This is a genomic window from Salinivibrio sp. HTSP (assembly GCF_003390965.1).
In the GTDB taxonomy this organism is placed as follows: domain Bacteria; phylum Pseudomonadota; class Gammaproteobacteria; order Enterobacterales; family Vibrionaceae; genus Salinivibrio; species Salinivibrio kushneri.
Genome location: NZ_PXUD01000114.1, coordinates 1 through 57,671, shown reverse-complemented (window position 1 = coordinate 57,671; position 57,671 = coordinate 1). Strand labels below are relative to the sequence as shown.

At 50.7% G+C, this 57,671-nt stretch carries 51 protein-coding genes; 27 read left to right on the top strand and 24 right to left on the bottom strand.

Features of this window, described 5'->3' with window-relative positions:
- Positions 1-186: 186 nt before the first annotated feature.
- Complete coding sequence (locus C7A19_RS15275; RefSeq protein ID WP_116645341.1) at positions 187-1,731, bottom strand: DUF3369 domain-containing protein; 1,545 nt, start codon at positions 1,729-1,731, stop codon at positions 187-189.
- A gap of 371 nt (positions 1,732-2,102) precedes the next feature.
- Between C7A19_RS15275 and C7A19_RS15270 the strand changes: the two genes are divergently transcribed.
- From C7A19_RS15270 to C7A19_RS15260, 3 genes are all read left to right on the top strand, one after another.
- Positions 2,103-3,986: a methyl-accepting chemotaxis protein gene (locus C7A19_RS15270; protein WP_116645340.1), complete on the top strand. Its 1,884-nt coding sequence runs from the start codon at positions 2,103-2,105 to the stop codon at positions 3,984-3,986.
- 88 nt (positions 3,987-4,074) lie between these two features.
- On the top strand, positions 4,075-4,368 hold the full coding sequence (locus tag C7A19_RS15265) for a DUF3955 domain-containing protein (RefSeq protein ID WP_116645339.1): 294 nt from the start codon (positions 4,075-4,077) through the stop codon (positions 4,366-4,368).
- Positions 4,369-4,422: 54 nt separating this feature from the next.
- Complete coding sequence (locus tag C7A19_RS15260) at positions 4,423-4,698, top strand: YrhK family protein (RefSeq protein WP_069362687.1); 276 nt, start codon at positions 4,423-4,425, stop codon at positions 4,696-4,698.
- A gap of 128 nt (positions 4,699-4,826) precedes the next feature.
- Here the strand turns inward: C7A19_RS15260 and C7A19_RS15255 are convergent, their stop codons facing one another.
- Together C7A19_RS15255 and C7A19_RS15250 are read right to left on the bottom strand one after the other, a co-directional pair.
- Entirely contained in the window at positions 4,827-5,147 is a 321-nt protein-coding gene (locus C7A19_RS15255; protein ID WP_077521533.1) for an AzlD domain-containing protein, read from the bottom strand.
- Entirely contained in the window at positions 5,144-5,866 is a 723-nt protein-coding gene (locus tag C7A19_RS15250; RefSeq protein ID WP_116645338.1) for an AzlC family ABC transporter permease, read from the bottom strand. The genes C7A19_RS15255 and C7A19_RS15250 overlap by 4 nt, the downstream gene beginning before the upstream one ends.
- Before the next feature lie 182 nt (positions 5,867-6,048).
- Here C7A19_RS15250 and C7A19_RS15245 point away from each other — a divergent pair, with 182 nt between their 5' ends.
- Complete coding sequence (locus C7A19_RS15245) at positions 6,049-6,426, top strand: hypothetical protein (protein WP_116645337.1); 378 nt, start codon at positions 6,049-6,051, stop codon at positions 6,424-6,426.
- Here C7A19_RS15245 and C7A19_RS15240 read toward each other — a convergent pair.
- Complete coding sequence (locus tag C7A19_RS15240; RefSeq protein ID WP_116645336.1) at positions 6,423-7,433, bottom strand: Preprotein translocase subunit SecY; 1,011 nt, start codon at positions 7,431-7,433, stop codon at positions 6,423-6,425. The two genes, C7A19_RS15245 and C7A19_RS15240, sit on opposite strands and share 4 nt — an antisense overlap.
- A gap of 271 nt (positions 7,434-7,704) precedes the next feature.
- On the opposite strand from C7A19_RS15240, the gene C7A19_RS15235 reads away from it, so the two are divergent.
- The 4 genes from C7A19_RS15235 to C7A19_RS15220 all read left to right on the top strand — a co-directional run bounded on the left by C7A19_RS15235 (position 7,705) and on the right by C7A19_RS15220 (position 11,975).
- Complete coding sequence (locus C7A19_RS15235; RefSeq protein WP_077459254.1) at positions 7,705-8,046, top strand: TraR/DksA C4-type zinc finger protein; 342 nt, start codon at positions 7,705-7,707, stop codon at positions 8,044-8,046.
- 70 nt (positions 8,047-8,116) lie between these two features.
- Positions 8,117-9,322: an MFS transporter gene (locus tag C7A19_RS15230; protein ID WP_077487108.1), complete on the top strand. Its 1,206-nt coding sequence runs from the start codon at positions 8,117-8,119 to the stop codon at positions 9,320-9,322.
- A gap of 278 nt (positions 9,323-9,600) precedes the next feature.
- Positions 9,601-11,115, top strand: a complete 1,515-nt coding sequence (locus C7A19_RS15225; protein WP_069362694.1) for a SulP family inorganic anion transporter — start codon at positions 9,601-9,603, stop codon at positions 11,113-11,115.
- 11 nt (positions 11,116-11,126) lie between these two features.
- Positions 11,127-11,975 (top strand): universal stress protein, encoded by an 849-nt coding sequence (locus C7A19_RS15220; protein WP_069362695.1) that lies wholly within the window; start codon positions 11,127-11,129, stop codon positions 11,973-11,975.
- Positions 11,976-12,076: 101 nt separating this feature from the next.
- Here the strand turns inward: C7A19_RS15220 and C7A19_RS15215 are convergent, their stop codons facing one another.
- From C7A19_RS15215 to C7A19_RS15205, 3 genes are all read right to left on the bottom strand, one after another.
- Complete coding sequence (locus C7A19_RS15215; RefSeq protein ID WP_069362696.1) at positions 12,077-12,625, bottom strand: hypothetical protein; 549 nt, start codon at positions 12,623-12,625, stop codon at positions 12,077-12,079.
- Between the two features lie 133 nt (positions 12,626-12,758).
- Complete coding sequence (locus C7A19_RS15210) at positions 12,759-13,259, bottom strand: response regulator (RefSeq protein WP_069362697.1); 501 nt, start codon at positions 13,257-13,259, stop codon at positions 12,759-12,761.
- On the bottom strand, positions 13,256-15,211 hold the full coding sequence (locus C7A19_RS15205; RefSeq protein WP_077658739.1) for an ATP-binding protein: 1,956 nt from the start codon (positions 15,209-15,211) through the stop codon (positions 13,256-13,258). The genes C7A19_RS15210 and C7A19_RS15205 overlap by 4 nt, the downstream gene beginning before the upstream one ends.
- Before the next feature lie 183 nt (positions 15,212-15,394).
- Between C7A19_RS15205 and C7A19_RS15200 the strand changes: the two genes are divergently transcribed.
- Together C7A19_RS15200 and C7A19_RS15195 are read left to right on the top strand one after the other, a co-directional pair.
- Positions 15,395-16,690, top strand: a complete 1,296-nt coding sequence (locus C7A19_RS15200; RefSeq protein WP_116645335.1) for a DUF945 family protein — start codon at positions 15,395-15,397, stop codon at positions 16,688-16,690.
- 65 nt (positions 16,691-16,755) lie between these two features.
- The gene (locus C7A19_RS15195) at positions 16,756-17,496 is read left to right on the top strand and encodes a PilZ domain-containing protein (protein ID WP_116645334.1); all 741 of its coding nucleotides are present in this window, start codon (positions 16,756-16,758) and stop codon (positions 17,494-17,496) included.
- Positions 17,497-17,584: 88 nt separating this feature from the next.
- On the opposite strand, the gene C7A19_RS15190 is transcribed toward C7A19_RS15195, so the two are convergent.
- A complete protein-coding gene (locus tag C7A19_RS15190) occupies positions 17,585-19,207 on the bottom strand; it encodes a VRR-NUC domain-containing protein (RefSeq protein WP_116645333.1) in 1,623 nt (540 codons plus the stop codon).
- A 47-nt stretch (positions 19,208-19,254) separates the two neighbouring features.
- On the opposite strand from C7A19_RS15190, the gene C7A19_RS15185 reads away from it, so the two are divergent.
- From C7A19_RS15185 to C7A19_RS15565, 3 genes are all read left to right on the top strand, one after another.
- Positions 19,255-20,736 carry a phosphatase PAP2 family protein gene (locus C7A19_RS15185; RefSeq protein ID WP_116645332.1) on the top strand — a complete coding sequence of 494 codons (1,482 nt, stop codon included), beginning with the start codon at positions 19,255-19,257 and terminating at the stop codon, positions 20,734-20,736.
- Positions 20,737-20,841: 105 nt separating this feature from the next.
- Positions 20,842-23,940 carry an FAD-binding and (Fe-S)-binding domain-containing protein gene (locus C7A19_RS15180; RefSeq protein ID WP_116645331.1) on the top strand — a complete coding sequence of 1,033 codons (3,099 nt, stop codon included), beginning with the start codon at positions 20,842-20,844 and terminating at the stop codon, positions 23,938-23,940.
- Positions 23,941-24,003: 63 nt separating this feature from the next.
- Positions 24,004-24,159, top strand: a complete 156-nt coding sequence (locus C7A19_RS15565; protein ID WP_155522579.1) for a hypothetical protein — start codon at positions 24,004-24,006, stop codon at positions 24,157-24,159.
- Between the two features lie 143 nt (positions 24,160-24,302).
- On the opposite strand, the gene C7A19_RS15175 is transcribed toward C7A19_RS15565, so the two are convergent.
- Together C7A19_RS15175 and C7A19_RS15170 are read right to left on the bottom strand one after the other, a co-directional pair.
- Positions 24,303-26,456, bottom strand: a complete 2,154-nt coding sequence (locus C7A19_RS15175) for a YgiQ family radical SAM protein (RefSeq protein ID WP_077521515.1) — start codon at positions 26,454-26,456, stop codon at positions 24,303-24,305.
- A gap of 143 nt (positions 26,457-26,599) precedes the next feature.
- A complete protein-coding gene (locus C7A19_RS15170; RefSeq protein ID WP_116645330.1) occupies positions 26,600-27,496 on the bottom strand; it encodes a LysR family transcriptional regulator in 897 nt (298 codons plus the stop codon).
- Positions 27,497-27,597: 101 nt separating this feature from the next.
- Here C7A19_RS15170 and C7A19_RS15165 point away from each other — a divergent pair, with 101 nt between their 5' ends.
- The gene (locus tag C7A19_RS15165) at positions 27,598-28,815 is read left to right on the top strand and encodes an MFS transporter (protein WP_116645329.1); all 1,218 of its coding nucleotides are present in this window, start codon (positions 27,598-27,600) and stop codon (positions 28,813-28,815) included.
- 117 nt (positions 28,816-28,932) lie between these two features.
- On the opposite strand, the gene C7A19_RS15160 is transcribed toward C7A19_RS15165, so the two are convergent.
- Positions 28,933-30,240: a GGDEF domain-containing protein gene (locus C7A19_RS15160; protein WP_077658732.1), complete on the bottom strand. Its 1,308-nt coding sequence runs from the start codon at positions 30,238-30,240 to the stop codon at positions 28,933-28,935.
- 146 nt (positions 30,241-30,386) lie between these two features.
- On the opposite strand from C7A19_RS15160, the gene C7A19_RS15155 reads away from it, so the two are divergent.
- The 3 genes from C7A19_RS15155 to C7A19_RS15145 all read left to right on the top strand — a co-directional run bounded on the left by C7A19_RS15155 (position 30,387) and on the right by C7A19_RS15145 (position 33,122).
- The gene (locus C7A19_RS15155) at positions 30,387-31,058 is read left to right on the top strand and encodes a hypothetical protein (protein WP_077458939.1); all 672 of its coding nucleotides are present in this window, start codon (positions 30,387-30,389) and stop codon (positions 31,056-31,058) included.
- Between the two features lie 61 nt (positions 31,059-31,119).
- The gene (locus C7A19_RS15150) at positions 31,120-31,314 is read left to right on the top strand and encodes a DUF4250 domain-containing protein (protein ID WP_069362708.1); all 195 of its coding nucleotides are present in this window, start codon (positions 31,120-31,122) and stop codon (positions 31,312-31,314) included.
- 191 nt (positions 31,315-31,505) lie between these two features.
- Entirely contained in the window at positions 31,506-33,122 is a 1,617-nt protein-coding gene (locus C7A19_RS15145; protein WP_116645328.1) for a diguanylate cyclase, read from the top strand.
- Between the two features lie 63 nt (positions 33,123-33,185).
- On the opposite strand, the gene C7A19_RS15140 is transcribed toward C7A19_RS15145, so the two are convergent.
- Positions 33,186-33,686 carry an META domain-containing protein gene (locus C7A19_RS15140; RefSeq protein WP_069362709.1) on the bottom strand — a complete coding sequence of 167 codons (501 nt, stop codon included), beginning with the start codon at positions 33,684-33,686 and terminating at the stop codon, positions 33,186-33,188.
- A 569-nt stretch (positions 33,687-34,255) separates the two neighbouring features.
- Here C7A19_RS15140 and folE point away from each other — a divergent pair.
- Positions 34,256-34,912 carry a GTP cyclohydrolase I FolE gene (folE, locus tag C7A19_RS15135; protein ID WP_069362710.1) on the top strand — a complete coding sequence of 219 codons (657 nt, stop codon included), beginning with the start codon at positions 34,256-34,258 and terminating at the stop codon, positions 34,910-34,912.
- A gap of 82 nt (positions 34,913-34,994) precedes the next feature.
- Here folE and C7A19_RS15130 read toward each other — a convergent pair whose 3' ends face one another.
- From C7A19_RS15130 to C7A19_RS15115, 4 genes are all read right to left on the bottom strand, one after another.
- Positions 34,995-36,548, bottom strand: a complete 1,554-nt coding sequence (locus C7A19_RS15130; protein WP_116645327.1) for a PAS domain-containing methyl-accepting chemotaxis protein — start codon at positions 36,546-36,548, stop codon at positions 34,995-34,997.
- A 164-nt stretch (positions 36,549-36,712) separates the two neighbouring features.
- Positions 36,713-37,906 (bottom strand): amino acid aminotransferase, encoded by a 1,194-nt coding sequence (locus C7A19_RS15125; RefSeq protein ID WP_077521505.1) that lies wholly within the window; start codon positions 37,904-37,906, stop codon positions 36,713-36,715.
- A 192-nt stretch (positions 37,907-38,098) separates the two neighbouring features.
- Entirely contained in the window at positions 38,099-39,499 is a 1,401-nt protein-coding gene (gene asnS, locus C7A19_RS15120; protein ID WP_069362713.1) for an asparagine--tRNA ligase, read from the bottom strand.
- Between the two features lie 103 nt (positions 39,500-39,602).
- A complete protein-coding gene (locus C7A19_RS15115) occupies positions 39,603-41,222 on the bottom strand; it encodes a methyl-accepting chemotaxis protein (RefSeq protein ID WP_116645326.1) in 1,620 nt (539 codons plus the stop codon).
- 266 nt (positions 41,223-41,488) lie between these two features.
- Here C7A19_RS15115 and queD point away from each other — a divergent pair, with 266 nt between their 5' ends.
- Positions 41,489-41,851, top strand: a complete 363-nt coding sequence (gene queD / locus C7A19_RS15110; RefSeq protein WP_077486158.1) for a 6-carboxytetrahydropterin synthase QueD — start codon at positions 41,489-41,491, stop codon at positions 41,849-41,851.
- Between the two features lie 164 nt (positions 41,852-42,015).
- Here the strand turns inward: queD and queE are convergent, their stop codons facing one another.
- Entirely contained in the window at positions 42,016-42,681 is a 666-nt protein-coding gene (gene queE / locus C7A19_RS15105) for a 7-carboxy-7-deazaguanine synthase QueE (RefSeq protein ID WP_077486157.1), read from the bottom strand.
- Positions 42,682-42,945: 264 nt separating this feature from the next.
- Between queE and C7A19_RS15100 the strand changes: the two genes are divergently transcribed.
- Positions 42,946-44,160 carry an ROK family transcriptional regulator gene (locus C7A19_RS15100; protein WP_116645325.1) on the top strand — a complete coding sequence of 405 codons (1,215 nt, stop codon included), beginning with the start codon at positions 42,946-42,948 and terminating at the stop codon, positions 44,158-44,160.
- A gap of 138 nt (positions 44,161-44,298) precedes the next feature.
- On the opposite strand, the gene sstT is transcribed toward C7A19_RS15100, so the two are convergent.
- From sstT to C7A19_RS15080, 4 genes are all read right to left on the bottom strand, one after another.
- Positions 44,299-45,516, bottom strand: coding sequence for a serine/threonine transporter SstT (sstT, locus tag C7A19_RS15095; RefSeq protein ID WP_069362718.1), 1,218 nt, complete (start codon positions 45,514-45,516; stop codon positions 44,299-44,301).
- Positions 45,517-45,822: 306 nt separating this feature from the next.
- Positions 45,823-46,497 carry a ChrR family anti-sigma-E factor gene (locus C7A19_RS15090; RefSeq protein ID WP_116645324.1) on the bottom strand — a complete coding sequence of 225 codons (675 nt, stop codon included), beginning with the start codon at positions 46,495-46,497 and terminating at the stop codon, positions 45,823-45,825.
- Entirely contained in the window at positions 46,494-47,126 is a 633-nt protein-coding gene (locus C7A19_RS15085) for a sigma-70 family RNA polymerase sigma factor (protein WP_069362720.1), read from the bottom strand. The genes C7A19_RS15090 and C7A19_RS15085 overlap by 4 nt, the downstream gene beginning before the upstream one ends.
- A 63-nt stretch (positions 47,127-47,189) precedes the next feature.
- Positions 47,190-47,759, bottom strand: coding sequence for an LON peptidase substrate-binding domain-containing protein (locus C7A19_RS15080; protein ID WP_116645323.1), 570 nt, complete (start codon positions 47,757-47,759; stop codon positions 47,190-47,192).
- A 155-nt stretch (positions 47,760-47,914) separates the two neighbouring features.
- On the opposite strand from C7A19_RS15080, the gene C7A19_RS15075 reads away from it, so the two are divergent.
- Both C7A19_RS15075 and C7A19_RS15070 read left to right on the top strand, forming a co-directional pair.
- A complete protein-coding gene (locus C7A19_RS15075) occupies positions 47,915-48,712 on the top strand; it encodes a MetQ/NlpA family ABC transporter substrate-binding protein (RefSeq protein WP_116645322.1) in 798 nt (265 codons plus the stop codon).
- Between the two features lie 174 nt (positions 48,713-48,886).
- The gene (locus tag C7A19_RS15070) at positions 48,887-50,092 is read left to right on the top strand and encodes a multidrug effflux MFS transporter (RefSeq protein ID WP_116645321.1); all 1,206 of its coding nucleotides are present in this window, start codon (positions 48,887-48,889) and stop codon (positions 50,090-50,092) included.
- Positions 50,093-50,315: 223 nt separating this feature from the next.
- Here the strand turns inward: C7A19_RS15070 and bioA are convergent, their stop codons facing one another.
- Positions 50,316-51,590 (bottom strand): adenosylmethionine--8-amino-7-oxononanoate transaminase, encoded by a 1,275-nt coding sequence (gene bioA, locus C7A19_RS15065; RefSeq protein ID WP_201264106.1) that lies wholly within the window; start codon positions 51,588-51,590, stop codon positions 50,316-50,318.
- 108 nt (positions 51,591-51,698) lie between these two features.
- Between bioA and bioB the strand changes: the two genes are divergently transcribed.
- From bioB to bioD, 4 genes are read left to right on the top strand one after another with little or no spacing between them, the layout of a single operon-like run.
- Positions 51,699-52,751, top strand: a complete 1,053-nt coding sequence (bioB, locus tag C7A19_RS15060; RefSeq protein ID WP_069362726.1) for a biotin synthase BioB — start codon at positions 51,699-51,701, stop codon at positions 52,749-52,751.
- A gap of 5 nt (positions 52,752-52,756) precedes the next feature.
- Positions 52,757-53,971, top strand: coding sequence for an 8-amino-7-oxononanoate synthase (locus tag C7A19_RS15055; protein WP_116645319.1), 1,215 nt, complete (start codon positions 52,757-52,759; stop codon positions 53,969-53,971).
- Positions 53,953-54,768, top strand: a complete 816-nt coding sequence (gene bioC, locus C7A19_RS15050; protein ID WP_116645318.1) for a malonyl-ACP O-methyltransferase BioC — start codon at positions 53,953-53,955, stop codon at positions 54,766-54,768. Before C7A19_RS15055 ends, bioC begins: the two co-directional genes overlap by 19 nt.
- On the top strand, positions 54,761-55,435 hold the full coding sequence (gene bioD, locus C7A19_RS15045; protein WP_116645317.1) for a dethiobiotin synthase: 675 nt from the start codon (positions 54,761-54,763) through the stop codon (positions 55,433-55,435). Before bioC ends, bioD begins: the two co-directional genes overlap by 8 nt.
- Before the next feature lie 82 nt (positions 55,436-55,517).
- On the opposite strand, the gene C7A19_RS15700 is transcribed toward bioD, so the two are convergent.
- Complete coding sequence (locus C7A19_RS15700; RefSeq protein ID WP_176719660.1) at positions 55,518-55,691, bottom strand: hypothetical protein; 174 nt, start codon at positions 55,689-55,691, stop codon at positions 55,518-55,520.
- A gap of 497 nt (positions 55,692-56,188) precedes the next feature.
- On the opposite strand from C7A19_RS15700, the gene htpX reads away from it, so the two are divergent.
- A complete protein-coding gene (htpX, locus tag C7A19_RS15040; RefSeq protein ID WP_116645316.1) occupies positions 56,189-57,067 on the top strand; it encodes a protease HtpX in 879 nt (292 codons plus the stop codon).
- Positions 57,068-57,095: 28 nt separating this feature from the next.
- On the opposite strand, the gene C7A19_RS15655 is transcribed toward htpX, so the two are convergent.
- The coding region (locus tag C7A19_RS15655) for a DMT family transporter (RefSeq protein WP_162300289.1) at positions 57,096-57,671 on the bottom strand (576 nt) is incomplete at its 5' end.

Below are 57,671 nucleotides of genomic sequence, written 5' to 3'. Positions count from 1 at the left end.
AGTGTAGAAGAAAAAACGGCTCTCACCGTAAGGAGTGGTGACTAGGGCGCGTGATTTATAGCATGGATGAAATGTCACCATGGTTGTACACCGTGATGGCGCAGGCAGATGAATAACTGACGTCGCGCCGCGAAACGCCTCTGAAATAAAAAGTGTGATCATGAAAAGGCCCGTTAAGGGCCATGGCTAATCTGGGTATTCAGCACGAATAGCGATAAAGTCGTCCCAATGCTCAAGGAGTAAATCGACCAGTTTGGGCTCAAAATGCTTGCCGCGCTGGGCGATCAGCTCTTGGCGAATGTCATCATCCGTCCATGCTTCCTTGTACGACCGCTTTGAGCCAAGGGCATCGAATACATCGGCCAGTGCTGAAATTCGGCCACTAATTGGGATGGATTCGCCCTCGAGGTGATTGGGGTAACCCGTTCCGTCCCATTTCTCGTGGTGGGTGGCAGCAATCTCTTTGGCTTCGACGATCAAGCGCCGTTTGGAGTGGCTGAGAATTTCGACGCCGTATTCGACATGCTTTTTCATCGTTTCCCACTCATCCGCATCGAGTTTTCCCGGCTTGTGTAAAATCGCGTCTGGGATAGCGACTTTACCGACATCATGAAGTGGGGAGCCGTGTTTCAGCAGCATGGTTTTGTGCTCGTCCAGACCATAGAGTTGCCCTAACTTTTCACAGAACAAAGACACCCGTTGCACATGGGCACCGGTTTCTTTACTGCGCGCTTCGACTGCATTGGCTAGGTTGTAGACCAATTCTTTCGAGGTCTCACGCAAATCGACCATAAGGCTTAAGTTTTCGAATGTCAGGCCTATATTCTGCATATAGATCTTAAGCAGATGTTGGTCCAGCTCAGAGAGCGTTGTGGCATGATTGACGTACAATAAAAACTCGACATCTTCTTCGTCGCGATGAAAAAGGACAAAGCCATTCTCAAACTGAATGCTTTGTTGTTCATCGAGTGCTTGCTGGCATCGCTCTGAGACGATTTTAGGTAACTTCTCAAACGCACACTCACTGTAACAGTCCACGTATTCTCCCGTCGCCGCCAACGTCAGCGCACGTGACTCTTCAGCACCGGGGCGCGGTTGTACCACGCAATAAAACGCGGAGTCATGAATGTGAAGGAGAGAGGTTAATTGCTCCAACACCGCGGTGGCATAGTGTTGCAAATTGGTGGTGTTCTGTACGTTTGCAGAGGCCTCAATCACCCGTTTGAGCCCCTGTTTTTGCTCCTCAATCATGCACAAGTCACGATAAGAGCGGAGCATCGAATAAAGCAGGGTTTTGAGCTTCTGGGTTGTCAGCTCCGTTTTTTCTTTGTAATCATCAATGTCGTATTCGCGGATCACCCGATCTTCTGGTGCTTGGCCGGCTTGTCCGGTGCGCAATACCAAGCGGATCACGTGGTCATTTTTCTCGTCGCGTATGTAGCGAACTAAGTCTAAGCCCGCATGTTCGGTTTCCATGACTACATCAACCAATGCGAGCGCAATATCAGCTTCTTTTTCGAGAATCTCTCTAGCTTCCTGCCCAGACAGAGCCGATAGAATTTCTAGAGGACGTCCTTGAAACGTGAACCCCGTTAGCGCAAGCCGTGTGACTTCATGCATCAGATCATCGTCATCAATCAGCAGTATACGCCATGGCGCTGCACCAGATGCTGAATTGATCTCATCAGACTTGGGAGACGCGCCGTCACGTTGATCTGCAAACAAGTCCATTCACTTCGCCCCTATTCGCGTTTATCTCAGTTAGTTAAAGCGTAGTTTAGGACTTTCAAAGTTGCGAGGAGGGAGTGATTGATAGTTAAGTGACTTTCCTTGGGTTTGTTACCGATCTCTGATCTGGCGCAGTATCTGAGCTAACTGGGCTGCTAGCCTTGGCATTGACAAGCCGTTGCCAAGAGGCTTAACGCCAGAGGCGTTGCATAACCTTGGTTATTTTATCGCCTGTTGACAACAGCTTGAGTAATTCTCTTACACAATTGTTGTGATATACCTATCAGTTGTATGGCGCTTATTTTGCGGGTGGCAAATAAGGCTGTTTTACTAAAATCATTATTAAAACACTATGACAGACAAACAAGGCAGTTATGTTTAAAAAACTCTCCCTCAAACACAAGCTCGCGCTGTCGGCGAGTGTGGCCATCATTATCGGTGGTTTGCTCGTTGAAGCGTTATCGTTTCGTGCATCACTTGCCCGGTTGGACACCGAAGTGGCACAGCGGCTGGAAAGTACCACGGCATCATACAATCAATATGTGTCTGACTGGGTTGCTTCAAAAGAGCGTGCGATGACCTCACTGACCAGCGAGGCCGATGAGAACAATATGGTCACCCACCTTAAGCAAGTGCGCGATGCGGGTGGCTTTGACAACGTCTTCCTCGCCTACCCAGATGGCAGTCAAGATAACGCGAATGGTGTTGTGCTACCGCCGGGCAATGACGATCCGCGCAAATGGGGTTGGTATATCAACGCCAAAGCGGACCCGTCGAGTGTGTTTATGGATAACCCGACGGTTGCAGCGGCAACCGGCGCCAATGTGGTGTCGTTAGGTAAAGCGCTCCAGTTCAACGGCGATACTTTGGTACTCGGGGCGGATGTTGAAATTGGTGACATTATCGAAGGTCTCGAGAAGGTGATCTTGCCGGGTAATGGCTATATGTTTATCGCCAACAGCGAAGGCAATATTTTTACCCACGCGAACACCGACTTACTCAAGGAGCCAATTAACCAGCTAGGCTTGTCTTTTAGTACGGTGAAGTCCGCCATGAATTCCGGTGAAAGTGTGATGGCCGACGTGGGTGGGGAAGAAAGTGTGGTATATGCCAAGCCCATTAAAGATACCGGATTAATCACTGTCACCGTGATTAACTATGACTCCTTAGTCGCGCCACTGTTTGATGCAGTCTGGGGGCAAATTGCGGTGACAATTGCAGTGGTTATTGCCTGTACGCTGCTGTTCAATCTGCTGGTGAATATTCTATTTAGACCGTTGACCAATGTCTCTAATGCCCTCGAGCAAATTGCCCATGGTAGCGGTGATCTGACTCAACGCATTGACGTTGAAAGTGAAGATGAAGTGGGGCAACTGGCGAAAAACTTCAACACCTTTGTGGGGAGTATGCATCAGTTGATTAGTCATATTCGCGAGCAAGCCGACCAACTCACGTCGCAGTCGGACAGCAGTACGGAACGGGCACGCCGCAACGTGGATGACATTAATCAGCAGCAGCAAGAAGTGACCATGGTGGCCACCGCCGTCACCGAGTTGGCCTCTGCGACACAAGAGATCGCCTCGCATGCTGAACACACCGCGAATACGGCGCAAGAATCGACCGCGAGCACTGATAATGGGCGTGCGGTGGTTGAAAATACCAAAACATCGATCACTCGGTTGTCGGATGAGTTGAAACAAGCCAGCACTATTGTTGCCGAACTAGATAAGCACTCGCAGGAGATTTCGACGGTACTGTCGACCATTCAAGGGATTGCGGAGCAAACCAACTTGCTTGCACTCAACGCGGCCATTGAGGCAGCGCGAGCGGGTGAGCAAGGGCGAGGCTTTGCCGTCGTCGCTGACGAGGTGCGTATTCTGTCGCAGCGTACCCATGCTTCGACCGAAGAAATTAAATCCACGATTGAGACGTTGCAAACTACGACGGCAAGCGCGGTATCGACCATGGAAAGCAGCTCAGTGTTGGCGGGCGATTCTGTGTCTGATGTGGATAAAGCCACGGCAGCTCTGAGTGAGATTGATGCAGCGGTCAATCAGATCAGTGATATGGCGACGCAAATCGCGACCGCGGCAGAAGAGCAAACCCATGTGACAAGTGAAATCACACAAAACATCACCTCTATCAAAGATGTGTCTGAGCACTTGGTAAGCAGTGCTAACGATACCTCGCAAGAGGCGGATAATCTGCGTAGTCAGGCAACACAGCTGAGCGACAAGGTATCGACGTATAAGCTTTGATGCACCGTCGACCAAGACGCTAAATGAATCAGCCGCTACCCACGCATCATGCAAGGTAGCGGTTTTTTTGAAAAAAAATGTGAGAGGAATGGAACTTTTGCTGTGGTGCTCAGTCCTAAAGGATACTGAAGCAACAGAAAAAGGTTTTATGTTAACCCTACTGCGACACTTTCGTACCTCGTTTATCCTCTTCCTCATCGGCACGGGTTGCCTGCTCGCCTTCAACCTTTCCACGCCACACGTTGCTGCCAACGGCAGTCCAAACGAACCGTTCGCATTCATCCCGCTAGCCTGGTTGTTTTTAGGATTGAGTGCAGTCATGTTTGTTGTCAACATGGTGATAACCATGCTAGGCATTAAACGGCAACACCTTGATTGTTAATGCCACAAACCATTTAACGCCTGATTGTTAATACCAAGGTCCAGAGGAGGCAAGATGATACAGCGCAATGGCCCAGAACTGGATATTGATATTGGTAATAAGCACTTGGTGATCCAGCGTCGCTATGAAGCGTTGGGGGCATTTAACGATTTGCTAATTGCGATTTGGTTTTTGATCGGGAGCTTCTTTTTTCTCAATGATGCGTTAATAGAAAGCGGAACATGGTTGTTTATTGTGGGTAGCGCGCAATTGTTACTGAAGCCGAGTATCAAATTGATGGGCCTAGTCCATGTCTCGCGCGTGCAACAACGGGCGCAGAACACAGCATAACCAACGGTTACTCAATCAATTATAAATTCATTAGCCTCTGAGCCAAGAGGCGAATAAACCCAAGAGGCAGGGTGATGACCCTGCCTCTTGCTATAGTGGCATCGCACTGGTTGGTTTATTATCGCTATTTATCCCAGAACCCAGAGCTGAAGGGCAACAAAAAAGCCAATCGATAGCCCGACCACTAACAAGGTGGATAACCGGGTACAGGCTAAACCGATCGCGACTAAAGCACCCAGTAAATAAGGATTGGTGGTCGAAATAGCCAGCTTATCCTCGGGAAAGAAGACAATCGGTACCCATAACGCGGTTAGAACCGCCGGTGCAGAGTAGGTAAGGAGTCGTTGCAACCGCGGACCAATGCGCACAGGGATGCTACGTGCCAGCAGCAGATAACGCACTGAGAAGGTGATCAGCGCCATGGCGACGATGATTAACCAGTAACTCATGTTGCTGCCCTCCGTGTCGGTAACGATTCAGTCATTAGCCCTGCGACCATACCTACGCCAGTTGCAATGATTAATGCGTTAGGGGTGTGGTAATAGGTGAACAGCAGCATACTGATACCGCTTGCCAAGGCACAAAGTAGCACGGGACGGGTTTTTATACTGGGTACGGTCAGGGCGATAAAGGTGGCCGCAATGGCAAAGTCGAGCCCGATGGCTTCCAAAGCTTTCAGCTGAGAGCCCGCTAGAATCCCCGCCAAGGTGGCAAGGTTCCAACCGATATAAAACGCGGCGCCCGTATAGAGGGCGTAGTGTTTAGAAAATCTACCATGTTTGCTGGTGTGTGCGGTTGAAAGCGCATACATTTCATCGGTCAGTAAAAAGCCGAGGCCGAGACGCCATTTAAGCGGCAAGGGAGTGATGTACTGACGAAAGTGGGCACCATAGAGAAGGTGCCGTGCGCTAATCACCAGTGTGGAACCGAGCACCGCTGGCAAGCCCGCCGCATTGCCCACCATCATGGTGCCAGACAATTGCACCGCCCCTGCAAAAACCAGTAATGACATGGCTTGTGTTTGCAGCGCACTGAATCCCATTTGCAGCCCTAATGAACCGCAGAGTATCCCCCAAGGCAGGACGGCGAGGCACAGCGGACTAACATCGCCCAATGCGCGCCATAGTGATGCCTCAGGCGCATGCACCTCTTGTGCAGCCTTATGCATAGATCACCTTTTTGTTGTATTTGCTTAGTTATAAATTGTTTTTATCGGTAAGGTGCTAAAAGGTCAGGTAACGTACTGATTAACAAACTTACAAGATGTTTGTATCACATCACCGCCATGCCGCAAAGAGATGGGATTATCAACAGCCAGAGTGGCTCACTAAGACACAGAAAGGAAACACGATGAAAGCACCGCATCGCCTGAAGGGATCAACATCGCCAAGCGTGCATTTTCTCTATGTTTGGTTAGTGTCAACGGCAATAGCCAGTGCCGCTCTGGTTGGCGCATGGCAGGTGGGATGGGTCACATTGACGACGTTTGGGGATGGTGCATTTTACGTCGGGGGGCTCGTTTGGTCGGTGGCGGGGCTTGTGACGTACAGTCGTCATAAAAGCCGCTATTGGTACCGTGATTCAGTGACACAGCGGGCGCTCACGGCTCAACAGCGCGCGATGGTGCTCGATTCATCGTCACAACCCGATGACAAGCTCGGACTGTGGCTGTTTTTAAGTGGGCTTCCCGCCATGATACTCAGCGGTCTATTGACGCTGTTGGCTTAACCCACCCAGTGATAATGGTGGTTCGGCTTTTTGGCGACCAATCCCTGTTGTTGTAAGTGGGTAAATAGGGTATCGACGGCCTCTTGGCTTAGTGCATACTCCGCCATCACGGCTTTCTTGCTACAACGTAACGTTTTGGCGGCTAACGCGGCTTTGATATCGGCATAAGGCGAATCTACATCCTCGTTAGGAACTTCTGAAGGCGTTATGGATTCCGTGTTTATCTCATTAACACGAGAAGACTCCTTAGTGTTCACAGGCGTAGGGGGTGTGGCATGTGGGTGACGATACCAATGGCGGAAACGCTGCTCTTCACCAATCACGCCGACAAAGAAAGCGGCGAATACATCGAGCAACACAGAGAGAAAAATCACCAGCCAAGATTGGGCCTGATCGGCACTGACGCCCAAGGTGTTCGCAAGATTGCTAATCAACCCCAAGATGGATCCCTGTGCCACCGCGGGTAAGCTATCGCGCTCTAACGCGAGCTGCTGTTGCTCTTTGCGTAATTGGTTGTTTTCTTTTTGTAATCGCGCCACACCCGTCGCAATTCTATCCAATTCGATATAACGCTCGGCGGCTTGATTGTTCAACGTGATTTGTTGCTCGATGGCGTTGATTTGCCGGTTATAAGCGTCAATCTGCGCTTGGGCTTGGCGCTGCTCACTTTGCGCGGCATTGGTGGCACTATTGATGCCGCCAATACTGCCGCCAATCGAGATTAAGGCCAAAATGAGATAAAAAGCCAAGGCTGACAGGGCGCCCACATAGTTGCCGTGCGCCCGGCGCTCACCAAACTCGTACCATGCATAAAACTTACCCGCTTCAAAAATCACTGCCAGTGCCCCGAACAACCACTGCATCAGCGGGTTATCGTCAAGGGATAAAAAAAGCAGCAGGGAAAAAATGGAAGAAGCCACAATGGCGGCGCCGGTAAAGCTGTACACACTTAACATGGCGAATCGCCCTTTGGGGAAGCGTAACGCCATCTTGGTTGGCGCTGACATGACTGGATTCATATTGTTGTTATTGTCTGTGATATTGAGAGGGCGCAAAGCCTAGCGCATCTCAGCCGATTTGTGTGTTAGGCAGGTGTGAAAATTCCAATGAATGCCTGCTTCCTCACCAACCTGCGCTAAAAAGCATCGTCAACTCAGTTAGGATTTGCCTATTAGTCACTATCAGAGAGTATCGAGCCGCATGATTTCCTCTCTATAGAGGAAAATGTCATAGTAAGCCTCTGGTTAAGGCAAATACTGATAGCTAAGGAATTCAAGTATGGATCTTAATAACTTTCATGCTCAGTTATCCGCGCTAGAAGCCGAGCTGTTGGCTGAACTAGAGGTAGGAGAACAAAATGGGGCGGATAGTACGGTTACACTAGACCAACAAAGTGTCGGCCGCTTGTCGCGAATGGATGCGATGCAGGGCCAACAAATGGCGCTTGAACAAAAGAGGCGTCGAAAAGAACGCTTATTACAGGTTAGAGCAGCCATTAAGCGCATTGAAGATGAGGATTATGGGTTTTGTCTGGATTGTGACGAACCGATCAACCCGAAGCGCCTTGAAATTGATCCCTGCGCACAACGTTGTGTGGCCTGTGAGGAGAAACAGGCATGAGTATTAGCGCCTTCGAGAAGAACGACTCGTTGAGCCACCACCAGGTTATATCAGTTATTAATGGGAATATATGTTCGCGCGATCTTATGCGATTTTGATAAAAAACCAATGGCCGTTAATTGCTTTTGGCTTTCTGTCGATCTTTTTTGGCAACATTGGCCAATCGTTTTTCATCAGCTGGTATGGCAGCAGTCTTAAAGAGGCGCTGCTATTAAGTGATGCCACCTACGGCGGGATCTACGCCATTGCCACTATGACCAGTAGTGTGTTGGTGATTAGCTTTGGTGGTGTGGTGGATCGTATACGGGTCGACAAACTCCTGATCTTTTTCGCCATGTTACTGATGATCGCGTGTGCGCTGATGTACTCCGTTGACAGTGTGATAGGGCTGTTGGTGGGGTTCTTTCTATTGCGGTTTTGCGGACAAGGCTTTTTGCCTCACATCGCGCAGGCCACTGTGATTAAGCGTGCCCAGCAAGACAAAGGCAAAGCCATTAGCTTAGTCGGCAGTGGGGTCGCCATTGGTGAGGTGGTTTTACCCTCAATTGTCATTGGCTTAATCGCGTTTTTAGGCTGGCGAGAAAGCTGGTTATTCATTGGAGCCACCCTGTTAGTGGTGTTTTTACCACTGGTGCTATTTCTGGTCCGAAAAGCCGATCTTAAACGGACGCGCATCGAAGCAGACCATCAAAACCAAGCCAGTGATGCCAGCCGACGACAAGTGATTCGCGACTGGCGCTTTTGGATGATCATACCCATTGCCTTGGTGACGCCGTTTTTGGTGACCGGCGTATTTATCCAACAGGACTTTATTCTGGCAGCCAAACAGTGGACGCCAGGTGTATTAGCGGGCAGTTTCGTCTTTTACGGGGCCGTGCATTGGTTGAGTTCTGTTATCTCCGGCAGCCTGATTGATAAATACCGGTCGCGAAATGTGCTTATCTTAATCCCCATTCCACTCGTTCTCGGCCTAATGGTGATTGCCAATGTTAATCACACCCTTGCCGCACCGCTTTTCATGTGCCTTTTCGGTTTAGCGATTGGCGCAACCAATCCGGTGATTAATACCTTATGGGCAGAAATGTACGGGGTCTCGCATATTGGTGCCATTCGTTCTCTGGTGACGGGCATGATGATCCTGTCCACCGCCTTGGCACCTTGGGTGTTCGGCATGGTTATCGATATCGGTTGGACGCTTAACCAACTGATTTATGCCCTGATTGGGTTGATTCTCTCCTTTACCGTATTGCTAGTGCCTGTGTATCCACGCCTATAAACGGCAGCGCTGAACGTGGTGTGCGAAAGCGACCTTTGCCTGATGGCCAAAGCAAGCGAAAAAGAGGGCTGAAGAAAAGAATGAAATAAATCTGCGTCAAAAATATCACAATCATAGATTAACTATATGATTTATAAAAAATAAGTCTTTATTGGGCTAAAAAAGGGGAGTTGACGCTTGGTCAATAAGTGACTAGGATCACGCGTTTTGATTTTCAGGTGAAATCAGGCCTGAAATGCGCGCGACACCTTTTTTAACCCAATTTTGTAGAGACGTTCATGATAGATAGAATTCAGCGTGATTGGTTCTCCAATGTACGCGGCGATATGCTTGCGGGTATCGTTGTGGCATTGGCTTTGATCCCAGAAGCGATTGCCTTCTCGATTATTGCCGGTGTGGATCCGAAAGTCGGCCTTTACGCCTCCTTTAGTATCGCCGTGATTATTGCCTTTGTGGGCGGACGCCCGGGCATGATTTCCGCCGCAACCGGTGCGATGGCACTGTTGATGGTGACCTTGGTAAAAGAGCATGGGCTTGAGTACCTATTGGCGGCGACTGTGCTAACCGGGATACTTCAAATTGCGGCCGGTTATTTAAAACTCGGAAACCTGATGCGTTTTGTTTCTCGCTCAGTGGTAACCGGGTTTGTCAACGCGCTCGCGATCCTGATCTTTATGGCGCAGTTGCCAGAGCTTATTGGTCCGGAAATCATCCGCGAGACCGAAATCATGTGGCATGTGTATCCGATGACGGCTGCAGGCTTAGCGATTATTTATCTTTTCCCTTACGTTCCGCGTATTGGCAAAGTCCTTCCTTCTCCGTTGATGTGCATTCTCATTCTGACCGGTATTGCCATGGCGTATAACCTGGACTTGCGTACTGTGGGTGACATGGGTGATTTGCCTGATACCTTGCCGGTTTTCCTATGGCCGGATGTGCCGCTAAACGTTGAAACCTTGGCGATTATCTTCCCATACTCAGCGGCATTGGCTGTGGTGGGCTTGTTGGAGTCAATGATGACTGCCACCATCGTTGACGACCTGACCGACACAGACAGTGAGAAAAACCGTGAGTGTAAAGGTCAAGGTGTTGCCAATATCGCCACTGGTTTCTTGGGCGGTATGGCCGGTTGTGCGATGATTGGTCAGTCGGTCATTAATATTAAATCCGGTGGACGTGGTCGTCTTTCTACCTTGTTCGCCGGTGTGCTACTGCTGATTATGGTGGTGTTCTTAAGCGATTGGATCAGCCAAATCCCGATGGCCGCACTGGTGGCGGTAATGATCATGGTGTCTATCGGTACCTTCTCTTGGGAGTCGATCGTTAACCTGAAGTCACACCCGCTATCAACCAATATCGTCATGGTCTCGACCGTGGTGGTCGTGGTGCTCACCCACAACCTTGCGATCGGCGTGCTAGTTGGGGTGTTACTCGCGGCCTTGTTCTTTGCCAATAAGATTGGTCGCTTTATGGTGGTGAAAAGCGAGCCGGAGGACAACGGCGATGCACGTACCTATCGTGTTGTGGGTCAAGTCTTTTTTGCCTCGTCAGATCAATTTTTGTCGTCGTTTGACTTCAAAGAAGCGTTGGAGCGTGTCACCATCGATCTCTCGGCAGCGCACTTTTGGGATATTACCTCCGTGTCTGTCCTTGATAAGGTGGTTATTAAATTCCGCCGTGAGGGTACCGAGGTGAATATCGTCGGCATGAATGATGCGACTGCGACCATCGTCGATAAGTTCGGCGTGCACGATAAGCCCGAAGAAGTAGAAAAAATGATGGGTGGCCACTAAGGAGACCGACCATGGAACAAATTACCGCGTGCGTAGATGGCCCGCATTATTCAAAGCAAGTCGCAGATTTAAGCGTTTGGGCCGCCAAGCGCTTGTCTGTGCCTTTGACACTTTTGCATGTGCTGGATAAATCCTCACACCAAGCGGAGCCTGAACTATCAGGCAACTTGGGCGTGGGCAGCCGTGAACAACTGCTACAAGAGCTGGTGGAGCTGGATGAGCAGCGTGCCAAGCTGGAAATGAAGCACGGCAAAGCCTTGCTGTCTGAGTTGGAAGAAGACGCTAAAGCCAAAGGGCTGGAAGACGTGCGCAAATTGCAGCGTCATGGCAACTTGGTGGAAACCCTGCTTGATATCGAGCCACAGACGCGAGTGCTAGTCTTGGGTAAATCCGGTGAGTTGCACCAAAACGATACCAAGGCAATCGGCTCACAGCTTGAAAGCGTGGTGCGCTCGATTAAAGCGCATACCTTGGTGGCTAACGGCGAGTTTTCAACACCTGAAAGCTACTTATTAGCGTTCGATGGCAGCGATATCAGCGAAAAGCTAGTGGAAAAAGCATTGAGCACCCCGCTGTTGGCAGGAATGACTTGTCACTTGGTGATGGTAGAAGATTCGCAAGAAAAGCTGGCAGCGTTTAAACGCGCAGCCGAGCGCTTGAAAACAGCGGGCGTCGATGTGGTTGAGGCTCAGCTAACCGGCGACGTTCATCGAGCGATTTTAGAGTACCAAGCGTCCAATCAAGTTGGATTGATCGTGATGGGAGCCTACGGTCACTCAAAATTACGTCAGTTCTTTGTGGGGAGCAATACCACTAAATTGCTGGTCGAGTCGACAGTACCCATGTTATTGATCCGTTAATCGCGAGCGGACAACGATAGCAATAAAAAACCCGCAGCGATGCGGGTTTTTTTGATCTGACTGTCGCCATCTAGCGGCAATGCACGCTATGCGTGGCGCTATCAGTATTTAAAGCGTGTGGTAAACATAAATTGGTCACCGTACCACTCGTTAACCCGGTAGGCTGCCCCCAGTGAGAAGAGTTCAGTGGCATGGAAGCGCCCGTAGGCAGAGCCAAAGGTATCTTCTTCGTCATCGACAGTTAGCAGGCCAATTTCACCGCCTACTTCAACTTGTGGCCCAAGCCACTGGCGTATGCCTAGGTTAACTTCCAAGCCGACATCGCTGTCAAAGTTATCTTTGTTCACGCCACGCGCGAGTAGCTCACCGGTTAAGTCTGCCCAGTTGTTAATGGGCGCATGAAAGCCAATCCCAGCCGCTGTGTCCCAATCGGAATCAAATTCGGTATCCGCTTCGACGCGTACGTGCGCGTTGGGATGGATCGACATGCTAAATCCTGCACCATAGGTGAGTGGGCTAACACCGATGCGTCCTTCCAGATAGTCGTAACTGAAGTTACTCATGGTGGTGAGGTTGGCGTCTTCTTCATTGGCCACGGCGCTGAACGAAGCCAAAGCGACAATCGCGCTGGCTAAAAGAGATTTACGCATTATCAATTCCACTTGTTATTGGTGTTCAAATCATTCTATAAGACGATTGCGCGCAGAAACAAGCACATCCGCCCGTGAGTCAGGCTTTTTTACCGATTTTTGACCGACCGGGTGGTACGGGCTAGCTTGGCGACTACTCTGCGCCCATATCCCATTTGTTGCGATTGATGGCCTCTACAATCCGAGGCGTGTCCAGTACGCTGGTCCATGGCAATAAATTGGCTTCATGCGCGATGACATAGCTGGTGAGCTGGTCGGTCACCACACTGACCAAGGTCTCTTTTTGCCAAGGTTTAGCGAGGTAATAGTGCAAACTGGCGTGATTAACCGCAGAGACTGTGTCTTCCAACCCTGCCTGGCCGGTCAGTAACACTTTGCGCGTCGATGCGGTCTCTGGCTGATGGGCTAACTCAATCAAAAACTCTACGCCTAGCTCGCCGGGCATAATATGATCACACAGAATCAGTGCCAGCTTGGTGCCTTCTGCGGCCATGTCCGCAATGACTTCTCGTGCTTCTGCGACTGATTCTGCAGCTTCTATCTCAAAGTGGTCGGTAAACCCTTGCAAGTCATCGACCACGCTATCGAGCACGTCACGCTCATCATCGACACATAGGACTAAATATTGGCTCATCGTTGGGGCTCCTTACTGACAGAGGCGGGAAGTTCAATGGGTAAGGTGACGGCCATTGTGGTACCGATACCTGGCTGGGAGCGAACCTGAATATCCCCGCCTTGCTCATGGATAATGGTTTGACACATGGTCAGGCCAATGCCTAAACCAAAGTGGCCTTCGCGTTTGGTGGTGTAATTTAACGCAAACATTTTTTCTTGCTGCTCAGGCGTCATACCGGTGCCGGTATCACTGATCGATACTTCTATCGTGCCAGAGGCTTGGTCATTGAGTGTTTTTACTGTCACGGTCAGGGTGCCTGGTGTTTGCATCGCATCTAAGGCATTGGCAATGAGGTTTGTCCACACCTGCGCCAAGGCAGAAGGCTGAGCGATAATATCGGGCACCCAGTCATAGCGCTTTTCCAATTGGTGAGGCTTGAGTCGATGCTCAAATAAGGTGAGGGTATCGTCAATGTTTTCAATAATACGGGTGCGTTGGCGCTGTTCACTGTCTTGACGGGCGTAGGTGCGTAAGCTTTTGACGAGATCGGCAATACGCGCCGCGCACACATGATTAGAGCGTAATAACCGCCCACAGCGGGCGTATTGCTTCCAGGTAGTGAGTTCGCGACTAAAGTCCTTACCCAGATGTTGTTGCCAGGCTTGGATATCTTCAGGTTGATATAGTCCGATGTTGACTAAATCGCGCGCGATACGTTTATCCCCGGTGACGTCGCTTAAGGTGCGGGTATAGGTTCGCGCCGTCGCCGTTGATAAAGGGGTACTCTCGCGGTTTGTTTGTAAAAGCGACAGGGCTTGCTCGCGGCTGGCTGAGGCCAACGGCGTTTTTGCCACTTCCTCTAGAGCGTCTGCGAGTGCATCACTGTTACGTAAAATCGCTGACACTGGGTTATTGAGTTCGTGAGCGACGCCCGCCACGAGTTGCCCCAGTAGTGCCATCTTTTCTTTTTCTAATAACTGGCGGTTGGCCTCGTCCAGTGAGGCGAGCGTTTGCTGCAGCTGGATTTCGGTATCGATACTGCGCTTTAAGCGTTGGTTAAAGTGCAGCAACAGGTATTGAATAAACAAGGGCAGCAGCTCAGAGCGACTGGTCATTATTTTACTAAATAATGCATGATCGATTTTGATCACCTGCGTCCGAGTGAGAGTGCGACCCGTGGAGAAAGAAACGTCTCCGGTCACAAACGACATACTGCCAATTAAGCTGCCGGAAGACAGGGTGGAGACATGATGCTCTTGCCCTTCGTCATCTGTTTTATACAGCCCAACGTCGCCATCGGTGATAAACCACAAAAATGCATTGTCTTGATTTTCTTTGGTCAACACATGGTTGGCACTGTAGGTGCGGCACGCGCGACTCTCATCGTTGCCTTCAAAAAACGCATATAAACCGGCGATCACGCGATCAGCAATGGCCGCTTTGTCGGTCTCGCCTGGCGCTAACAATTGCGCTTGAAACTGGCTTATCTCGCGCTCAACTTGGGCATCTAATAAGGTGCGGTGATCTAACACTTCAGCGTAGCGCAGTAAATCATGTTGGCAATAGCGCAACACGTAGGTAGTCAGTTCTTTTTCGGCGACACGCTGCATCTCCTCGGCTCGCCAAGGCTTGTGCATACAATAATTGAGTCGGCCCTCATTCACCGCCTGCAAAATAATATCGTATTGCGGTGCTTCGCTGAGCAAAACAGTTCGTGCGCCTTGGCTAGCCGCGTGATTGTCGACATTGACCAATAAATCGATGCCTTGGTGATCGCCAGCAAGGTTATGGCAGATCAGTAATGCCACCTGTTGCTCGTTAGCCTCAAAGTCGTCGAGCATGGTATAGGCGTCGTCAGGGGTCTCTGCACTGCAAAGATCAAACACATCACGAAACGGCGCGAGGTCGTGAGACAACTGCTCTACCACGAAAGGGTCTTGGTCAATGCACAATATAACGAAAGGATTCATAGACTCTGCTGATTTACCACGACGATGCGTTTATTGTATGCATTTATCCATCACAATGATGCGAAATGGTCGACATTCATGACGATACTCTCGGTATATTATGCTGCGCTATGACAGGGCGTTATCTTCAGCGCCTAATTTTAGTTACACTATGGCTTTTCGCATGCTTGAGGCAAAGAAAACATGTTTTTAGGAAAGTATGGTGCCATCGCTGGTGGCCTAGCGATTGTGGCGTGTTGGCCGTTTGCGACTGGCCAGATTGCACACTCGATGTATGAGCGAGAAGTCGACCAGCGTTCAACCCCAGAATTTACCCTCGAGCAGCAGACGTATGAGCGCGGGTATTTAACCTCGCAGGCGGTCACGCGTGTCGCATTTCAGGGTGAAACCAAAGCGATGCTTGCGCAGTCGGGCCTACCCGTTAGCTACGAAATCGCCTCAGAGATCTCGCACGGTGTATTTGGCGTGTCGTCAAGCAACACGTTAGTGATGACGCCTGAGCTACAAGCGATCACGCAAAGAGCGTGGCCCGGTAACCCAACCCCAATTCGTTTAGAGCTGGATACCTTGATGACAGGGGCATCCGATTATCACCTTACCGTCGCGCCTTTCTCGTTATCAGAGGCGAGCAGCAATCTGACCGCGAGTGAGCTAAGTCTACAAGGTGAGATTGACCGCAAAGGGCATGTTAAAGCCACCTTCTCTTTACCTGCACTGGCCTTCAATGACGACAGTGGGCAGCAACTCAAAGTGGATAGCGTGTCGGGGTCAGGAAGTGGCTATTTGCAAGATGGTCTGTGGATTGGTGAACAATCTTTATCGCTCGAGCAAGCGCACTTCAGTGATGTCAGTGGTCAATCCTTAAAGCTGGATAATGTAGAGCTTGAGATAGGGAATCAGTTGGTTGCGTCTGAGTCAGCGTCAACCCGTCAGCTAAACAATACCAACCAATTGACAGTAGGGACGGTGGCGTTACCGAACAACACGCAGTGGCGGAACTTGGTGGTGGCACTCGATGCCAATCATCTTGATTACAGTGCCATGTCCCAAATCGCGTTACTCTCGTCGCAGTGGCAAGAAGGTGGCGCGCCAGTGAGTATGGAGGCCTTTGATCAAGCTTTGGTGCAATTGTTGCAGTCGGGGTTATCGATTGATTTGTCGCCTGCCAACTTAACCGTGCCAGAAGGGGATATCAGTGTCGACATGCACGTCGATGTGAAAGAGAGTGATCCAACTGGCGTATTCAATCTCCAACAACTGGTCAATCAGGTCAGTGGTGATCTGGATATCTCGGTACCCAACGGGGTGCTGACACAGTCACCATGGCAAGCAAAAATACAAGATCTGACCAAAGCGGGCTTTGTCACACAAACCGATAAAAATACCGTGCTGACTGCCAAAATCGAGGGAAACCAAGTCGTCACCTCTAATGGCACTGCTGTACCGCTGGTGCAATTTGTCATGTTTATGCTGATGTAAATGCCGCATGGGCACTGACTGGAGACGTCGGTGCCCTTAGTTATCCATCACAATAAAAGCGAACGATGATGCAGTCCTTGCCTGAACTTAAGGCCAAAAAATACAAAACGGTGAGAGAAGAGACCGTCATAGGGTTACGTGCCGTGGCATTTATGAAGCATGGCACCACGACGCAAGTACAAATAAAGACCCCAGTGGGACAAACGTACCGGTGTGAATGTACCTTTATCGGTTTTGATGGTGAAAAGCGCTTATTCTTTTCGCTACCGACAGAAAACCTTAATCAGGTTAATCAGTTTTTTATTGAAGGTTATCGCTTGGCGGTTGATGCAGTATCTGATGAGGGCGAGGGGGCTAAAGTGAGGTTTGCCTCTAAGATCTCAACCGTGCTCAAAACGCCAATCAATTTGGTCATGGTCGAGTTACCGCAACAAGCCAAGCTGATACAACAGCGCAAAGACAATCGTTATGAGTTAAACGTCAAAGGGGAAATCCCGCTCGATCATCGTCGTTTGCCCGTCAACCTTACCGATATTTCTGCAGGTGGCTGTGGGTTTAGTTTTGATGCTATTGCGCCCGTGTTTGAAAAACACCACCAAATGGTGATTCAAATCCAAGCACCAGACAGTGACGAGTGTTTTATCTTAAGTGGGCAAATAGAGAACCGGCAACAAAAATGGGGCATGCAGCGCTATGGCGTGTCGTTTGACCGCAGCGGTCTCAAACACTGCGAGGCGTTGATCAAACGGCTGGTTTACGATGGCTCTCATTACATTTTTAACCCCAATGCTGAAGCGAGTGAATGACAAGGTCACGTTAGGGGCTTGAGGCATGTCGCGTCAGAGGATGAGAGCCAGTGATAGGCCTATCCCATGTAGGGTGCCCCTGGGTGCATCACTCATCCGGCGTGATATACGCCACCTTCGCTGGGATCGCATACTGTTGAAAAAACTGTAGCCAGCGTGTTTGGTGGGGCTGCAGTGTATCGCCTGGCCCCTTCACCTCCACCCATTGGTATGACGTACCTCGGCACATGAACAAGTCTGGATGGCCGCGGCGGTTATGGCGGCGGTCGAACAAGATGCGTTGAAAACAGGCGCGAAGCTGTGCTTGGTTTAGGTTGGTCAATGCAGCCTCAAGCAGTGGCCACTCTATGGCCGACCAATTGACCCACTCGTTAGTGGTGCCGTGCTTTTGCTGATAGTGTTGCGCCACCCATTCTCGTGCTTGGTCAATCTCAGCGAGGCGCTGATCGATTTGTGTCTGCCGTTTAGCGACAAAGTCGTCGCTATAAAGATCACGCGGCCCACGTTGAAACGGGTTGAGAAAGGCACCGCGGACAGGCAAAAATAAGATATCCCAAAAAAACAGCCCAAACAGTGCGTTAAGCAAGCTGTTTTCGCTAAACCATACCTGCCAGCCTTGCTGACGATAATAATCGGCCACCTCCTTTTCGACGCGCTGATTCAGCGGTAAAGCTAACGTCTCGGTGGGTAATGAAGCCGGTTTAGCATGCGTTGAGGGGACTAAGCTGCCGAGTACACGAACCGGTTTTTGTTTCGCTAAGCGATAAGCGACGTCAAGCTCTTCCTCATCGTGTGGGGCTTGGAGCATGGTGGCGATGATGGTTGCGGCCGCTTTAATGTCACCTTGCTTTATCAAGATACGTGCACGTCGTTCTTGGCTGGGTGGCTGAGTGGTGGTTTGATACAGCGACAAGGCGCTCGATAAATCATCTTGGCGCTCAAATTCGCGGGCAATACGATTCACCAAGCGCTGCCGCTTGCGCTCGAGCGGTGCCCAGTCAAAAGGGGCTGGCAACCAGGGGGCTAACGCCAAGACGTCTTTAGGTTGCTTGTTTTTGCGTGCTTGCCATGCGGTTTCGTTTAACCCGGATAAGTGAAGCCAATCATCAATCTGAGCTCGGTCGTTAAATAAGCGATCGGCTTGCCGAATGGGATAGGGCTCAAAGTGTTGGATACCCAGCTCCGCCACCACGAACTGGCTCAAATCCTGGCGCGAATTGCCAAAATACAGCAGGCTTAATACCGGTAAGATGTTTGGCTGGTGACAAACCACCAACGTATAAGGGCTGTCGAGCGTGTTGCCATAGGTCGCTTCTATCGCCTGCTGCCACTGGCTTTTAGACGCACTCTTAGGGAGTTCTGTATCTGGAAAGGCTTCAATCAGTTGTGCTTTAGTGAGTAATTTAAATAACACCTCTGACGGGGCTGTATAGGTAAAACGAATAAACTGATGCTCAGCCAGGGTGTCGAGTAACGGCGGTGTCTCACCCAGCTCATGGTAATGTAGCGAATCGGCTAAAAACCAGTCGTGACGGCGCATCAGTAAACGCACCAGCAGACACTGTGCTTTGAAGCTAAGCTGTTGAAAGGTCGTTAGCCAATGGCGCTCGTTGCTTGTGAGCAGATCCCAGTCACGTTCGCAGACTAAATCCATCAAGTTTTGAAAGTTATGATGGTAATAATAGGGGCTAAGAGGATCGGGCTGTGTCATTCTTTTCCTTTTCTTTCATCAGGACACGTGCATTCAGGAGCCGCCGCATGAAACGGATTATCGCTGTACTATTGTCAGTCTTTAGCGGGTTAGTGTCGAGCGATGCCTTGGCTGACAATGAAACGACGTTCTCTAACGAGCAAGGGATCGCTGGGGTCGCTTGCATTATCTCGGATCCTGCTGGACGGCTCTTGCTAGTCAAAGACACAGTAACTGGACGGTATGGTTTGCCTGGTGGCCGGGTTAACTTGGCCGAATCACCGAGCAGAGCGCTCGCCCGTGAAGTGTTCGAAGAAACAGCGATTCGGGTAACGGTCGGTGATGTGTATCATCAGGATGCGCGCTGCGTCTTGTTTGCCTGCCAAAGCCAGGCGCCGTTGCCTGTTGTCTCCACCGCTGAGGGGGTGGGGCTTTTGCCGGCGTGGCGCGCCCCCCATTTTGCCTCTGAAATTGAGCAAGCACGGCTGGTACCGCGCGCCCATGCGCAAGACTATCGCTATCGGTTTAATGATCGTCGCGATCACTTGTGGTCGCTAGCGGCGAAAACCCCGAGCAGTGATGTCAGTGCCTTGGCCGACTTTAGTGCCTTGGCACCTGTGTTTTATGTCAGTCAATATGGATTGGTCTCAGGCGTACAAAACACCGTACAAAAACTGGGTGACGCGGGGAATGCAACCGTCACCGCCGTATTCAAACTGGTCAATACGTTAGGAGAGATCGCCTTTTATATTGCCCTAGTGCCGTTGTTTCTTGTTTTTCGCGGCCATAAATCGGCACTGTCGCTGCTTTTTTTGCTAATCAGCGCAGCGGCTGTGTCTACCACTCTAAAAAGTGGCTTTGCCATGCCACGGCCGTTTTACCTATGGCCTGACTTGCAAATAGGCCAAGCAAGCGGCTTTACGGTACCTAGCGGCCACACGTTACTCGCGGCCGCTGTGATGACCGCTTGGTATCTAAAGCGCCGAGTCACACACCCGCCTGCTTTTGGTGCGCTGGCGATGACACTGGTGGTGATAGTGCTTATGGGGCTGAACCGCATGTATCTCGGGGTGCATTTTGCCAGTGATGTGGTGATTGGGGCCCTGGTCGGGAGCAGTGTCGCCTGGGCGACTATCAAGCTTGATGCGGTAACGGTGGGGAATGAACGCCCCGTGCTGACCACCGGCAGAATCTGGTTCTTAGCGTGTCTCATCATGGCGTTGCTGGCACTGGCATTAAAGATCCCCAATATGGTTTATCTGTCAGCGTTGGCGGCGGGTGTCTATACCGGTCAGGTTTGGCATAAGCTCTTTCCTAGTCATAAACCGGCCAGCCGGCTCAATGGCAAACTGTTAACGCTGGCGTGGATCTTTTTCGGTATCGCCGCCATTGTTGGCGCAGCTTGGGGAGTGGCACAGCTGACAGGCTTAAGCTGGATTGTGCTTATTGTCGTGTCAATGGCGGCATGGAGTTTGGGCCCTTGGGTACTGATTGCCAGCCCAGAGCTTGCTAAATGGTCGGGTAAGCGGTTGGGTTGGCGCGAGTGGTGACAAGGATTTGCTAGGTGATCGCTTTGGCTGTGCCAAGAGTTAAGGTAAAGTGACATCACAACAAAAATTGCACCAGGCATGGTGAGATAGCGCACAGGAACAGCAATGATACCGGCAATCCATCCAGAGGCGGGCCTGTCGTCCGCCGTCGTTGATTTAATCACTGCTTTACAAACAGCAGGTTTTCAAGGCGATATTGAATCGACCTATGCGAGCCGCCTTGCGGTGGCCACTGATAACAGTGTTTATCAAGCCTTACCGCAAGCCGTCCTCTTCCCCGCCTCGGTTGATGATCTTCAGCTTATTGGTCAGACCGTCCAAGCCCCAGCATTTAGTGAGATTAAGTTTTCTCCTCGTGGGGGCGGTACCGGCACCAACGGTCAGTCGTTGACCAAGCATGTGGTGGTGGACGTGTCTCGTCATATGAACCAGGTGCTGGAAGTGAACCCTGAGCAAGGCTGGGTGCGCGTTCAAGCAGGCGTTATTAAAGATCAGCTCAATGATGTATTGCGCCCGTATGGATACTTTTTCTCACCTGACTTATCAACCAGTAATCGCGCCACCATTGGCGGGATGATCAACACCGATGCTTCGGGCCAAGGCTCGCTACGTTACGGCAAGACCTCCGATCATGTGCTGGGTTTAAAAGCGGTGCTCGTGGATGGTAGCGTCCTCGATACGCAGCCTCTCAATGCGGATCAGCTTCAGCAAGCGATGTCGCGCGATGATCTTAGTGGCCGGGCGCTGCAAACGGTGTCCTCAGTCTGTCGTGAGCATCGTGATCTGATTACCGACACCTTCCCGCCGTTGAATCGTTTTTTAACCGGCTATGACCTTAAACATGTTTATGATGACACACTCACTGCCTTCGACATTGGCCGTGTGCTATGTGGCGCTGAAGGCTCTTTAGCGTTTATTGCCGAAGCTAAGCTCAACATCACGCCGATCCCGACCGTGCGTACCTTGGTAAATATTAAATACGACAGTTTTGATTCGGCACTGCGTAATGCGCCGACGATGGTTGAGGCGAACGCGCTATCGGTTGAAACCATTGATGCCAAGGTGCTTGATCTCGCAAGAAACGACATTGTTTGGCATACGGTGAGTGATCTGCTGCAAGACGTGCCCGGCAAAACCATGCACGGCATTAATATGGTGGAGTTTGCCGGGAACGAGGCTGGTGAGATCGAACAACAGATTTCGGCATTGTGCCAGCAATTGGATAGCCTGATAGCACAAAAGCAACAAGGTGTGATTGGTTATCAGATTTGTCGGGATCTCGCATCAATCAACAAAATCTATGCGATGCGTAAAAAAGCGGTCGGGCTGCTTGGCGCCACGAAAGGCAAAGCCAAACCTGTCGCCTTTGCCGAAGATACCTGTGTGCCGCCCGAAAACCTGGCTGATTTTATCAGTGAGTTCCGCGCATTGCTCGACAGCCATCATTTGCACTATGGCATGTTCGGTCATGTCGATGCGGGGGTACTACATGTGCGTCCAGCTCTGGATTTGTGTGATCCTGACCAAGAACGAGTGATGAAAACCCTCTCTGACCAAGTGGTCGCCTTGGTCGCCAAATATGGTGGCTTGATGTGGGGTGAGCATGGCAAAGGGTATCGTTCGGAATACGGCCCCGAGTTTTTTGGTGAGACCTTGTTTGCGCAGCTTCGCCATATTAAAGCGGCATTTGATCCGCAAAATCGGATGAATCCAGGAAAAATCTGCACACCGATTAACAGCCAGGATTCACTGGTGAAGGTTGATGACACTAAGCGTAGCTTTTATGACCGCCAAATTCCGGTAGAAGTGCGTGATAGCTTTAAAGGGGCAATGGAGTGTAATGGCAACGGGCTGTGCTTTAACTATGACACCGCCTCACCCATGTGTCCTTCTATGAAGGTCAGTTATGACCGTCGTCATTCGCCAAAAGGCCGCGCTGGAATTGTGCGAGAATGGTTGCGTTTACTGTCTGAGCAGGGTGTCGACCCGTTGGCGGTTGAACAGGCATTGATGACCCAGTCACCCTCAGTCCGTGAGGTGATGGCCAAATTCGGGCGCTATTTTACTCGCCGTAAAGAAGCAGATGATTTTAGCCATGAGGTCATGGAAGCCATGAGCGGTTGCTTGGCGTGTAAAGCTTGTGCCAGTCAGTGCCCGATCAAAGTGGATGTGCCGAGTTTTCGCTCGCGCTTTATGCAGCTCTATTACAGCCGCTATCCGCGCCCGATGAAAGACCACTTAGTGGCGAACATTGAAACCTTGCTACCATTGATGGCCAAAGCCCCAAAATGGGTGAATGCGGCGACTCAGCCTCAATGGGCCCAAGGGCTCACTGCGAAGTTGATTGGCTACACAGACACACCGGCGTTGTCGGTGCCGACGCTGGCTCAGTCACTGGCGGGCGATCATGCGCTGAAGTTTGATTTATCCTGGTTGCAGGCGTTATCTGCGCAAGAGCGTGAAAACTATGTATTGATTGTACAAGACCCATTTACCAGCTTTTATGAAGCGCCTCTGATTCACGATTTGATCAAACTGGCGCGGCAGTTGGGTAAGGTGCCCATGTTGGTGCCGTTCAAACCTAATGGGAAAGCGCAGCATGTAAAAGGGTTTCTTCGCCGCTTCGCACAGACGGCGCGTAACACCGCTGGCTTTTTGAATCAGCTGGCGGCGTTAAATATTCCCATGGTGGGCGTCGATCCAGCGCTGGTGCTTTGTTATCGCGATGAGTATCAAGAAGCGTTAGGTAAGCACCGGGGTAACTTTAATGTGATGTTGAGCCATGAGTGGCTGACCAGTGTTGTGCCTAATATGCCGGTTGTGACGAGCAGTGATGCCGACCCCTGGTATCTGTTTGGCCACTGCACAGAGAAAACACAGTTACCTCATGCTGAGCAACAATGGGTGGCTTTATTTGCCCATTTTGGGGCAGAGCTTAAACCGATTTCTGTCGGTTGCTGTGGTATGGCGGGCACTTATGGCCATGAAGCAGACAAACGCGAGACGTCAGCCGCGATCTATGATTTAAGTTGGTCGCCACAGTTGGCAAACCTACCTAGCGAGAGAGTGCTCGCAACCGGTTACTCGTGCCGCAGCCAAGTAAAGCGGTTCAGTGAGACGCAGTTGCAACACCCTTTGCAAATCTTGTTGCGGCTAGCATGTACGCGAATTGATCGTGCGCGTGTCGATAACGTATCACTATAAAGCTTGCATCTGGGTGGCTTTGTCATACAGTAAAATAAAGAGCTGAAAGCTAAGGTAAAACAAATGCTTAAAACGGTTGTTATCATCTTGCTGGTTTTACTCGGGATTACGGCGGCCCAGTACTTGGACGAGGGGACGCAAAAGAAAATTGCGTGGGTGGTCGGCGCCATCGCTGGTGTGCTGGCGTTGGTTGTGATTGGTGTAGAGCTTTTTCGTTAGTGTTGGTGGCGTCATTAGCTGGATAGCGTGACGCCGACGATACTAAAAACACGCAACGTTCGGAATGAAACGCTCGTAGTGAGAGGCCCGTAATGAGGTGTATCACGACGGGCGTTTTTATTTCATCCTTTTAAAGACGGTGCTTATGCGCGTTTTCCACGCTGCTTATTACCTGGCCCTTTGTGATTTGGCCGACGTATATCGGGTTGCTTGGGATGTTTAGTGGCAAAACGTTGGGTGCCATGGCGGCCTGAGCGACGCTGCCGGCCTGTTTTTTCGGGGGCATCTTCTCTCGGGATCAGGCACTTTGGTCCGTTACCAATCAAATGCTGTTTACCCATACGTACCAAGGCTTCACGGATCAGTGGCCAGTTGGCGGGATCGTGGTAACGCAGTAGTGCCTTGTGTAAGCGTCGCTGGCGCTCGCCTTTTGCCACTGTCAGTGCTTCGCGTTTTTTGTAACGCACCCGCTTCAGTGGATTGGTTTCCGAGTGATACATGGCGGTGGCATTACACATAGGTGATGGGTAAAAGTTTTGCACTTGGTCGCACTCAAACTCATTCTCTTTTAGCCAGCATGCCAAATGCACCATATCTTCATCTGTACAGCCAGGGTGCGCGGCAATGAAGTAGGGGATCAAATACTGCTTTTTGCCCGCTTCTTTACTGTATTTTTCGAATAGTGCTTTGAAGCGATCATACGCGCCCATGCCGGGCTTCATCATCAAGTCCAGCGTGTTCTTTTCGGTATGCTCAGGGGCGATTTTCAAATAACCACCGACATGGTGAGTCACCAATTCTTTGACATATTCTGGCGACTCAATCGCCAGGTCATACCGCACTCCCGAGGCAATCAAGACTTTTTTGATACCCTCCACCTGACGTGCTTTGCGATAGAGATCAATGGTATGACGGTGATCGGTATTGAGCTTGTCGCAAATCTTTGGAAATACACACGAGGGGCGACGACAGTTACGCTCCGCTTTAGGATCGGCGCAGCCGAGTCGATACATGTTAGCGGTTGGGCCACCCAAGTCTGAAATGGTGCCAGTAAAACCAGGCACTTTATCGCGGATATCATTGAGTTCTTCAATGATCGACGCTTGTGAGCGGTTTTGAATGATCCGTCCTTCGTGCTCGGTAATCGAACAAAATGAACAGCCGCCAAAACAGCCACGCATAATGTTCACCGAGGTTTTAATCATATCGTAGGCGGGGATCTTGGCGTTGCCGTACTTTGGGTGAGGCACACGTGCATAGGGCAACCCAAACACATAGTCCATTTCTTCGGTGGTGAGGGGCACCGGTGGTGGATTAATCCAAAGCAGTTGATCGCCATGTTGCTGCACCAAGGCGCGCGCAGAATAGGGGTTAGCTTCTAAGTGCATCACTCGGCTAGCATGCGCGTACAAAATCCGATCGTTCTTGAGTTTTTCAAACGAGGGCAGGCGAACAAAGGTGTTTTTAGCATCGTGTCGAGACGGACGGATAGTAATGGGTTTCGCCGCGTCTGGCTCTGCTTTTTTGCTGGTCTCGCACTGGGTTTCTGTTGCGTAGGGGTTAGGCATGGTCATGCTCTTTCCCGGTTTATCAATGCGGGTGGAATCGACTTCTGCCATGCCTTCGGGCGGTGTTTTCATCATCACTGCGGTGCCAGCGATGCGAGTCATAGCGGCTAAGGTGTCACCGCGAGATAAACGATGCGCCACTTCTATTAAGGCGCGCTCGGCGTTGCCAAATAGCAATATGTCAGCTTTGGCGTCACATAACACTGAGCGACGGACTTTGTCTGACCAATAGTCGTAGTGTGCTAAACGGCGCAAGCTGGCTTCTATGCCGCCTAGCACAATCGGCGTCTGCTTATAGGCCTCTCGGCAGCGCTGAGAATAGACTAAAACCGCGCGATCAGGGCGTTTCCCGCCCTCGTTATTAGGCGTGTAGGCATCATCATGGCGCAGCTTTCGGTCTGCGGTGTAACGGTTGATCATCGAGTCCATATTGCCGGCGGTTACACCAAAGAATAGGTTTGGTTCGCCTAATGCCATAAAATCATCTTTATTGTGCCAGTTAGGCTGCGAGATGATGCCAACACGAAACCCTTGTGCTTCCAATGTGCGGCCAATCACCGCCATGCCAAAGCTAGGATGATCGACATAGGCATCACCGGTCACGATGATGATATCGCAGCTATCCCAACCTAGGATATCCATCTCTTCACGGCTGGTGGGCAAAAAAGGCGCAGGGCCAAAGCAAGCCGCCCAGTAAGGGGTGTAATCGTATATAGCAGTCGGTGTCACGTTATGGTCTCTTGGTCAGCCCATTGCAATGAGGATGTGCGCTCCATCGATACGCGCATCGTGCGCCAGGGCGGGCGATAAATTAGCCAGCGATTTTAGCGACAATCCTGCACCGAGTATAGGGATAAATCTGGGGAGGTGACTCAGGATGTCATAGAAGGCTGGGAGGACGGGTTGTGTTGTTGCACATAATCGATAAAGGCACGATCGGCGAGGGATAAGTAACCCTCTTTACGCCAAGCAATGGAAATATCGAGCTTGATCGGCTGTGTGAATGGTATCCCGACAATCCCGCTTTCGTGTTCAGTAACCATATCGAGCAGTGCGCTGATCGCAAATCCATGACGGACGATATTCAAAATCATCGCCAGCAAATTGGTTTCTAATGACAGTTTGGGGGTCATCGCATGGGTATCGCAGACTTGATCGAGATAATCACGGTGGAAGTACCCAGGACGGAACATAATTAGCTCATGGGCGAAAAAGGTGTGATAGTCGAGGGTAGAATGCGTGGCGAGCGGATGATCGGTCGCGACAACAGCAACCATCTGCGAGGAGATCAAATGCGTGGTGTCTAACGAATCGGGCACCTCTCTATCATTGATCACGGCGAGATCCAACTCACCGTCGAGCAGCATTTGCCGCAGAGAGTGAGTGCCAGCCTCTACCACCGTGAGCTTTAGCGTGGGATAACGACGGCGAAATCCCATCAGCAACTCAGGAAAAAAATACGATCCCAGCATACCCGGCACACCGATACGCACCTCGCCTTTTTGCAATCCTTTCAGCTCATCCATGGCTGTGGCCGCATCTTGCATTTGTTGTACGACGCGATAGGCGTGCTGGAGTAATACTTGCCCTTCTTGCGTCAGTTGAATGTGCTTTTCATTGCGAATAAAAATCGGCATACCCAGTTGATTCTCAAGCTTTTTGATCGCAATGCTGAGCGCAGGTTGCGCGATATGCAGACGCTGGGCGGCGAGAGTAAAGCTTTTAGTCTCAGCGATAGCAATCACGTGGCGGAGCTGTTTGATGTCCATAATCATAAATAAAATATATAGAGAAGATATATTTAATATATTTTATTAATCATAGGGCCGTTGTTAGCATGATCACATCTTAGCCTGACGGTGAGGTTTTCATGATAGAGCTTGGCTCACCACGTTATCGATTGACCGCGTTTGCACTCGCATTCGGCTCCTTTTTGATTTTTTGTAATCTTTATCTGTTTCAACCTATGCTACCTGTCTTTGCCGCGACTGATGGGATCAGCGAAACACGGGCGAATTGGCTACTTGCGGCTACCACGTTGGGCCTTTCTTTTTCACTGGTGCCTTGGGCCGTGCTGTCGGAGCGAGTCGGTCGGCGCCCCGTGATGCTGGTGAGCCTTTGGATGCTTCCTGTGATTGGCCTTATTATAGCCACCAGTTCTTCTTTTTGGATCATCGTCGGTTTACGCGCGTTGATTGGTATTGCCCTGGGTGGGTTTGCCGCGGTCGCCGTGGCGTATATGGCGGAAGAGTTCTCACCGGAGGCGCTCGCGATTGCCGTGGGCAGCTATATCAGTGCGAACTCTCTAGGCGGGATCTCGGGTCGAGTGTTCGGTGGGATGATGACAGATTGGTGGGGATGGCATGGCGCGGTGATGGCGATGACCGTTTTCTCCTTGGTAGGCGTGGCCATCGTGAGTAAACTTTTACCGCGTCAGCGTTATTTTTCGCCTGGTAATACCTCTTTACTTGTCCATTCTCGCGGGGTGCTCACGCATCTTCGCACACCCAAGTTGTGGCTGGCGATGCTGATAGGTGGGGTGAACTTTGCGTTATTCGTGAATTTGTTTTCTGTGATAGCGTTTCGTTTAGTGGCTGCGCCTTACCAGTTACCCGTCAGTCTCGTGTCTTCAGTGTTTGTTTGTTACCTCGCCGGTACAGTGACATCGCGTTTGAGTGGGCGTTGGGTGCTGCACTTCGACGCCATCAAAGGCATGGCTTTTGGTACTTGTGTCGCTATGCTGGGGGTGTTAGTGACCTTGAGCAGTCAGGTGCTTTGGATGGTGGTGGGGCTATTGATTGTGAGTGGTGGCGCGTTCTTTACTCACTCACTCGCTTATGGGTGGGTCAGTCGCCAAGCCGCGCAGGGTAAAGCAACGGCAACGGCTTTGTATTTAGTGCATTATTATGTTGGTGGCAGCCTTGGTGGGTTTTATCTCATCGCGGCTTGGCAACACTATGCGTGGCCAGGTGTGGTGATTGCGGCCTTAGTGCTTATCACGGTTTTATTGGGACTGGTATTTGGCCTTTCCCGTGTTATGCGCCGTCGTCGAGAAAGCCAGCGCCACGCGCACGTTGTGGCACCCTGAGCTTTAACTCGATGCAGCGAACAGGGCGTCAACCGACGCCGTTCTCAGAGAGCGGATTGCGATAACTGCGTTGCCTCTTGGCAGCCAATATTGGCTCCTTTGCGACCGATTGCTTCGCTACAGCGATGTCTCGGTCGGCATGTCGATATTGTCACGGCTGACAGAGTTTCTGGCGTCAAACCCCGTTTGTTTGCCTGGCTGATAGGTACGTATACAGTCTCTCCCTTCGGCTTTTGCTTGGTAGAGAGCACTGTCGGCGCGCTCTATCAAGGATGAAAGCGTGTCGCCCGGTTGCAGCGTGGAGAGGCCTATAGACGCGGTGACTTTCAACGGGGTATGGCTTTCATCAATATAGACATCCATTTCTCGAATTTCCCCCAGCAAACGTTCGGCGATTTGCGCGGTGACCTCACCATTACATTTAGGTAGGAAGACAATAAATTCCTCGCCACCGAATCGACCGAAAATATCGGCCTTTCTCAAACGCTCCTGTACGGTGCGGGTAAATGATTGCAATACCACATCGCCCGCGTAGTGCCCCCACTTGTCATTAATCCGCTTGAACTTATCTAAATCGAGCAGTAAGACGGAGAATGGCGAGTGCCTTTCTTCACTCACGGCCAGCGCGCGCATAGCCAGCTGTAATAGCATCCGGCGATTATAAATGCCTGTTAACGGGTCGAGCGTCGCTTGCCGGTATAGGCGCAAAATCATGTGGAGTTGAGAAAGCTGTGACCATACCACCATGAAGGCAATAACGGTTTGTAGCCAATACGAAGCAATATTATCTGGACTGGTCATGGTGGCACTGAACGAATCAACCCATAAGTGGCAAATCAGGGTAATCGACATCAAGAGTAGGCTTTCCCGCATTGTGAGCGGGAAGATGGTCAGCATGACAATCTGAATAATGGGCAGCAAGGTGTAGCTGTAAGAGAATGCCGCGTTGTCAGTGGGAAAGCCTAAAGTGTGGCTGGCAGAAAAATAAAAGGCGTTGGTAGCGAGTACCATGGCGATCAAGCCAAGTTTTGCTGATTTGAGATTATTAGCGCGATTGACCGCGTAACCAATGGTAATCAGCATACCCGCTAACAAAAGGCGTTGCAGCGAGAGCTGCGCCGCGGCCATTTTGTCAGCGAGAAATAAAAAATCAGCGGGTGACCACGCAATGGTCAGGGCGGCCCATACGTAACACAACACGCACAACCGGCTGCGCAGATAAGTGCTGCGTGTATTATTAAAGCTGTTTGCGTGCTTTTTAGCACTCCACAGTTCAAGGAATGATATTTGCAGCTTGTAGACAATATGGCCTAAGGTTTCACTCATCATTGCACCCATTGTGATTCCCGCCTGTGCAAAGGTTCCAGTTGCGTCCGCCGCTTTGGTACTATCATGCTGCGCGGTCATGTTATTTTTTTCTGTCATAAAGGTTGGTATAAGCGTGTAAACATGCCAGTTTGTTGTTTATTTTGACTGTGTTTCTTGCATTCAATGTGATCTAGCCAACTTTTTAATGCAATAAAACGAATAATTGACCATTTTTTATTGAGATACGTAAGGTGCTCTTCATTATGTATACGTTACTCGCTCCTGCGGTTGCCTCGGCAGTTCTAGGGGCACAGCTGGTGCTCTCGCTGGCGTTATTAAAAGGGGAAATATGCCCAGGCCAACGGGGTCGGTTCCATCACGCTTTCTGGGTGCCTGTTTTTGCGTGGTTGATATTAGTTCCATTTACGTTGTTCGCCAGTTTACCCTTTTTGTTGTTAGGGATTTTTGCGTTTCGATCAAAAACAGGTAAAACGCGTCACTCCGGTCCCATTCCTTTGCTTCATGTCGCAAATTTATTGGGTTTTGTTGCATGGATTGTCATACTCGCCGCGCACGGTGGCGGAATGTTAATGATGGGAGCCTTGCAATTGGTGATTCTCGGGGCGAGCCTTGGCCACAGTTTGTTAGTGCGTGCGCGCTCGCGACTGCAAGCTTTTGATCGTTTGCTCCCTCTAATCAGTGTAGTGGCCTTTATGGGGGTGATGGTATTGGCCGCGCTGTTGTCTGCACTCAGCCCATCGGCAACAACTGACATCAACGCCATCATGGCGGGTGCCGGCCTAGGTTTGCTCGGGGTGGCGGCACAGATTTGGCACCTACTGAAGCAAACATCGCCTGTGTTTTGGCGCGTGAGCGTGGGCTTTGGATTTATGCTATTGGCGAATATCAGTCTGACGCGACTCGTCATGGCTTAATTAGGCACTTTTTCGCCTCGGATCTATACTCAAGGTGCGGTCTTCAGTGCAAGGAGAGGGTATGGATATCCACAACATCAGCCGATTAGATGGTGCTATCTTCTATGGCATTGTCAATGAAAGACTGCGTCTTGAGTGTGATAGCTTAGAAGCACTGATGGCGCATTTAGATCTCGACCACGATCAATTGCAAAATAAGTTTGATGATATTGGTTGTGAGTACGACCCGCTTACCAATCAATTAAGGCTTAAATAGCGTCTAACCTGCGGCTCACTGCATAGACGGTGAGTCGCACTCTAACTCTTCTTTCATCCCTTCGTAGACAGACCCCGTTGTTTTGTTAAAAATTTGATCGTTTATTGTTCTGCCCACTACGCTTATTAAGGGAGAGAGTCAGTGAACTCTCTGTTTTATCACGTGGAATACACGCTATAAGGACGACCCTGATGCCGCGACGAGCATGGAGCGTAATTGTATTAACCGCACTGATTGGCGTGGGGTTTGCAGCCTTAACCGCTCACTTGTTGTATCAAAAAGAGCAAGAGGCGATTCGCAAAGAGCTGCATAAAGACGTGAACAACGCCGCAATGGCGTTAGCGCGAGAGGTGAATCTTGGCCTTGAATTGCTCTATGCCGTCAAGAATCATTTTGACGCGGGGCATCGATTAGATGCGCGTAATTTTCAACCGCTCACGTCCGGTGTACTGACACGCCACCCCAGCTTTAAATCGATAGAGTGGGTGGACATTGTGATGCACCACCAGCGCCGCCATTACGTTCAAGGAATGGAAGAAAGAGGTGCCACGTCTTCACAGTTTAATATTGTCGAGTTGGATGAAAACAACCAACTGATACCCGCGCAACGGCGTGATATGTACTTCCCGCTCAGGTTCACCTCCGGTGAGAATAATGAGGCCGCGGTGATCGGTTTCGATCTTGGCTCCACGCCGGTGACTCGTCAGGCCCTCAAGACCAGTTTTAATACCGGCGTTCCTGTCGCCACGCCAGCGACCACTATTGAGCGCGCCTACGGCAATGTGCGTGGCTTTTTATTGATCATGCCGATTTTATTAGATCCAGAACAGTTAGGTGGGGAAGACACGCGAGATTTGCGCGGCTTTCTGGTGGCGGTGATTGATGTCAATACCTTGGTCAACTTGGCGATAGATACGGTCATTAATGACGGGATTAATTATACCTTGATTGATTCCACCGATCCGAATCATCGCCAAGTGCTTCATACGCAGCGAGTAGAATTAGCACAGATGAAAGATTCACTCGCGCAACAGCCCGCGAACCCTATCTTCTTTGCGGGACGCGAATGGGAGCTGATTGGCTACCCGACCGTTAGGTATATGCAGGAAAGACAAAGTTGGGTGCCGCTTTGGACGTTTCTCATTGGCAGTGGCATATTTTTGCTCATTTGCTACCTGATTTATCGCCTGCAGTCTCGCGCCTACAGTGTTCAGGTACAAGTTGATCAAAAAACGCACGCATTGAAAGAAGCCAATAGTCGACTCGAATCAATGACTAAGTGTGATGGCCTCACCGGACTATACAACCGTACCCAGTTTGAGCAAGAGCTAGAGCGTGAAATACAACGTGCGCTTCGCGATGATACGTCGCTGAGCCTGATGGTGGTAGAGGTTCAGCATCTTTCTAATTACAACAAGCAATATGGCCGAATGGCCGGAGATCAATTGATTCGACAAATTGCACAAGTACTGGATGAGATGCTAAAGCGGCCTGGTGATCTGGTCTGTCGGTTTACCGGTAGCCAGTTTGTGGCCATTTTACCGCGGACGGAGGGCGCAGAGCGGTTGGCGGAAGAATGTGTCGCGGCCGTTAACCGATTACAGGTGGCGTTTGAAGGAGAGCCGGAAGATCGTGTCAGGGTGTTTGTTGGCGGGGTAACGGTGAGCGATCAAAAAGAGATGACGGCTTCGCGATTACATGCGTATGGGGAAATTGGCTTGACCCGTGCAAAAGCGGATAATGATACTGGGTGGCACTGGATGGAAATCAGCGCGCCCATTCAGGATAAAAAAAGTATTGATCCATAAAAATCAGAGCGGTACACATGCACCGCTCTTACGTCTGTTAAGTTTTTATACACTGACTCGGCGTTAGTACTCTTCACCCTTGTTGAAACGGTCGCTAACGGCCGGGCTTTTGAGCAAGGGATCGTCGTCTGGTTTTTGTGTATTAACTGCGGTGAACACTAAGGTATGGGCCTCGTTGCTAAGCATGAGACTGTTACCTCGCATGGTTGCCTCACTCCATTGGCTTAGCACCTGACTCATGGTTTGTTCGAGCTCCATCGCACTCGATGAGCAAGCCATTTTGGTACTTGCCATTGGCGCCACTTTAAAGCGATGACTCTTCAGTTCAGCGTTACCAAAATAGCGATTGCAGCCACTAAAGCCGCTTACGCCCATATCCTTATTAATGGTAAGCGTTGGGGTTCCTTCCGCACTGATAGCTTGTTGATCGACCATGGTCAGTTGCCATTGCTGTGCAACACCAGAGCTTGTCACGCTGCCATTATCGCCTCCGGCATACTGACCGTTACTACAAGCGGTCACCCCGGCAGCGAGCATGACTGCCATCAACACGTGTTTTTTCATAATGACTCCTTAGTCACTAACAGTGGGTTTCAATTCAAGCGTAGCCAAATTAGTAACAAGTATGCCAATAAAAGTGTGAGTTTATGTCAAGCCAGTGTCTTTTTTGCTAGGCGATAAAAAAAGCCCCCGGTAGAGGGGGCAAGATATACCATCGCGTGTCTTATTATTATTGAAATCTCGTTTTATCGCTGGCGCATAACAGCCACATTTTTGTCTGTCTGATTATGGCTCGCCTGCGATCCCAAGACTGAGGCAAGTTATAGGGATAGATTATCAAGAAAAAATGACAATTGAGTTTCACTGATAGAATGGGATAAGAAAAAAAGTGACACCATCGAGAGGTGATCCGCGACAGGTAATGATATGACTTTTTTAGCGAATGTGTTCACTTTCCTTGACAATTTCGCCCGCGCACTTGTCCACTTAGACGCCAGACAGTAAAACCACAGCATCCACGAGGTGTATTTTTTAGATATTAACGTTATGCTTCTATTTAGTGACAGCACTGATCCGACACTGGCCACAGTGTGTAAGTAAAAGAACGGCTAGGCAGACCCAAAAAGGAATCCATCATGGCATTGAGCGATGCTGCAAAAAAAGTTCAGGAAGCGTTGATTGCTCGCGGTATTGAAACCCCAATGACGGCTAAATCCGCGATGTCTTCTGAAGAACGAAAAGAAAAAATTGAGTTTCACATGCGTGAAATCCTGCAGTCGATCGATTTAGACCTCACCGATGATAGCTTGGCCGAGACACCGGCTCGCATTGCCAAGATGTATGTTGATGAGATTTTCTCAGGCTTGGATTATTCGCAATTTCCCAAAGTCACCATGATTGATAACAAGATGGGTTGCGATGAGATGGTGCGTGTCAAAGACATCTCGGTCACCAGCACCTGTGAGCACCATTTGGTCACCATTGATGGCCGAGCGACGGTGGCGTATCTCCCCAATAATAAGGTACTCGGCCTGTCGAAGATCAACCGGATCGTACGTTTCTTCTCTCAACGGCCACAAGTACAAGAGCGACTGACCCGTCAGGTATTGGTGGCATTGCAAACATTACTAGAAACCGAGGACGTCGCGGTACGTATCGAAGCGACGCATTATTGCGTCAAATCTCGCGGTGTGATGGATGCCAACAGTGAGACAACCACCACCGCACTGGGGGGGTTGTTCAAAAAGAACGCCGCAACACGGGCTGAGTTTTTGCACGGCATTCAATAACAGCCAACATAGAGATAAAAAGCCCCGATCTGGAAACAGATTGGGGCTTTTTTAGTACAGCTAACGTGGAGACGCTGGCCGTTTACTCGAATTGCCGAGCAATATCGTGGAACTGGCGCACTTTATCTCGCAGCTGGCTACTTGCCTCGGAAACGTCGTTAACCTCGTTGAGGTTTTGCTGAGAAACCGATTCGATATCATGGATCTCTTGGCTAATGGCTGTGAAGCTCTCTAATTGCGCTTGGGCAGAGTGATGCGTTTCATTCGTACGGCCCACCACATCTGCGATGGCATTTCTGACCGAGTGTAGGCTCGCAATACTGTGTTCGGTGGTATCAACACACGCTTGCGTTTGTTCGTGGCTTTCGTGAATTTGGGTTTGCCAATGCGAAATGGTGTCGTGCATTTCTTGAATCGATGACTGAATTTGCTCTGTGGCCGTTTGCGTCCGACTGGAAAGCGCCCGCACTTCATCGGCAACAACCGCAAAGCCTCGGCCCTGTTCTCCGGCGCGTGCCGCTTCAATTGCCGCATTCAGCGCTAGCAAATTCGTCTGCTCGGCAATCCCACTGATCTCACTCATTGACTCGGTCACACGCTCGGCGGTGGCAGACAGCTGTTGCGTCGCGGTGAGCGAATTTTCCGATTGTTGAGAGAGCGTTTTTAGCTGCTCGCCCGTTTGTTGTAACAAGGCCTCGGTTTCTTTGCTTTGCTGCTGGACTGATTGCAGTCGCTCAACACTTTGCTGGGCGTTATCAGATACCTTGTTCGCCGATTCAGAGGCATGATCAATGTTACCGGCAATCGAGGAAATCTGATGGCTTTGTTTGTTGATGGCATCGGACACTCGTGTTGATAATGCGCTCAACTCATCTGAAAATTGATTCAGTGACAGTGAAGCATCGAGCATGCGCCCAAGAATGGTGCGAATGCGGGCGTTGAGCATTTTCACTTTATAATCAACCACAGAGCTAAGCCCGGTCCCCGAGTAGATATAGCGGCTGATACTGTCGTAATTGTCCTGTATGCCACGCGCGAGGGTAGGCAAGGTGAACAGCTCATCACGAAAGAGGGTACCGAGCACTAAAGGCATCGCAATGGCACCTGCAATATCCCAGCCCGATATGGCGCTATCGAAAATAAGCGACACAGGGGCGGCGACTAATCCCAACCCCATGAATGTGTACTTCAACGCCGCAGGAATATCGGCAACCGATAACTGCTTCATCGATTTACCATTTTTCTCTGCCCGGCACAGAGCTTGGTAAGCTTGTGCGGCGCGATGTTTGACGGCCGGATCAGGCTTCACCCTGACGGACTGATAGCCAGTGACTTGGCCGTGCTCATAAATGGGAGTGACATAGGCGTCTACCCAATAGTAATCGCCGTTTTTACAACGGTTTTTAACTATGCCGCGCCAAGGTTGGTTGGCTTTTAAGGCGCGCCACATATCTGCAAATGCCGCTTTGGGCATATCGGCGTGACGAATAATATTGTGAGGCGCACCTGTAAGTTCTTCTTCATCGTAGCCAGCGATGCGAATAAACTCAGGATTACAGTAGGTAATCACCCCGCGCTTATCAGTGGTCGAGACGAGGCGCTCATCGTCACCAAATACAACTTCATTATTGCTCATAGTCTTTATCTTTTTTGGTCACAGTCAATTAAAAGCCTTATTGGTATTAGTGTAGTGGCTGGAGATTTTTATTAATAATTGTGTTAATAAATTGTTTCTTTCTGGGCGTGGCCCATAAAAAAAGGGCCTTGCGGCCCTTTGTTTCAGTTTTAAGACAGCGGTGCCTAGTCTAAAACCTTTGCGATGGCAGTGCAAAGTGGCACCATGTTAGTGTGCGTCATGCCTGCCACATTTAAACGGCCTGAGCCGACGATATACACGCCATGATCAGCTTTTAATGCATTGACTTGGTCTTTATTGAGCCCAGAGAACGAGAACATGCCGTTTTGCTGCTCGATAAAGCTAAAGTCACGCGACACGCCTTGCGCTTTCAATGTTTTGACAAACTCGGTACGCATGGTTTTGATGCGATCGCGCATGTCCGCCAGCTCTTGCAACCACTGCGCTTTGAGCGTCGCGTCATTCAAGATGGTGGTGACGACGGCGGCACCATGAGCAGGTGGATTAGAGTAGATAACGCGAGCGATGGTTTTCACCTGACTAAAGGCCTTGGTGGCTTCTTCTTGGTTACGGCCAACGAGCGTGAATGCACCCACTCGTTCGTTATACAAGCCAAAGTTTTTCGAGAACGAACTGGCGATAAGCAGCTCGGGACACACCTTGGTAAAAATGCGTAAGCCGGCGGCATCTTCTTCGACACCAGTGGCGAAACCTTGATAGGCAAAGTCGAACATCGGCAATAGGCCTTTACGCTGACATAGCTCAGCGAGGGCTTGCCACTCTTGCTCGGTAGGATCGATGCCTGTTGGGTTATGGCAGCAACCGTGGAGCAGCACAACATCACCTGCGTTTGCCTTTTCAAGATCAGCGACCATTGCCTCGAAATCTTTATCATTCTTGGCCGCGTCATAATAGCTGTACTCAGCAAGAGGGAGGCCAGCAGCCGTAAAAACGCCTTTGTGGTTGGCCCAGGTTGGATTGCTGATCCACACTGTCACCTCGCCAAGATGACGTTTAATAAACTCACCAGCCAAGCGAAGCGCGCCGGTGCCACCTGGAGAGTGTGCGGTATGTGCGCGTTTGTCGTTGATCACGTCAGCTTGCTCACCAAACAGCAGTTGTTGCACCGCGAGGCCATATTCGGCCGTGCCGGGAATGCTTAAGTAAGACTTGGTGTTTTCTCTGTCGAGAAGTAGTGCTTCGGCTTTTTTGACAGAAGGGAGTACCGGTGTCTCACCGTGCTCGTTTTTGTAGACGCCCACTCCGAGATTGATTTTGTCTTCACGTGGGTCAGCTTTATATTCTTCAGTCAGTCCTAGAATAGGATCAGCGGGAGCGGCAGAGATTTTCTCAAACATTGGTGTCGTCCATGGTTATGATGAATGAAAGTCAAACTGGCTTTTTTATAACACTTGTCGAGAACAATAGAAACCGGAGGACAAGCGGCCAGTTGTGCGTTCGGTATCGGTTTATGCGGTAAAAGCGCGACTTACGTAGTCAAAACACAAGAAAAAGGCTGCAATATGCAGCCTTTTGAATCGCGAGTTTATTTAGAAGTTGGCATTGCGTGGTGAGCGAGGGAACGGGATCACATCGCGAATATTGCTCATTCCTGTCACGTAGGAAACGAGACGCTCAAAGCCCAAGCCAAAGCCTGAATGAGGGACAGTGCCGTAGCGACGAAGATCGCGGTACCACCAGAAATCTTCTTTCTCAAGACCCATTTCTTCTAGGCGTTGGTCAAGCACATCAAGACGCTCTTCACGCTGAGAACCACCGATAATTTCGCCAATGCCTGGTGCTAGCACGTCCATCGCGGCAACGGTTTTGCCGTCATCGTTCATGCGCATGTAGAAGGCTTTAATATCTTTCGGGTAGTTTTTAACGACCACCGGGGCATTAAAGTGCTCTTCTGCAAGATAGCGCTCGTGCTCAGAGGCTAAATCGATTCCCCATTCTACTGGGAACTCAAAAGTTTGGCCGCTGTTTTGCAGGATGGTGACCGCATCGGTGTAATCCACCTGGGCAAAATCTGCATTAACGAACTTTTCTAGACGTGTGAGTACGTCTTTGTTGATGCGTTGCTCAAAGAACTTCATGTCGTCTTGGCGCTCTTCAAGCACCGCTTTGAACACGTACTTGAGCATGGCTTCTGCGAGGGCCGCTGAATCATCCAGATCGGCAAACGCCACTTCCGGCTCGACCATCCAAAACTCCGCCAAGTGACGGCTGGTGTTTGAGTTTTCAGCACGGAAGGTTGGGCCGAAGGTGTAGACTTTGCTCAACGCACAGGCATAGGTTTCGGCGTTTAGCTGGCCGGATACAGTCAAGAAGGCTTCTTTGCCGAAAAAGTCTTGGTCAAAGTCGACGTCGCCTTGTTCGGTTTTCGGCACATTCGCCAAGTCCAAGCTAGAGACGCGGAACATCTCGCCAGCACCTTCACAGTCTGAGGCGGTGATCAACGGCGCAGACATCCAGTAGTAGCCTTGCTCATGGAAAAAGCGATGGATCGCTTGTGACAAGGTGTGGCGAACGCGCGCCACCGCACCAATCACGTTTGAGCGTGGGCGCAAATGAGCCACTTCACGCAGGTATTCGATAGAATGACGTGTTTTCGCCATCGGATAGGTATCAGGGTCGTCTACCCAACCGACGACTTTCACGGCTGTGGCTTGCAGCTCATAGGCTTGGCCTTTTCCTGGCGACTCGACCACGTTACCCGTGACTTCGACCGAGCAACCAGCGGTCAAGCGAAGAACGTCTTGCTGATAATTATCCAGCTCATTAGGGACCACGGCCTGAATAGGGTCAAAACAAGAACCATCGTAAATGGCAAGGAAAGAAATACCGGCTTTGGAATCTCGGCGTGACCGAACCCATCCACGCACAGTCACTTCAGTGTCGACTGCCGCCTTGCCGCGCAGGACGTCTACTACAGGCGCGTATGTCATAATTCGCTTCTATCTCCGTTTAGGGTAATACGGCCATTCAGTGATGACCGCATCATTGATTTTGCAAGTTAGGCTAGCAAGTTTACCTGTATCCTGTATAGCTTCAAGACTTAGGCGAGTCTGAGAGCTTAAATTGGCCAATTAATCCTTCTAACTGCTCAACCAGTTGCTCAAGATTCGCGCTAATCGCTTTGACTTCATTCGCATTGCTGGCGGTGTCATTCGCGTGGCTTTGGATTCGACCCACTTGAGAGAGGAGGGCATCGGTCATTTGCGCTTGGTGCTCGCTTTGCTGGCTAATGTCGTCCGCGTTGTTATTCACCGTAGTGACTTGATCGGCGATGTTGCCTAGCGCCTCAGAGAGCGCCATGACAGTTTCGCCGCGCTGATTAGCACTGTCACTGGTCGCTTCCACTGCTTTTGCCGAGGCTTCGCTACCTGCACACAGGTTCTCGATAATAGTCTGGATTTCTCCAGTGGCATCATGACTGCGGCTAGCAAGGTTACGCACTTCTTCGGCGACGACCGCAAAACCTCGGCCTTGTTCGCCAGCACGTGCCGCTTCGATAGCGGCATTTAACGCGAGCAAGTTGGTTTGTTCGGCAATTTCACGAATCACGCCCAAAATGGTGGTCACTTGCTGGCTTTGCTGGTTCACATCCAAAATTTGGCTGCGTACCTGGCTAATATCTTCGACGAGTTTGCGAATATCATTGGCGGCAACATTGGCAAGATCACTGCCTTGATTGGCGCTGATGGCGGCTGACTCACTCAGTTGCGCCGCCTCTTGGGTGCGGTTTTGAATATCATGTTGATGCTGTTGAACATTATCGATCGCCGATGACATATCATTGGTTTCATGACGTTGGCTATCGGCTAACTGATCAGTATGACCGGACACACGAATCAAGTTCATGGCCTCGGCTGACAGCGTCTCGGAGGTGCGCTGAACTTGTTGCAAGCTGGCAGAGAAGTTATCAAGCAACTGATCACAGCTATCACATAGCTCGCCAATTTCATCGCCTCGGGTATCATTGAGACGCTCCGCGAGGTTTTTATCATGGCTGGTACGTTTCATAAACGCAGAGACCCGCTTCAACGGAGACACCACCCAACGGCGGATCACCGTTAATGAGATCAGAAAACCCAACACGGCAATACTGCCCATGATCCCGGCAGTAATGAGCATTTCTTTATCTATGGTGCCGTAAAGCGGCTCGAGATCGTATTCCAGGCGAATCACCCCTAGCACTGTCCCTTCTTCGGCGACGTGGCACTGCAGACAGTTAGTCCCGCGATAATCGCTACTGGCTTTCATTGGCAGAGCAACAACGAGTCCTTTTTCACCGTTGCTGTCGACGGTTTCAACAATGGTTTCACCGTCTAGTGCGCGCTGATCAATCGTATCCTGTGGTGACTGCTCGGGATTGCCAGGGCCGAAAAAGCGAGTAATCGCGTCGGAACGGATCACTCGCGCCTCTTCAATGCCTTCATGAGAAAGCATTTTTTCGCGTAAGGTATTTCGTTGGCTAATGGTGCCCGTCAACATCAACATGTTAAGGCTATCAAAATAGTTAGAGGCTTTATCGAGCGTTTGCTGACTAACAATCGATGTCATCAGTGCCTTTTGCTGATGAGATTGGTAGGCCAAAGACGTGACGAGCACCAGAGCGAAAACAAGAAAAAGAGCAAGAAGAATTTTGCTCGCAAGGGTCATGCGCATGAGTCAACCATTTGTTATTAAGTTATGGATTTATCAGTTATAGCCTGTAGCCACTATGTTAAACCCAGAGTGCGCGAGTGGGGGAGTCCCCATATAAAATGTGTGATTTCATCGACGTAAATCGTCCTGTTATTGAGACACGAGTCCGCATTGTCGACTGAATGCCAGATTGGAATGTTAGCTGCGCTTAGCTGGCGAGGAAGCGATTGAGTCATCCGGCTAATTTGAGTAGCATGCGGCCTCTTATTGTTGTTGGAAGAGATAAAATGACCACCGAGTTGTTTAAAGAGTTCACCTTTGAAGCGGCACACCACCTTCCTAATGTCCCTGAGGGACACAAGTGTGGTCGTCTACATGGACACTCTTTTATCGTGCGTTTGTACGTAGAAGGTGAGGTGGATCCTCACACAGGCTGGGTAATTGATTTTGCGGAAATCAAAGCGGCGTTTAAGCCTATCTATAACCGCCTTGACCATTATTATCTCAATGAGATTGAAGGGCTGGAGAATCCGACCAGCGAAGTACTCGCAAAGTGGATTTGGCAACAGGTTAAGCCAGATTTACCGTTACTCAGTAAAGTCATGGTCAAAGAGACCTGCACAGCCGGCTGTACCTATTACGGTGACTAAGGCGCGTGGCGTTGCACGAGTCACGGATCTGAGCGGCGGCGACCTAGGCCGTTGCTCTCCATATCAAGTGTGATACTTGGTTAGCGTGCGCACCTTGGTCGCGCTAGAACGCCGTATAGCGCGTCCGGTGCGGTCAGGATGAGAGGGGTGTTTACCATCGATGCTCAGGCAATCGCCAGATACTTATGTGTTTGTATCGATAGCCGCCAGCCTCGCTGAATGCAGGTATCAATACACAGCTGGGTCGCGCGCGTTTTTTGACTCACGGGCTGTAACGCAATGGTCGCCGTATCAGGCGGCGGGCAGGTGGTGAGTAGCGCATCAAGCTGATCAATATCTTTCTCTGTTCCGACCGGGTGTTTCACTTCATTTGCCCGCGCCATTGCCTCTTTGAGCACTGGCAACTTCCCTCGCATATTGATTTTCGGAGACACAGTGACCCAGGTATTAGCCGACGCTTCAATCGGATAAGTACCACTCGTTTCTATTTGGCATTGGCAGCCAGCGGCTTCTAGCGCATGGGTTAACGGTTTTAAATCGTAAAGGCAAGGCTCACCACCGGTAATCACAATATGACGCGCGTGATAGCGGCTTAGAATATCGGCGGTAATCGCATCAGCGCTGAGCCAGCACCAAGCAGGAGAGTCTTCAGACTTATCAATGATGAAAATCTTGTCTTTCCGATCTTTTTCATCGGTTTCCCAAGTTTGTTTGGTATCGCACCAGGCACAACCAACAGGGCAGCCTTGTAATCGGACAAACACAGAGGGAACCCCTGTAAACGTGCCTTCGCCCTGAATGGTTTCAAATATTTCGTTAACTCGGTACATGATGGTTGGTAGCGGTCGATGTAAAGCGCCACATTATGCCAATGAATACGGCTGAGATCTTGTTTTTTCACGCGTGATTAGCCGTTGAACAGCGTTACTGTTTAAGCGGGTTTTGTGAGTTTGTGCGCGATTTCAGCGATCTAAAGTGACCCACATCACGGGCTAGTGGCTTACTGCTTCACAATTAGTTCGCGAAGTAAAAAAATTCACGAAGACAGGTGGTATCAGGGGTATCACCATAGCCAAGCAGTTATAGGACAAGGCATGATTATTGGGCAGCCGGGACATATTGATCACATCAAGCGTAAAAATGCGGGGACGATTTATAATTTAATCGACCGTTTTGCCCCGATTTCTCGGATCGAACTGTCGAAACGCAGTCAATTAGCACCCGCCAGTATTACCAAAATTGTTCGAGAGTTGATGGACGCGCACTTGGTCAAAGAAACACAAATACAGGGTACCAGCATGCGTGGCCGGCCCGCTGTCGGCTTGGTGCTGGACAATGAGGGCTGGCAATTCTTATCCATGCGACTTGGGCGTGGTTATCTCACCATGGCACTGCACTCACTGAGTAGTGAAATCCTTATTCAAGAACGCCATGAGATTGATGTCATGGCGCAGGATGCCTTGCTTTCCACGGTGGTTGAATACGTAAAAGCCTTTTTCTCACGCCACCAAGAGACGGTCGATCGCGTGACCAGTATTGCGGTCTCGCTCCCTGGATTGGTGAACAGCGCCCAAGGCACAGTGATCCAGATGCCGTACTTTGACGTTGATCATATGCCGCTGGGGCCAGTGTTACACCGTGAGACGGGGCTGCCAGTATTTGTCGGTAACGATACGCGCTCGTGGGCGTTGGCAGAGAAGTTATTTGGTAACGCGAAAGAATCCGATAGTGCAGTGTTGGTGGCTGTTCATAATGGAGTCGGTGCCGGCATCATACTCGAGGGTAAAGTCCTTCAAGGGCGTATTGGCAATGTGGGCGAGTTGGGCCACATCCAGATTAAGCCTTTCGGCAAGCGCTGTTTTTGCGGTAATTATGGTTGCCTTGAGACGGTCGCCAGTCTCTCTGCCGTGTATGAACAGGTACAGACGCTACTGGATGAGGGGCACGCGAGCCAGTTACAGGGTCAAGCATTAACCATAGACGGCATTTGCGACGCGGCGGTGGCAGGCGATGGGCTCGCGCATCAGGTGATCACTGAGTTGGGGCATCACCTGGGTACGGCTATCGCGATTGTAGTGAATTTATTCAATCCAGAAAAAATACTCTTTGGCGGAGAGTTTAATCGTGCCAAGAGCGTGCTTTATCCCGCGATTATGGAGTGTTTAAAGACCCAAACCATCCCGTTATATAGTAAGCACCTGGTGTTGGAAGAGAGCTATTTTTACACCCAAGCCACCATGCCTGGCGCGGCGATGGTCAAACAAGCCATGTACGATGGCAATTTGCTGATGAAAGTGCTGGAAGGATAGGCGTCGTCGTTTCAGTGCTATGACGCCTGGCAACGCTGAAAAACTAACCGGAATGATGGCTTTGTCCTGTCTATCAGAGATAAAAAAAGCAGGTGATTCGCACCTGCTTTTGTGAAAGTGTTTCTTTAAATAGCGATGTTAACTATTTTTTCTTTCTTCAGCCATGCAAGCGGCTGCGGTAAATACCACATCGGTTGAGCTGTTGAGGCCGGTTTCCGCGGAATCTTGCAAGACGCCAATGGTAAAGCCAATCCCTACCACCTGCATGGCAATCTCTTGTGGGATCCCGAACAAGTTACAGGCCAGTGGGATCAACAGCAATGAGCCGCCGGCCACACCAGATGCACCACAGGCTGATACTGCCGCGACAATACTCAGTAGCACCGCGGTGGCGATATCCACCTCAATACCCAAAGTGTGAACTGCTGCCAACGTCAATACGGTAATGGTGATCGCCGCACCGCCCATGTTAATGGTTGCACCCAGTGGAATCGAAACCGAGTAGGTGTCTTCATCCAACTCAAGACGGCGGCACAGTTGCATATTCACCGGGATGTTAGCGGCTGAACTACGGGTAAAGAAGGCGGTTATGCCACTTTCACGTAGGCATTTTAAAACCAGTGGGTAGGGGTTTTGACCTGTTTTGAAGTACACAATCGCTGGGTTAACCACCAATGCGATGGTGAACATGCTACCCAATAGCACACCGAGAAGGTGCATATAACCTGCTAGGGCATCAAAGCCACTTTTAGCCAGTGTGCTGGCGACCAAACCGAAGATACCCAAAGGCGCAAAACGGATCACAAAGCGCACGATCATCGACACGCCTTCTGACACGTCGGAAAATACGCGCTTGGTTTCATTTGATGCGTGGTGCAAAGCAATCCCCAAACCGATCGCCCAAGCGAGGATCCCGATGTAGTTACCGTTCATCAATGCACTGACTGGATTGTCCACGATATTGAAAAGCAAGGTGCTCAATACCTGGCCAATCCCTTCTGGTGGGGTGATGCTGGCATCTGTGGTGGCAAATTCCAAGGTTGTTGGGAATAAGAAACTCATGGTGACTGCCGTCAGTGAGGCAGCCAGCGTACCGACAAGATATAGACCAATAATCGGACGCATGTTGGCGCGCTGTCCTTGCTTTTGGTTAGCAATGGAAGCTGCCACTAAAACGAAGACCAAAATGGGGGCGACGGCTTTCAACGCGCTGACAAAGAGTTGTCCGAACAGTCCTGCATTCGCTGCCCACTCAGGAGACAGGTATGCAAGGACACCGCCGGCAAGAATACCGACAAGGATTTGAAGTACCAACGAGTTGCCTCGGCTGACACTGGCGAGTTGTGTTTGACTCATGTGACTCTCACTTCACTGTGTTTATTATCAATGGCTGTTAATGAATCGTTAGAAGTGACGAATTAAACCAGTTTGATTCACCTGATGTAAAGGGAAAATTACTACTTTGCACTAGTTATGTAGGGCTGAGGCGGAGAGTTGTCATTAAGTAAAGGTTTACTAGGTGTAATTATTCTGTTATCGCTGCGAGGTTAATGATGATAACGGGGAGCTTCGCCGAGTAAATGCATGCATTCTGTTGCCTCTTTAGCATAAAAAAAGGCGGCTTCGCAGCCGCCAGAAGAATAACAACTAACACAGAAATTTTTAGTAAATCGCATGTCCCACGGTATTGAGTAGCTTGCTTACGCCTTTAGTGAAATAGAGCGGCGCATTCGCAACCGTGTAGCATAGGCAGCCTTGTTGGGTGAAGGGCGTATGGTGATGACGACTATCGAGCAAGATAAAATCGCCCGGCACGTATTCACCACTTTCATCTTCGAAGGTACCGTCAAGCAGCAGTGTTAATTCATAGCCTTTGTGGGTGTGCGCTGGCACCGAGCCGCCTTCATCAATATGAAGGAAACTGGCACGTGTTGCCCCTTCATCAAGGTTCAACCGGGCGCGCTGCACTTTGCCAAATGATGACCAGTTGGAATCACTAAAGCGTTGTAGCGCGCGTGGCAGTGTGTAGGTTTTGTCACTGACACTTATTTGTGTTGCACGGACGGGTGCTTGTGCATCGACGGCACCATCATTGGCGCCCGTATCTTCGAAAATGGCAGCAAGCATTTCGTCTTCAGCCGCATAATCCCAATCAGTAGCGGCCGTTTCTTCCTCGTCGAACACGGTCTGTGCAAGCGAAGCTTCTGCAGCGGCGACATATGCTTGGCATTCCTGGCAAAGCTCAACATGCGCTGACAACGCAATCGCCATCGAGGTGGGCAGTTTGCCAGCTGCAAACGCATCAAGTAAATCGGTCGATGGGTGATATTTAATCATTGTTTTACCTCCAGGTGATTGCGGAGCTTTTCCAGACCTAAACGCAATCGGGATTTTACGGTGCCCAGCGGCACGTTCAACTGTTCTGACAACTCTTGATGGGTAAGCTGTTTCAGATAAACGCCTCTTACCACTTGTTGTTGCACGTCGGGTAACTCATCAATGAACGACAGCAACTCTTGATCCATCATATATTGCGCACCCGCATCCGATTCATTGTCCTGCTGGCCGGATTCGAGCACGGGCCAAATATCATCACTGAAATTGTCTTCCCGGTTCGATTGCACCTTACGCAACATATCAAAGCTAATGTTACGCATAATGGTGAACACCCACGTGGTCGCTGCGCCTTTGTCCGAGTTATACAGGTGGGCTTTGCGCCACACCACTAACATGGTTTCTTGTACCAATTCCATCGCCTGGCCGTCAGCGCGAAGGTGCTTGGCACCGTACGAGCGGATCTTAGGACCAAAAAACCGGAAAAGACGTTCAAAAGCGGCTCGGTCGCGCTTCTCCGAGACTTTTAATAATAATGCAGACAACTCTTCCTTCGTCACGTCAGTCATGTTGGCACGCGTGTCCCGTCTGGAAATGGTGGTCTCAGTATACATGGTTTGTGGCGCAGTCATAGTTGAGTCCTATCTGTCGTAGCCGTCCATTTGGCTACCAGTACGTGAGTAGCAGTGATTGGATCACTCGACTTCCTCTTCAAGAAGCTGACTGATGAATTGTTTCGCTTCTTCTGCCGATTCTTGCGCTATAAACCATTGTTTTTGCGCATTAGAAAGCGGCAATATCTCCAGCCAACGCTGACAGCTCCAAGTTAAGTCGTCGAAAGGGGCCGCCTCATATTGCTCTGCGTGCTCAGGATGGGCCGCAAAGACATGTTTTAGCCCGGCTGCAATATGCGCTTTATCGTCGGCTTGGTCATTATCCAAATACTCATCATGAGGCCAATCATTGAGAGCCCGTATGTCACCCACCCACAACTTATCGGCGTCTTGATCGGTCGATAGAATTTCCACACGTTGACGGCCGGCGATCGTAATCCCCAATAAGCCGTCAGGGAGTGTTTCAAAATCGACAATGTCGACCAGTGTGCCGTATTTGTACAGGCGTTTTCCCTGCATCATTGCCAGCACGAACCCCTCTTGGTTTGCAGAGCACTCTCGGACGAGGCGTAAATATCGGGGTTCAAAAATGCGCAGTTTTGCCCTGCCACCCGGTAGCAAAAACAGGGGCAAAGGAAACAGCTTAGTCATACTGATGCCTCCTTCTATTGATTCAACATGCTCCCCACTACGCGTCGTGGGGCGCATGCGATCAAGATAGGCTTTGGATGGCGCTAATCATATTGACATTGATTGCTGCTGTGGCATTCTGGATGTCTAAACGGCCAATAAGAAAGGTAAAGGGAATGAAGATAAAACAACTTGGTGTCAGTCTCGCGTCACTGCTCGTCGCGGTATTGCTCTCAGGATGCGCTGAGGAGAATGAAACGATTAAAATTGGCGCGACGGTAGGTCCCCACGCGCAAGTGGTTGAGTCGGTGGCTAAGCAAGCGAAAGAGGAGGGGATTGATGTTGAGGTCGTGGAGTTCTCCGACTATATCTCGCCTAATGCAGGCTTAGCGGATGGCAGCTTGGATTTAAACAGTTATCAGCATCAGCCGTTTCTTGATAATTTCAACCAAAATCACGATAGCGAGTTGGTATCGATTGGTCGTTCAATCTTGATGCGGATGGGGATTTATTCCGACAAAGTCAACAATATTGAGGCGTTAGCAAATGGCGCACAAATTGCGATCCCCAATGATCCCACTAATGCCGGTCGCGCGCTGTTATTGCTGGAAGACGCAGGATTGATTACGTTGGCTGACAATGTTGGCTTTAAAGCCACGCTGCAAGATGTTCAATCCAACCCTAAACAGCTCGAATTTGTTGAAGTCGAGGCCGCACAACTGCCGCGCAGCTTACAAGATGTCGATGCCGCGGCGATCACTATGAACTATGTGATGTCATCAGGGCTTGATCCGAGCGAGCAGGGCATTTTCTTGGAATCCAAAAATGCGCCTCTCGCGGTGATGGTAGTGGCCGCGCGCAAAGACGACCAAGATAACCCGACGTATCAGCGATTACTCGCGTTATTCCAGTCCGACAAAACACGTCAATTTTTGCAAGACACCTTCAATGGCACCATAGAGCCAGCATTCTAAATCACCGTCACCCCATATAATCGGTCAGTGCAATGCTGGCCGATAGCCAAACGTCACTATTTGTTTACCACTCATACAGTTATTGCTGCTACCATAGTAGCGATTCGCTGATCCGCCATGTGTTAGGGTCGCGAGATCTACCTCCCCACATCACTAAAACGCATAGGAAATTGGATGCAATCGGCTAGTCGCCCATTTAATTGGTCGCCCGTATTGCTGGCATGCCTGACCGTCAGTATTGGGCAATTCAGCATGGGCTTAGTATTCCCGTCTTTGCCCTGGATAGCTCGTGATTTCAACCTCAGTATGGACAATGTCCAGCTACTGATCTCTGCCTATCTACTCGGGTTCGGGCCATCACAGTTTATTTATGGGCCTATCTCAGATGCGCTTGGTCGTCGCCGTGTATTGTTAGCCGGTGTATTACTCTCTTTGATTGGCTTAACCGTGATGGTGAGCTTTAGCGCCAGTTTCACGGGGTTGGTCATTGGCCGCTGTATTCAAGGAATGGGAACCGGCTGCTGTGCCGTGCTCTCACGCGCCTTTACGCGTGACTCGTATTCGGGGGATCAACTGCCGCAAGCGATGTCGTATTTGATTATGGTGGCGTCGTTCACGCCCATCGTGGCGCCCGTTATTGGCGGGTTCGTTAACCATAATCTAGGCTGGCTGGCGATCTTTATTTTGCTGATGGTGTACACCAGCTTGGTGTGGTGCGTGCTGTTTTTTCTGTTCAAAGAGAGCATGCACGCCCGTTCACCCTTGCCCAATGTGAAGGTGATACTTGGCCGCTATGGCGCACTGCTAAAAACACCATACTTTCTCTATTTCGCCAGTATTAGCTGGCTGAACTTTACCTTGGTGATCACCACGGTGTCGCTGATGCCATTTTTAATGCAAGAGCGCATCGGGATGACCTCGGATCAATATGCGCTGTGGGCGCTTATTCCCACGTGTGGCTTATTGCTAGGTAGTACGCTAGTGTCGCGCATTCGCCCGCGTTTGGGTACTAAGCGCATGCTACTGATGGCACCGATGATGCAGCTCACCTCTGCGGTTTGGTTATGGCTGACTCCGATGGACCCTTTATTGCTGATGATCGGGCAGTTCTTTATGGTATTTGGCAACGGGATTGCGCTGCCGTGCGCCCAGTCGCAGGTGATGCAGCCTTACTCTAATCAAGCCGGCACCGTCGCTGCGCTCTCCGGTGGCGGACAGATGATTATTTCTGCGTTGATGAGCATGGCGCTATTGAGTTTGGGCGTTAGCGAAGCCTGGCATCTTGGTGTGGTGGTTGGCGTCTTTGCGCTGCTTTCTGTTCACAATATTTTCCGCGGTTTTGCCGCCCCAAAAGTCAACGTCGCCAATGGCACCATCTGACGGAATACAGAAAGAGCAAGAGCCCCGATACGAATACGAGCTGCTCTTTTAGTTTCTAGCCGCTAGAAGCGAAGCGCTCTGTATTCAAGATCTTGAATCAATCGTAGGTCGGACAAGCGCTAGTGCGATGTGACCCTCATGACTCGATGTAAGTGGCGCGCCCGTTGCACGGCGTCTCCGACATCGATGGTTAACTTTAATACGAGTGTGACTGACGCCCTATCTACTCACCAAAAAACTGCGTAATTGCGGTGATCATCCCTTGGGTGAGTTGGTGAAGTTGGTCGTCGCGGATGCAATAGGGGGGCATCACATAAACCAGTTTACCGAACGGGCGCACCCAAATGCCTTGGGCGGTCATCAAGGGCTGAATATCGGCCAGGTTCACCGGATCGGTCAGCTCTATCACGCCAATTGCGCCAAGCACACGCACGTCTGCCACAGATTCCAATGCGCGAGCAGGCGCTAAGCCAGTTTTCAGCTGCTGCTCGATGTGCGCGACGGTCTGCGGCCAGTCACTTTCTAGCAAGGTATCAATGCTGGCGCAGGCCACGGCACAGGCGAGTGGGTTGCCCATAAAGGTGGGACCGTGCATAAAACAGCCTGCATCACCGCTGCAGACGGTATCAGCCACATGGCGGGTGGTGAGCGTGGCGGCCAAGGTCATGTAGCCACCGGTCAGTGCTTTACCGACGCAGAGTATATCTGGGCTGATCCCCGCGTGGTCGCAGGCAAATAGTTTCCCTGTTCGGCCAAATCCGGTGGCAATTTCATCCACAATCAGCAGCACATCAAATTCGTCGCACAAGGCGCGCACTTGACGCAGGTATTCGGGGTGATAAAAGCGCATTCCACCTGCCCCTTGCACGATGGGCTCTAAGATCACCGCGGCCAGTTGTCCATGATGCGCGGCGAGTGCTTCGCGCATAGGCTGTATGTCGTTAGGATCCCACTTACCGTCAAAGCGGCTTTGTGGCGACGGCACAAAATGATGCTGGGGCAGAAACCCTTTGTAGAGTTTGTGCATCGAATTATCAGGATCCGTCACCGACATGGCGGCGAACGTGTCGCCATGATAGCCATGACGCAAGGTCAAAAACTGTGCGCGTGACTCGCCGCGCCCCTGCCAATATTGCATCGCCATTTTAAGCGCCACTTCTACCGACACAGAGCCTGAATCGGCCAAAAATACTTGCGTGAGTGGCGCGGGTGAATGCGCGACCAAGCGCTCACAAAGCGAGACCGCGGGCTGGTGGGTGAGACCGCCAAACATCACATGCGACATCTTATCGATTTGCTGATGCGCTGCGGCGTTTAAAGCAGGGTGGTTATAGCCGTGAATGGCTGCCCACCATGACGACATGCCATCAATCAAAGCGGTGCCGTCCTCAAGATATAGCTCGGTGCCGCTTGCGTGTGAGACAGGTAAGCAAGGCAAAGGGTCGAGCGTTGAAGTGTAGGGATGCCAGATATGTTCACGGTCAAAATGGGTGTTTATGGTCATAAATAAATCAGATGTAAACCAGTGTGATCTTGTTGTGTTGACAGGTTAACGTCTGTGGGTAGACTAGCCAAGCATTAAAACGACAACAACGGGGAAAACCGCGTGGAAATAAGACACAACTGGACTGCACAGGAAGTGCAAGCATTGTTCGATAAACCCTTCATGGATTTGCTGTTTGACGCGCAGCAGGTGCATCGTGAATATCATCCTGCCAACCAAGTGCAAGTTAGCACGCTGTTATCGATCAAAACCGGCGCGTGTCCAGAAGATTGCAAATATTGCCCGCAAAGTGCGCGGTATCGCACCGATGTTGAAAAAGAGCGCTTAATGGAAGTGGAACGCGTGCTCGAAGCGGCAGAAAAAGCCAAAGCCTCAGGCGCGACGCGCTTTTGCATGGGGGCGGCGTGGAAAAACCCCAAGCAACGCGATATGCCGTATTTGCTCGATATGATCCAAGGCGTAAAAGGATTAGGGCTGGAAACCTGCATGACATTGGGCATGTTGGATGCAGAGCAAGCCAAAACCTTGTCTGAGGCGGGACTAGATTACTACAACCACAATCTCGATACCTCACCTGAGTTTTACGGCAACATTATTACCACGCGGACGTATCAAGAACGCCTCGATACCTTATCTAATGTGCGAGACGCCGGAATGAAGGTATGTTCCGGCGGCATTATTGGCCTGGGCGAAAGTGCCCGCGATCGCGCTGGCTTGCTGGTTGAACTCGCCAACATGCCTGCTCATCCAGAAAGCGTGCCGATCAACATGCTTGTCAAAGTAAAAGGCACACCGCTTGAGAACGTCGATGACGTCGACCCGTTCGATTTTGTCCGCATTATTGCGGTGGCGCGGATCATGATGCCCAAATCGGCAGTGCGGCTGTCTGCCGGCCGCGAAGACATGAACGAGCAAATGCAAACCTTGTGCTTTATGGCTGGCGCAAACTCGATATTCTATGGCTGCAAGCTGTTGACCACACCAAACCCTGACGAAGACGCGGATATGCAGCTATTTAAAAAGCTGGGTATTAATCGCGAAGCGGTCAGCCAAAAGCCCGATCAAGTCACTGAGCACGACTTACTTGAGCAAGTGGCCGAGCGAGTGGCATCGCGCCCGCAAGAAGGCGATCTGTTCTACGATGCCAGTGTCTAAGCACCATGACTGATACAAGATCAGCGCTGACCCGTCGTTACCAAGGCGAACTGGCCGCACGCCAGCAACAAGGCCTGTGGCGGCAGAGTGGTGACAATGCCGTCTCCGAGTCATGGCGCAACTTTGCGGGGAATGATTACTTGGGCCTCGCGCAAGACCCGCGGCTGGTGAAAAAGGCGCAGCAGCATCTTGAACGTTGGGGCGTGGGCGCAACGGCTTCACCGGTGGTATCTGGTTTTACCGCCGCGCATCAATCCCTTTGTGATCAGCTGTGTGACTGGCTGGGTTACCCGCAAGCGATACTGTTTAACAGTGGTTTTGCTGCCAATCAGGCGTTGCTGTTTACACTGTTAGGTAAAGACGATGCCTTGTTTCAAGACAAACTCAACCACGCCTCCTTGATTGAGGCCGGCGTATTGAGCCCTGCCACGCAGCGGCGGTTTCGTCATAACGACATGGCACACCTTCGCCAATTGCTCGCGAAGCAAACCCAGCCTTCCGCATCGCTGATTGTCTCGGAAGGGGTATTCAGCATGGATGGCGATGTGTCGCCAACCGAAAGTCTTGCCACGATTGCCAACCAATCGGGGGCGCTCTGGGCTCTGGATGACGCGCATGGGATTGGCGTGTTAGGGCAAGAAGGCGAGGGCAGTATCAGTCGTGGCGCGCGGCCGGATATTTTAATCGTGACGTTTGGAAAAGCCCTGGGCGTCGCCGGCGCGGCAGTGTTGGCTTCTCCCACCATCATTGACTATTTACGCCAGTTCGCTCGCCATTATGTGTACTCGACGGCTATGCCACCGGTGCAAGCGGCACTCATTGAGGATGCGATTAGGCTGGCACGAACAGAGCACTGGCGGCGAGAAACACTCAGCGCCCATGCTGAACAGCTAGCGCAAGGGCTCCACGATTGGTTAGAGACGACGTCTGTTTTCGAACCGCCCGCTGGTAATCGGCAGCATTTACCGCGACTACTTGCGACGCCTAGCCCGATCAAGCCGCTGATTATCGGCGATTTGGCCGCGTTACAGCAGGTGAATCACGCTTTGATGAAAGCCCATATACGAGTAGGAGCGATTCGGCCACCGACTGTGCCTGCTAACACTGGGCGCCTCCGGATCAGCCTGTCCGCACAGCATCAAAAGACAGATATCACCGCGCTGATTGAGGCGCTTAAGCCGCTATTAGCGAGCGACAACACATGCGAGGTGACAGCGTGACCGTCGTCGATAAACAAGCGATTGCTCGCGCGTTTGGCCGAGCCGCGCCCCATTATGATGACAGCGCGACGCTGCAGCGCCGTGTCGGTCATCGGTTAATAGCATTGGCTGAGTCAGAGCAAAAGCAAAAGGCTGTCCGACATGGTACCGTCTTAGATGTCGGCTGTGGCACCGGCTATTTCACCCAGCAGTGGATGACTCACGCTAAAACAGTGATTGGACTGGATCTCAGCGCTCCTATGCTTGCGACGGCAAAAGCGCGCTGCGGCGATGCCATGCTAGCCGTACAAGCTGATGCGGAGCATTTGCCGCTGGCTGATAACAGTGTCGATCTGGCATTTAGCTCCCTAGCATTGCAATGGTGTGACGATTTGCACGTGCCATTGGCGGAGCTGCGTCGGGTCGTCAAACCCGGTGGGCAAATTCTTGTTTCGACACTGCTCACCGGATCCTTGTGTGAACTCGATAGCGCGTGGCAACAAGCATGCGGCACGTCACGAGTGAACCGCTTTATCTCTTTATCAGGGTTACAGCAGGCGACCCAACGCGCCGGGCTGATTCACGCAACCGTGTTGCAAGAAAGCGAACAGCTGACCTTTGCCAATGCCCATGCGGTGATGAAAAGCTTAAAAGGCATTGGTGCCACCTATCGCCCGCAAGGTGCGGGGCAGCAAGGGCTGGCGACAAGAGCGCAGTTTAGCGCGGTGGAGAAGGCGTATCAGCGTTTTGCGCTCGCCGCCAACACCTTACCGGCGACCTATCAAATTGGCTACATAGTGATTAACCACCATGCATGACAGTTACTTTATTACCGGCACCGACACCGAAGTAGGGAAAACCTATACCACGGCGGCGCTGTTACACGCTTTTATCGCAAAGGGCTATCAAGCGGTGGGCTACAAGCCTGTCGCCGCTGGTGCTGATTTAGCGCCTGATCACCAACTAAATAGTGACGCTGTCACTTTGCAGCGCGCCAGTGCAATCGCATTGCCGTATGCCGCGATCAACCCAGTGTTGTTAGAAATGCCATGTTCGCCGCATTGGGCGGCCGCGTTAGCCAATACGCCCATTGATACCCAGATGCTAAGCGATGGGTTAGCACATTTAAAACAGCAGGCACGCCCGGTATTGGTAGAAGGGGCTGGAGGCTGGCAAGTGCCACTGAGTGAGACTGAAACGCTGGCCGATTGGGTAGTTGCCCACCAACTGCCAGTGATCATGGTAGTGGGGATTAAACTTGGCTGCTTAAACCATGCTTTACTCACCGCAGAGGCCATACGTGCACGCGGGCTTACGTTAGCTGGATGGGTGGCAAACGCCGTTGATCCCAAGGCGCAGCACAGTGACGAAATGATGCGCTATCTGGATGCGCATTTAGATGCGCCTTGTCTAGGGCACCTACCGTTTGATCCCGATGCCTCACCAACACAATGCGCGAGTCACTTAGATATTACGCCGTTGTAAACATATTGTGGGAATATAGCGATCAAAAAAGCCAGCGCTGTGCTGGCTTTTGTCTATTTAGGTAGGCAGTTCGGGTAGGCAATTACTTTTGGTCGTCTTGCACACCCATTAGGCTTTGCTGAACCTCGGCCATCTGGCGTGCAGCTGACGCGTCATCCGACGCTAACCCAAGCTCTGAGCAGGCCTCATCGAAGCTCATGCCGAGATGACAGGTTAAGATGTCGATAGCGACTCGGTAGTTTTCTTGCTCTGCCATGGTCTCACTCCATTGATAACGCGTTGCGTTGTTAAGGTTAGGTTGTCCACACGCGGTGGTTGTACACTTAATGCTTGATATGACCGCTGACTGCCCATTACTTTATTGCTTTACGCAGTGCATCAGCGTCATAGTTTTAAACAGCTGCGCATAAATTAGCCTGAGTAAACCGCGATGACAACTCGACCAAAGTCTATATTGGTAGGTTTTTGTCTTTTTTGTTGGGCTTTTCTGCCTCATTAATTGTTAACTGTTTGAATAGATTGTTAAAAACACAAGGTTGCGCGGTATCACAATTTGTTTAGATCAGATCGAAATAACGTGCCACACTAACTGGTCGGCGCAGAGAGTGGATGGGGCGGGCGCCATAAGCGACGACTGGGATTTATTCGTAACAAATTGCATCAAAGGATTGTTTTTATCATTAATGCCCATACTATTTTTATCATTACAACAAATAAGCGCTAAACACTGGGTTTAAGCGACGGAGACACACCATGAAACGCTTAGGATTATTTCTTGCTACCAACCTTGCGGTACTGGTCGTATTTAGCATTGTGATGAATATCATTTATGCCGTGACAGGCATGCAACCAGGCAGCTTATCTGGATTGCTGGTACTGGCAGCGGTATTTGGTTTTGGCGGCTCGTTGATATCGTTGCTAATGTCAAAATCCATGGCATTACGCTCGGTGGGGGCGCAAGTGATTGAGCACCCACGCAACGAAACCGAGCACTGGCTAATGAATACAGTCAGTCAGCAAGCTCAACGTGCTGGCATTGGTATGCCAACCGTGGCGGTATACAACTCGCCTGACATCAACGCCTTTGCCACTGGGGCAAAACGCAATGACTCGGTCGTCGCGGTCTCAAGCGGGTTACTACAAAACATGACTCGTGATGAAGCCGAAGCGGTGCTGGCGCACGAAATCAGCCACATTGCTAATGGCGACATGGTCACCATGACCTTGATGCAAGGGGTGGTGAACACCTTCGTGATCTTTATTGCTCGTGTCATCGCCGGTGCGGTCAGTGGCATGAACAGTGACGAAGAAGGCGAAGGCGGCGGCAACTGGATGATGTACTTCCTGATCTCCTCCGTGCTAGAAATCGTGTTTGGTATTCTGGCGAGTATTCTCACCATGTGGTTTAGTCGTCACCGCGAATTCCACGCCGATGCAGGCTCGGCGCAACTGGTGGGCAAACAGAAAATGATTGCCGCGCTGGAGCGTTTGAAAGTCAGCCACGAGCCGAAGCTGGAAGGCTCAATGATGGCATTTGGCATCAACGGTAAGAAAACGTTGAGTGAGCTGTTTATGACTCACCCACCGCTAGAAAAACGTATCGATGCTTTGCGTCGTGGCGACTATCTATAACCAGATAGCCTTGACGTCGAGTCACAGACTAAGCGGCCTGCGGGCCGCTTTTTGTTTGCGTGCGTCGCCACTTTATTCCCTCACTGGCGAGCATCGCCCCCAATACAATCAACGCCATCGCCACCACGGTAAGTGTACTGACTGTTTCCGAGAACACGGGGATGGCGATCAGCGCGGCCACCACAGGCGTGAATGCGCCTATTGCGGCACTCATTTCTGCCCCTAAGCGACGAATCGCAAAGGCATAGCTGTAGTTGGCAATGATCCCCACGCCTAAACCTTGCGCCAGCACATGGTAGCCAAGCTCGCCGAGAGGGGCCTGGCGCAGGTTAAACGAGACAAGGCCGCTCATCGCGCCCACCGCACCGGCTTCTGCTGCATTTAAGCCCGTGACACGCACGCCAATGGTAAACCACGCCCAGCTGATACCGGCTGCGAGCAAAATCAAATGGCCTTGGGTGACGCGCCACGGTGAGAAGAACAGCGAATGCCATAAAAACGCACCTATGCCGATCACGATCAGCCCGATGCCTAATCGCCGTCCCACCGACAGCGACTCGCCATAAACGCCCCAAGCAATCGCAGAGACAAACAGCGGCAAGAT

Coding starts and splice junctions, on each gene's coding strand:
- C7A19_RS15275 (WP_116645341.1), bottom strand. CDS start 1,731: ATGGACTTGTTTGCAGATCAACGTGACGGCGCGTCTCCCAAGTCTGAT.
- C7A19_RS15270 (WP_116645340.1), top strand. CDS start 2,103: ATGTTTAAAAAACTCTCCCTCAAACACAAGCTCGCGCTGTCGGCGAGT.
- C7A19_RS15265 (WP_116645339.1), top strand. CDS start 4,075: ATGGAACTTTTGCTGTGGTGCTCAGTCCTAAAGGATACTGAAGCAACA.
- C7A19_RS15260 (WP_069362687.1), top strand. CDS start 4,423: ATGATACAGCGCAATGGCCCAGAACTGGATATTGATATTGGTAATAAG.
- C7A19_RS15255 (WP_077521533.1), bottom strand. CDS start 5,147: ATGAGTTACTGGTTAATCATCGTCGCCATGGCGCTGATCACCTTCTCA.
- C7A19_RS15250 (WP_116645338.1), bottom strand. CDS start 5,866: ATGCATAAGGCTGCACAAGAGGTGCATGCGCCTGAGGCATCACTATGG.
- C7A19_RS15245 (WP_116645337.1), top strand. CDS start 6,049: ATGAAAGCACCGCATCGCCTGAAGGGATCAACATCGCCAAGCGTGCAT.
- C7A19_RS15240 (WP_116645336.1), bottom strand. CDS start 7,433: ATGTCAGCGCCAACCAAGATGGCGTTACGCTTCCCCAAAGGGCGATTC.
- C7A19_RS15235 (WP_077459254.1), top strand. CDS start 7,705: ATGGATCTTAATAACTTTCATGCTCAGTTATCCGCGCTAGAAGCCGAG.
- C7A19_RS15230 (WP_077487108.1), top strand. CDS start 8,117: ATGTTCGCGCGATCTTATGCGATTTTGATAAAAAACCAATGGCCGTTA.
- C7A19_RS15225 (WP_069362694.1), top strand. CDS start 9,601: ATGATAGATAGAATTCAGCGTGATTGGTTCTCCAATGTACGCGGCGAT.
- C7A19_RS15220 (WP_069362695.1), top strand. CDS start 11,127: ATGGAACAAATTACCGCGTGCGTAGATGGCCCGCATTATTCAAAGCAA.
- C7A19_RS15215 (WP_069362696.1), bottom strand. CDS start 12,625: ATGCGTAAATCTCTTTTAGCCAGCGCGATTGTCGCTTTGGCTTCGTTC.
- C7A19_RS15210 (WP_069362697.1), bottom strand. CDS start 13,259: ATGAGCCAATATTTAGTCCTATGTGTCGATGATGAGCGTGACGTGCTC.
- C7A19_RS15205 (WP_077658739.1), bottom strand. CDS start 15,211: ATGAATCCTTTCGTTATATTGTGCATTGACCAAGACCCTTTCGTGGTA.
- C7A19_RS15200 (WP_116645335.1), top strand. CDS start 15,395: ATGTTTTTAGGAAAGTATGGTGCCATCGCTGGTGGCCTAGCGATTGTG.
- C7A19_RS15195 (WP_116645334.1), top strand. CDS start 16,756: ATGATGCAGTCCTTGCCTGAACTTAAGGCCAAAAAATACAAAACGGTG.
- C7A19_RS15190 (WP_116645333.1), bottom strand. CDS start 19,207: ATGACACAGCCCGATCCTCTTAGCCCCTATTATTACCATCATAACTTT.
- C7A19_RS15185 (WP_116645332.1), top strand. CDS start 19,255: ATGAAACGGATTATCGCTGTACTATTGTCAGTCTTTAGCGGGTTAGTG.
- C7A19_RS15180 (WP_116645331.1), top strand. CDS start 20,842: ATGATACCGGCAATCCATCCAGAGGCGGGCCTGTCGTCCGCCGTCGTT.
- C7A19_RS15565 (WP_155522579.1), top strand. CDS start 24,004: ATGCTTAAAACGGTTGTTATCATCTTGCTGGTTTTACTCGGGATTACG.
- C7A19_RS15170 (WP_116645330.1), bottom strand. CDS start 27,496: ATGGACATCAAACAGCTCCGCCACGTGATTGCTATCGCTGAGACTAAA.
- C7A19_RS15165 (WP_116645329.1), top strand. CDS start 27,598: ATGATAGAGCTTGGCTCACCACGTTATCGATTGACCGCGTTTGCACTC.
- C7A19_RS15160 (WP_077658732.1), bottom strand. CDS start 30,240: ATGACAGAAAAAAATAACATGACCGCGCAGCATGATAGTACCAAAGCG.
- C7A19_RS15155 (WP_077458939.1), top strand. CDS start 30,387: ATGTATACGTTACTCGCTCCTGCGGTTGCCTCGGCAGTTCTAGGGGCA.
- C7A19_RS15150 (WP_069362708.1), top strand. CDS start 31,120: ATGGATATCCACAACATCAGCCGATTAGATGGTGCTATCTTCTATGGC.
- C7A19_RS15145 (WP_116645328.1), top strand. CDS start 31,506: ATGCCGCGACGAGCATGGAGCGTAATTGTATTAACCGCACTGATTGGC.
- C7A19_RS15140 (WP_069362709.1), bottom strand. CDS start 33,686: ATGAAAAAACACGTGTTGATGGCAGTCATGCTCGCTGCCGGGGTGACC.
- C7A19_RS15130 (WP_116645327.1), bottom strand. CDS start 36,548: ATGAGCAATAATGAAGTTGTATTTGGTGACGATGAGCGCCTCGTCTCG.
- C7A19_RS15125 (WP_077521505.1), bottom strand. CDS start 37,906: ATGTTTGAGAAAATCTCTGCCGCTCCCGCTGATCCTATTCTAGGACTG.
- asnS (WP_069362713.1), bottom strand. CDS start 39,499: ATGACATACGCGCCTGTAGTAGACGTCCTGCGCGGCAAGGCGGCAGTC.
- C7A19_RS15115 (WP_116645326.1), bottom strand. CDS start 41,222: ATGCGCATGACCCTTGCGAGCAAAATTCTTCTTGCTCTTTTTCTTGTT.
- queD (WP_077486158.1), top strand. CDS start 41,489: ATGACCACCGAGTTGTTTAAAGAGTTCACCTTTGAAGCGGCACACCAC.
- queE (WP_077486157.1), bottom strand. CDS start 42,681: ATGTACCGAGTTAACGAAATATTTGAAACCATTCAGGGCGAAGGCACG.
- C7A19_RS15100 (WP_116645325.1), top strand. CDS start 42,946: ATGATTATTGGGCAGCCGGGACATATTGATCACATCAAGCGTAAAAAT.
- sstT (WP_069362718.1), bottom strand. CDS start 45,516: ATGAGTCAAACACAACTCGCCAGTGTCAGCCGAGGCAACTCGTTGGTA.
- C7A19_RS15090 (WP_116645324.1), bottom strand. CDS start 46,497: ATGATTAAATATCACCCATCGACCGATTTACTTGATGCGTTTGCAGCT.
- C7A19_RS15085 (WP_069362720.1), bottom strand. CDS start 47,126: ATGACTGCGCCACAAACCATGTATACTGAGACCACCATTTCCAGACGG.
- C7A19_RS15080 (WP_116645323.1), bottom strand. CDS start 47,759: ATGACTAAGCTGTTTCCTTTGCCCCTGTTTTTGCTACCGGGTGGCAGG.
- C7A19_RS15075 (WP_116645322.1), top strand. CDS start 47,915: ATGAAGATAAAACAACTTGGTGTCAGTCTCGCGTCACTGCTCGTCGCG.
- C7A19_RS15070 (WP_116645321.1), top strand. CDS start 48,887: ATGCAATCGGCTAGTCGCCCATTTAATTGGTCGCCCGTATTGCTGGCA.
- C7A19_RS15055 (WP_116645319.1), top strand. CDS start 52,757: ATGACTGATACAAGATCAGCGCTGACCCGTCGTTACCAAGGCGAACTG.
- bioC (WP_116645318.1), top strand. CDS start 53,953: ATGCGAGGTGACAGCGTGACCGTCGTCGATAAACAAGCGATTGCTCGC.
- bioD (WP_116645317.1), top strand. CDS start 54,761: ATGCATGACAGTTACTTTATTACCGGCACCGACACCGAAGTAGGGAAA.
- C7A19_RS15700 (WP_176719660.1), bottom strand. CDS start 55,691: ATGGCAGAGCAAGAAAACTACCGAGTCGCTATCGACATCTTAACCTGT.
- htpX (WP_116645316.1), top strand. CDS start 56,189: ATGAAACGCTTAGGATTATTTCTTGCTACCAACCTTGCGGTACTGGTC.